Below are 40618 nucleotides of genomic sequence, written 5' to 3'. Positions count from 1 at the left end.
GATCGGCGACGGCTCCGAGAACCGTCTCCACCCGGTCAGACACCTCGGCCCTGACCAGATGTTCGCGTGCAAGGTCAAGCATCGGCGCTGAAGGATCGACGGCGACAAAAGACCATTGCGGTTCCAGCCGAGCGGCGGCGATGATTTCGCCCGCCGTGCCGCCAGCCCCGACAACCATAAGCCTTCGATCATCTGCAAAAGCTCTCCTTTGGCTTCTTCGACAACCACAAAACTGGCCACTTGGTCGCAAGGCTGACCAAGGACGTGGAGGAAATCGGGGAGATCGCCCATCACGGGCCAGAAGACTTGTTCATCGCTGTCATGACACTGATCGGCGCATTCGCGCTGATGATGTGGGTGCATGTGCCGCTGGCGCTGATCACGGTGACGATTGTTCCAGTCACCGCGATCGTCTCCACGTTTTATGGCAGGCGCATGACTGCGACCTGGCATGCGCTTTATGGCCGGGGGGGGAGTTCAACGCCCGGATCGAGGAGAATGTCGGCGGCATTCGCGTCGTGCAGGCGTTTACCAACGAGGACCATGAACGGGCGCTTTTTGCGCAGAACAACGGCAATTACCTGGAGACGAAGCTGCAAGCCTACAAGGTGATGGCGGCGTCCATGTCGCTCTCCTACTTGTCGATGCGCTTCGTGCAGGTAATGGTGATGCTGGCGGGCGCATGGTTCGTGGTGCGCGGCGATCATTTCAAGGCGGTGAACGACAACTATGGACATGCTGCTGGAGACGAGGTGCTGATGTCATTCGCGCAGCGTGTTCGAAACTGTCTTCGTCCCGGTGATGCCTTCGGCCGTGTCGGTGGCGAGGAATTCGCGGTGGTGATCCCGCATTGCCCGAAACCTGATGCCATCCGGGTCTCAGAGCGCATCCGGGAAGCACTCGCTGGAACTCCGATTGGTCTGAGTGACGGCCGCCTTGTAAAAGTGACAGCGAGCATCGGACTTTCGCTATCGCCTGAAACTGGAGCAATCAGTGTCGAACGCTTGTTGTCGAGTGCTGATGCCGCGCTCTATCGGGCGAAAGCGAATGGACGGGACAGGGTGGAAATCTCGGAGTTTCCAGGTCCTGTGGCTTCCTAATCGTCCACGCGCGGCACCCGGCACCGGCTTTGTCATTCTGCCGGCAGGAGCCGCTGCATGAAATCACCGAACGTGCTTTATAGCGCGTCGGCGACGGAGGCGGCTTGGCGAAACGAAACCAGCTTCCGGCTCCGCTCGTCCCACAGTACCAACTTCACGCATCGCAGGCTTTGCCACAGCGTGATTCTGCCGATTTTGCGCAGTTCCGGATGGTTTCGCAGAACCTCGGGCAGGCGGTAGTAAGGCACCCTGCTTGAAAGATGGTGCACGTGGTGGACGCCAATATTGCCAGTTATCCAGCGCAGGACAAGCGGCAGATCATAGTGGGAGGCGCCATGCAAGGCAGCTTTCGGAAACCGCCATTCCGTTTCTTTCGACCAGTGCGTTTCCTCGAACTGATGCTGCACGTAGAAGAGCCAAATGCCGATGGAACCGGCCAAAAGAACGATCGGCAGGTGAACGACAAGAAAAGGTACCGGACCGACTGCCCAGATCAGCAGCGTCGCAAGCGCCGCCACAGCAATGTTGGTAACCATAGTCGATATCCAGGGAAGGGGGCCGTCGCGCATCATACCGAATGGCAGGCGTTGCTGAAACAGGAAAAGCCAGGCCGGCCCTATGCCGAACATGACCAACGGATGCCGATAAAGGCGATATGCAACCCGTCCCCACCAGGAACGGGCGTAATATTCGCTCACCGTCAGAGTGGTGATGTCACCAATTCCGCGCTCATCGAGATTGCCCGTGGACGCATGATGGGCGGCGTGTGCCTTGCGCCAATAGTCATAGGGAGTGAGGGTGAGTACGCCGAGAACGCGCCCGGTCCAATCATCGAAGCGACGGCGAGCGAAGAAGGAGCCATGGCCACAGTCGTGCTGGATCATGAACAGGCGGAGTAGAAACCCGGCGGCGGGAACGATCAGGATCAGACCCCACCAAATACCCAAGTGCACCGCAAGCCAAGTCAGCACCCAGAAAACAACGAAGGGTATAGCAGTTACCGTCAGTTCGAAGATGCTCCGGCCCGCATGGGGTGTGCGATACTTGGAAAGGACCTTCAACCAGGCTTTTTCGTCCGAGGCTTCTGGCGCACTGGAAATCGTGTCCGTGATCATTGTTGATGGCCTGCCTTCTGTGGGGCTGCATTGCGATAAACATGGTCGGGATGTCGAGAACGGTTTTCTGCCTCGACGTGATCGCTGGCCCGGGCACTCTTAGAGGCAAGCAGCATATGCTGCCCATATCGCCGTTTCAGGCTCTCGGAAGCGGTGTTCGCGGCAGCAGCGATAATCGGGCGGGTGGGTGAATTCAATAAACGATCCGGGCCTTGAAACGGCTCGCTCCTCAAAGGTCATAATATTGGAATAATCGACGGCGACTGACGCAGGCTATCTGCTAATGGTCTCGCCACCTTCGGGCGCGCCATCGCGGTCATGTTGTTGCATATCCTGCCATTGAGGCCGTTTGATGTTCAGCTCCTGGACCTTCTCTCCGCGTTCTGCCCGGTTCGACAGGCTTCGCAGGTCTGTTGCCGTCCATAAAATGTCAGATCGCGTAATCGCTGGGTGGGTAGTTCATATCCCATCAAGGCGATTAACTTTCATCACTCGACGGCAGTCAACCATTTCGGATGTCTCGGGGCGACGCCTGAGGACCTCCGCTCGACAAAGGTTGATGCGATAAGTATGCGCCTTGCGAGGACCGGCTGACCTCGTGTGTCGATGCGCTCCAAAAGTAGCCGCATGGCTGTCGCGCCCATTTCTGCGCCCTGTACCTTGATTGTTGTCAAGTGAGGGGAAATTTGGGTTGCGGCAGAAAAGTCGCCGAAGCCTACAACGGATATGTCTTCTGGAATGCGGTAACCACGCGCCAGGAGTTCCGAAACAGCGGTGAGCGCTAGTCCGTCATGGGCGCAAAACAGGGCAGTCGGCGCGATCCCGGCGTTTTGGAGACTTCGTAGCGCAGGGATGAACCCGCCATCTTCGTCAAAGCGCAAATCGTGCAACCTTGCATCGGGGTATTGGCCCAGACTTTCACGTAGACCGTGATATCGTTCCATACGTCCGCGATAACCTTCTTTGCCCTGAACGAAGGCGATGTCCCGATGACCAAGCCCGAACAGATAATCCCCAACAGCGATTCCCGCTTCGTGATCAGTGCCGCCAACATGATCTGCCTGCTCGAGGGGAGACACCCATCCTAGTCGAACCGACGGCACGCCGGATGCTTTTACGATTTGCAATATCGTCTCTTCATGCGGCCCAACGAGAATGATGCCGGCGCTATCCTGCACCACCGCCTCGACCCTGTGGGCGTCATGTGTCCACTGCAATCGCACCGTCTGGCCCAGCCGCTGCGCCTCCTTCTGCATGCCGTCCTGCAGCATCGTCCGCAACTCGTAGCTGACGCTATCTACCTGATCGTGGAAGATTAACGTGATCTCGCGCTGCTCGTCGGCGGGCTTTGGCCGTTGGTAGCCCAGCATGGCAGCGGCGTCCTCGACGCGTTTGCGTGTCGCCTCGCTGACCCCGGCTTTTCCTGAAAGCGAGCACGAAACGGCAAATTTTGACAAGCCGGTGTGATTGGCGATGTCCTGCAATGTCACTTTGCGCATAACTCCTCCTCGCATTGTGATGCCGCGCACGAAATAAAATTCAACATAACGCTTTACCTAACAAATAACATAATACAAGCTAAACAAATACGGACATGCAAGCTGTCTTTTTTAGCGACGCAGCCGTGCAAAAATTGCGGGATCGATCCTGAGGAGGAGAGGCAATTCCGCGATGCGTGACTGGAGGAGAAGACAAATGCAAGGGTTCAATCGTCGCGCGTTTCTCGCTGCGAGCACCGCTGCCGTCATATTGCCCGCTCTGCAAGCCTTTGCGCAGACGAGCACCGTCAAAGACCCCGCCATGCTGGATGCCATGGTCAAGGAGGGTAAGCTGCCCGCCGTTACAGACCGCCTGCCGCTCAACCCGCTGGTCGTCACACCGCTTGACCGCGTCGGAACGCACGGCGGCGACTGGAACAGCGCGATCGTGGGCGGCGGGTCCCTGTCCATGCTGTTCCGATACCAGGCTTACGAGCCCCTGTTGCGATATAGGCCGGACTGGTCGGGCGTGGTACCGAATGTCGCAGAGCATTATGAGAGCAACGCCGATGCCACCGAGTTCACCTTCAGGCTGCGCAAAGGCATGAAGTGGTCGGATGGCGAACCGTTCACCACCGAAGACATCATGTTCTGGTACGAGGACATCTTCGATTACGAGGGCCTCAACGATATCGGCCAGAACCATCTGCGCGCGGGCGGAAAAAAGGCCCGCTTCGAAGCCGTGGACGATGTCACGTTCAAGGTGATTTTCGCTGCGCCCAACGGTCTGTTTCCGCTGCGGCTGGCATGGGCCAATGACGACCAGACGACCCGCGCGCCGAAACATTATCTCAAGCAGTTCCACATCAAATACAACCCCAACGCCGAACAGGAAGCCAAGGCCAAGGGCGCGTCCGGCTGGATTCAGCTGTTCCAGCGCGAGGCGGGCCTCGTCGTGGACAACGAGTTCTTCCAGAATTCGCAGCGCCCCGTCATCCATGCTTGGAAGATGTCGGTCGCACCGGGACAAAGCACCGACCGCGCCGTTGCCGAGCGCAACCCGTTCTACTGGAAGATAGACACCGAGGGAAATCAACTGCCTTACATCGATCGCATTGTCTACCAGATGGTCGCCGATGCGCAGGTCTTGCTGTTGAAGGCGATGCAGGGCGAAATTGATCTGATGGATCAGTATATCGCCACGCCAGCCAATCGGGCCGTGCTTTACGATTCGCAGGAACAGGGTCAGTTCGGCCTGTATACGCTGACATCGACCGAAACCAACGAGATGGTGTTCCAGCTCAACCTCAACCATCCGGATGAAGCCAAGCGCAAGCTCTACGGCAACAAAGATTTCAGGGCAGCGCTTTCGATGGCGCTGGACCGTCAGGCGATCATCGACACGGTGTTCATCGGCCAGGGAACGATCTCACAACCGGCCGTGCGGGCGGAAGACCCCCTTTACAATGAACGTCTGGCTACGCAATTCACCCAATACGATCCCGATGCGGCCAATGCCCTGCTCGACAAAATCCTTCCCAACAAAGACGGGGAAGGTTTCCGGCAGGATGAAAACGGCAAGCGGGTGACGGTCATATTCGAGATCGATCAGGCCCGAACCACCTTCCTCGACATCTTTCAGCTGGCGTTGCCGATGTTTCATGCGGTGGGCGTCGACGTGCAGATGCGAAGCATGGACCGTTCGCTGTGGGAGGTGCGGGTGCGTCAAGGCATCGACTATGACGCGACAGCACACCGCTTCGGCGGCAATGGCGGCATCGCAGCCATTCTCGACCCGCGCTATTTCATTCCCAACACGACCGAGGCTCTGTACGCCAAGGGATGGCAACTGTGGTACCGCGATCCAGTGTCCAAGGGTGCGGTCGAGCCGCCGCAGCCGGTCAAGGATGCATTGGCGCGTTATGACCGTGTGCTGGGCTCGCCGGACCCGGAGGTGCAGCGAAAGCTGATGGCGGAAATACTGGAGATCGCTGCCGACCAGTTTTACGTCTTCGGCGTGTGCCTGCCCAGCGACAGCTACGGCGTGGTGAAGAACGATATGCAGAACGTTCCCAAATCCATGCCGAATTCGTGGGGATATCCGACGCCCGGCCCCGCCAACCCAGAAACCTTTTTCAAGGCCTGATCCCGCCGTCCCGTCCCGGCACCAACTGAACCGGGATGGGCACATCAAACCGTTTCAAGCGCGCCTGATTGGCGCGACGGCATTCTATTGTCATTGGAGACCACATGTTGCATCGACCGAACGTCCTATCCGAAGCTGCCGTTCGCTCTCCGGAATGGTTCAAATCCGCCACCCGCTGGACGCAGTTGACCTTTGCGGAGGACGACCCGGCAAAATACGACCCTGAATTCTGGATCGATGTCTTCAAACGCACCAAGTCGAATGCGGTCTGCCTTTCGGCTGGCGGCTATATCGCCTATTACCCGAGCGAAATCCCCCTTCATTATGTATCGAGCTTCATTGGCGATACCGATCCGTTCGGAACCATCGTTGAAGGCGCACGCAAGTTGGGAATGCACGTCATGGCGCGTGTCGACCCGCACGCGATCCATGCGGATGTGGCAAAGGCCCATCCCGAATGGGTCGCTATCAATGCGGATGGAAGCCCGCGTGAGCATTGGGCATTTCCCGGCATCTACGTCACCGATGCACTGGGAAGCTATAATCGCGACTTCACTACCGATGTCATTCGCGAAGTCGTGACCAAATATGACGTCGATGCCGTGTTTGCCAACCGCTGGCAGGGGCATGGCGTGTCCTACAGCGAAGACAATCGCAAACGCTTCAGGCAGGAAACAGGCTTTGATTTGCCGTTGAAACCGGATGCGACCGATCCGGCGTGGCAGGCTTGGGCGGCATGGCGCAGACGCATTCTCACCGAACTCGTGGTCTATTGGGACGAGACGGTCAAATCCATCCGTCCCCATGCCAGCTTCATCCCGAATATGAGCGGGTCGTCGCTGATGGAATTCGACCTTTCGCTCATTCAGAAGCATTGCCCGATCCTGTTCGTCGACCATCAGGCGCGCCAGGGCGTGGAAGTCGGCTGGTCTGCCGGGCGTAACGGCAAACGTATTCGTGGAACGTTCCGCGACCGGCCCGTAGGCCTCATCACCTCCATAGGCCCCGAAGAAGAATATCGATGGAAGGATTCCGTCCAGAGCGCCGAGGAAATCAAGCTCTGGATTCACGATGGCATGGCGCAGGGCCTGTTCCCGTGGTTCACCAAATTCAATGCCTGTGTTCCCGACGACCGCTGGGTGCGGCCCGTTGCGGAAGCCTTCAATCTCCATGCAGACGTCGAGCCGCATCTGGAGGGCATGCAGCCAACCGCCGAAATCGCCATCATCGATCCGTCAACGACGCTGCGGCACTGGGCACCGGAGCAGCGTCATATTGCCGAACATAATGATCTCGGCTTTTATCATGCGCTGGTGGAAGCACGCATTCCGTTCGAATTTCTTTCCGATCAGGTCATGACCCCGGATGCGCTGGATCGGTTCAAGCTCATCATTCTGGCCAATGCAACCTATCTGTCTGACGACCAATGCGCGGCCATCGAGCAGTATGTGCAGCGCGGCGGGTCGGTCGTGGCCGCGCATGAAACCTCTCTCTATAATGAAGCCGGCAAGCGGCGCGATGATTTCGGCCTGTCGAATGTCTTCGGTGCCTCGCTGACTTCCGCACCTCGCGGGCCTGTCAAGAACACCTATGTCGCCTTGTCCGATCCGCACCCGTTGAACGAGGGTTACGAGGGGGCTGCGCGCATCATTGGCGGCACTCACATGATTGCAGTCGATGCCAATTCGGATGCTGAAACGCCGTTCCTTTACGTTCCCGATTTTCCAGATCTGCCCATGGAGGAAGTCTACCCACGTAAAGCTCCGAGCGGCGCTGCCGTGGTAGCGCGTGAGACAGGCCATGGAGGTCGCGTGGTCTACATTCCATGGAACATCGGCGAGGTCTTCTGGAAGGTGCTTGCACCCGATCATGGCAGGCTGATCGCAAACGCTGTGACCTGGGCTCTTGGTCAGGACCATCGTGTGACGGTCGAGGGAAAGGGCATCATCGACATCGCCGTTTATGAAAACGAAGATGCCATGGCGGTCTTCCTCGTCAACCTTACCAACCCGATGATGATGAAGGGCCCCTTGCGGGAGGTCTACCCGATCGGCGAACAGACGCTATCGATCGATCTGCCGAAGGGTCGCACGTCGGCCTCGGTGAAATTGCTGGTGAAAAACGAGAATGCGTCCTGCAAGATCGTCGGCAACCGTGCAGAAATCACCGTGCCTTCCATCCGGGACCTCGAGACGGTTCATCTGACCTGGCAATCATAAGCCGGATAGCATGTAGCGGGAGGAACCCATGCTGACATATGTGGCGAAGCGCGTTCTTTACATGATGCCGACCCTGTTCGGCATGTCCTTGATAGCATTCATGATCATTCAGTTGCCACCCGGTGATTATCTGACCTCGCTTCTTTCCACCATGGCCGATGGCGGGCAGAATCTGGACGAGGCGACGATTGCGCGCCTGCGCGCGCAATATGGTCTCGATCAACCGGTCTATGTCCAGTATTTCGTCTGGATCAGCGGAATACTGACCCGTGGCGATTTCGGATATTCCTTCGAGTGGAACCAACCGGTATCGACCCTGATCTGGGACCGGATGGGTTCAACGTTGCTGATTTCGCTGGCAAGTCTTCTCCTGGTCTGGGCGATATCCCTTCCGATCGGGATCTATTCCGCGGTCAGGCGCCATTCCTTCGGCGACCATGCCTTCACGCTCCTCGGTTTCATAGGGCTGGCCGTTCCGAACTTCATCATGGCGCTCACGCTGATGTATGCGAGCTACCGGTTTTTAGGGCAAAGCGTTGGCGGGATATTTTCCCCCGCCTTCGTAGATGCGCCGTGGAGCATCGCAAAATTCCAGGACATGCTCAGCCATATGTGGATACCGGTGATCGTCATCGCCATGTCGGGCACTGCCGCCATGATCAGAATTCTGCGGGCAAACCTGTCGGACGAATTGAGCAAGCCCTATGTCATCACGGCCCGTGCCAAGGGTTTGCCCGAGCGCAAGGTCATCGTGAAATACCCCGTCCGCATCGCTCTCAACCCTTTCGTCAGTTCGATCGGCTGGGTGCTGCCCGACCTCGTTTCCGGCGTCACCATCACGGCCATCGTGCTGAACCTTCCAACGGCCGGACCGCTTCTGTTGCGGGCGCTGGTCGGTCAGGACATGTATCTGGCCGGAAGTTTCATTCTCCTGATGGGCGTGCTGACACTGGTGGGCATGCTGATTTCAGACATATTGCTTGCTGTTCTCGACCCCCGCATACGGTTCAATTGAGGGGTGGCCATGTCGATCAACCAGAATCCAACCGTCGCGCTGGAGACCGGCCCTGCCATCAGCCCGCTGAAGTCCGGCCGCAAGGTGGCAAGCCTGGAAGCCGCGGGGCAATGGACGCTCATCCGTCAGCGCTTTTTCCGCCACAAGGTCGCCGCCGTTGCCGCAGGCATCATTCTGTTGCTCTATCTCATCGGAGCCTTTGCCGAGTTTCTGGCGCCGGGCCTGCCGAACACGTCGCGCCCACAATACACCTTCGCGCCGCCTCAGCGCATCGCTCTGTTTGCACCGGCCGCCGATGGTGGCTCGCAATTTCTGCCACACGTGAAGGGATACAAGATCGAGATCGAGCCGAAAGCCCTTCGCCGCAGCTTCGTTGTCGATGACACGAAAATCATTCCTATCGGATTCTTCGTCAAAGGGGCGCCTTACAAGCTGTGGGGCATTATCCCAATGGAAAGGCATCTGGTTGGGCCGCTTGACGCCCGCGACCCGATGTATCTGTTGGGATCGGATCGGCTGGGACGAGATCTCATGAGCCGCCTGATCTATGGAACCCGTGTCTCCATGTCCATCGGCCTCGTCGGCGTTGCCATTTCGCTGACGCTCGGCGTCGTGATGGGCGCGGTATCCGGCTATTACGGTGGCTGGGTGGATACACTCATTCAACGCATCATCGAGATCGTCAGCGCCATGCCGACCATTCCGCTCTGGCTGGGGCTGGCCGCCGCCATCCCCCTCAACTGGTCGCCGTTATCGGTGTACTTTGTCGTCACCCTTATTGTTTCGCTGTTGAGCTGGACCGGTTTGGCGCGTGAGGTGCGGGGACGCTTCTTCGCACTGCGCGGCGATGATTTCGTGACGGCTGCACGGCTGGACGGCGCCGGGGAACGGCGGATCATATTCCGCCACATCCTGCCATCGCTGACCAGCCACATTCTGGCGGTGGTGACGCTTGCCATTCCCACCATGATCGTCGCCGAAACCTCGCTGTCGTTTCTCGGTGTGGGATTGAAACCGCCGGTCGTCAGCTGGGGTGTACTGCTGCAGGACGCACAGAACGTGCGCACGGTTGCCACTGCCCCATGGCTGCTGATCTGGCCCAGCCTCGCGGTCGTCTTGGCTGTGCTGTCCTTCAATTTCTTCGGCGATGGCCTGCGCGATGCAGCCGACCCCTACGATAGCTGAGAGGAAGTGAGATGACGAAGCCCGAAACTTTGCTGGCGGTCAAAGACCTGTCCATCGATTTCCATCTCAGGACCCATGTGCTCCATGCCGTTCGCAATGTCAGTTTCGACCTCAAACACGGAAAAACGCTTGCGCTGGTGGGCGAAAGCGGTTCGGGCAAGTCGGTGACCGCCCGTGCCCTGATGCGGATCATCGACAAGCCCGGACATATGACAGGCGGCCAGATCGTCCTCAATGGACCGAACGGACCGGTCGACATCGCGAAATTTTCCGCAAGCAGTCGCGAAGTTTTGGCCGTTCGCGGTCGGCGGATCGGTCTGATCTTTCAGGAGCCGATGAGTTCGCTTTCGCCGGTCCATACCATCGGCTCACAGATCATCGAAGCCGTGCGTTTGCATCGACGCGTGTCGAAGAAGCAGGCGCGGGAGCGCTGTATCGAACTGCTGCGGCAGGTGGAAATACCGCAACCTGAACTGATGGCCGGCCGGTATACCTTCGAGTTTTCCGGCGGAATGCGCCAGCGGGCGATGATTGCCATGGCGCTGGCCTGCGACCCGGAAGTCCTGATCGCCGATGAGCCGACGACCGCGCTGGATGTGACGACGCAGGCCGAAATCCTCGACCTCATCAAGCGGCTGCAGGTCGAGCGCGGCATGGCGATGCTGCTCATCACCCACGACATGGGTATCGTCGCCGAAGTCGCCGATGAGGTCGCCGTCATGCGCTTTGGCAAGATTGTCGAAAAAGGGCCGGTGGACGAGATTTTCCATGCCAGCAAGCACCCCTACACGCGGCAGCTGCTAGAAGCGACGGTAAAGCTTGAAAGCGGAGCAGCCATGCGCACGCTGCCAGCGTCACTGACGGCCAACGTGTCTCCGATCCTGTCGGTGCGCAATCTTTCCAAAATCTACGGCGCACCGTCCGGACTGTTTTCGCGGGGAGGCGGTCGCGGGCTGGTGGCCGTGGATCACGCAAATCTCGACCTGTTTGCCGGCGAAAATCTTGGCATTGTCGGCGAAAGCGGCTCGGGCAAAACCACGCTTGGAAGAATGATCCTGCGCATCGTCGAGCCGACCTCCGGGACGATCGCCTATCGCGAAAAAACCGATGCGGCACCGATCAACGTCACGTCGCTGGGCAAAGTTGATCTGCGCCGCTACCATCAGGATGTGCGTCTCATCTTTCAAGATCCATTTGCGTCGCTCAACCCACGCATGACGGTCAAGCAAATCATTGGCGATCCTCTGGTCATCGCCGGTGGCATGTCCGGCAAAGCGGTAGAGGCGCGCGTTGCCGAACTTTTACAAAACGTCGGACTCGATCCCCTGGCGATGGAAAGATACCCGCATGCCTTTTCCGGCGGTCAGCGCCAGCGGATCGGCATCGCAAGGGCGCTTGCCGTCAACCCGAAGGTCATCGTCGCCGACGAGGCGACCTCGGCTCTCGACGTCTCGATCCGAAGCCAGATCCTCGACCTGCTGCTCAGCATTCAAAATCAGCTCAATCTCAGCTTCATCTTCATCTCTCATGATATCTCGGTGGTACGCTATTTCTGCGACCGCGTCGCAGTCATGCACAAAGGCAAGATCGTCGAGGTGGGCGATGCGGGAACCATCTGCACCACGCCGTCACAGCCCTACACGAAGCGACTGATCTCTTCCGTTCCGAACCCCGATCCCCGCAACAAGCGCATGCTGCACCGCCTGCGCGCAGACCAAGTTTGAGGCCATTGCCGATGCCGAAATTCGCCGCCAACCTGTCCATGCTTTACACCGAACATCCGTTCATGGAACGGCTTGCCGCTGCTGCTGCCGATGGCTTTGCGGCAGTGGAATATGTCAGCCCCTACGAGGAGGCCGCAGAGACGATTGCAGCGGAGCTCAAGAGGTGCAATCTGACGCAGGCCCTGTTCAACCTGCCGCCCGGCAACTGGACCGCAGGCGAGCGCGGCATCGCCTGCCTGCCGGAGAGGGTCTCCGAATTTGAGACGTCCGTGCAAACGGCGATCCGCTATGCAAAAGTTCTGGGATGCCGAAAGATCAATTGTCTGGCCGGTATACAACCGCCCGGTGTCGATCCACAGGTTCTGGAAGACACACTCGTCGGCAATCTCAGGCACGCGGCGCAGCATCTGGCAGATGCCGGAATTGCCCTTGTCTTCGAACCCATCAACACTCGCGACATACCCGGATATTTCGTCACCAACACCAATCAGGCCGAGCGGATCATGGACCGTGTCGGGCATACCAACCTGCTGATACAGTATGATTTCTACCACATGCAGATCATGCAGGGCGATCTCGTCGCAACCTTCGAGCGCCTGCACGACAAAATCGGCCACGTTCAAATCGCCGATAACCCCGGACGGCATGAGCCGGGGACGGGCGAGATCAACCACGATTTCATCTTCAAGCGTCTGGATGAACTTGGTTACGACGGATGGGTCGGCTGCGAATATCGACCGGCGTCGACCACCAGTGCAGGCCTTGGCTGGTTGAAAGCATATCAACAGGAGGATTAAGCCATGAAAATAGGATTTATCGGACTGGGCGTCATGGGCCGCCCGATGGCGCAGCATCTAATCGATGCCGGACATGAGCTTTATCTTCACAGGGTCAAACCCGTGTCGAACCACCTCGTTGAAAGCGGTGCGACAGCCTGCAGTTCGGCTGCGGAGGTAGCGCGCAGCGCCGACATCGTGATCTTGATGCTGCCGGACACGCCCGATGTGGAAAACGTTCTCTTCGGTGACAATGGCGTCGCACACGGCCTTGATACGGGAAAGCTCGTCATCGACATGAGCTCGATTTCACCAATTGCGACTAAGGATTTTGCTGCGCGTATCGAGGCAATGGGATGTGATTATCTCGACGCGCCAGTATCGGGTGGTGAAGTTGGCGCAAAGGCCGCATCGCTGACCATCATGGTTGGCGGCAAACCGGATGTCTTCGAGCGCGCCGGGCCGTTGTTCGAAAAAATGGGCAAGAACATCACCCTGATCGGCGATGTGGGAAACGGTCAGGTTGCAAAGGTCGCCAACCAGATTGTTGTCGCCCTAAATATTCAGGCCGTTTCGGAAGCCCTTCGCTTTTCGAAGAAAGCCGGAGCGGACCCCTCCAGCGTGCGCAAGGCGTTGATGGGTGGCTTTGCTGCGTCCCGCGTACTGGAGGTTCACGGCGAAAGGATGATCAACGAAACATTCGAGCCCGGCTTTCGCATAAGTTTGCATCACAAGGACATATCGCTCGCGCTTGAGTCGGCGCGTCTGCTGGAGCTCATGCTGCCAAACACTGCGATGGTTCATCAGTTGATGAATGGCGCGCTGGAAAGGGGCTTGGGCAACAAAGACCACTCGGCGTTGATCAAAGCCTTATAGTTCGAACGAGACCTCCTGATTGACAGTCGGCAATCCATCGTAAAACGCGCAAAATCAGTAGATTACCGACCGGACCTGTTGACCAGGATCAGCCCGAAGTGGCCATTTCATCGATCCGGCGCACGTTCCCCAGGCTGAACCGTCAGATAGCTGGTTGGACTATGGCTGGTAACCACAGCCGGCCCCTGCGGTTCTCCTGGATCGTAAAACAGACGATTGACCGAGTCATAGAGCAGGAAATGGTCCCCATTGACGTGGACGACGGCCACACCTTGAATATCACTCCAATCGCTGGTTCTTATCGGCGCGCCGATAGGCCAGCCGAGCGACCTCAACACCCGGCAGAGGTCATCCCACCGCGTATAATGGACCGACCTGTCGCCCCAATCCACCATGGCCGCGACCTGATCAGAGGTCATGCCAGTGAGCATTTGCAGGGCGCGAACCCCACAGCCGTCATCCCTTGGCAATTGTAAGTGAAAGGGAAATCGAACTTGGCCGTGCTGGCGCAGTGACATGGTTGAACTGCTTGATTCACGAATCTCAGCATATTGTCTCTCGATCCATGCCCCCTCTTCCTTCAGTCCGAGCAGGCCGAACTTGCAGATCCGCACCCGGCCGACTTTCTCCGTGGTGACGAGGCCTGCTTGCTCCAGGACGTCGACGTGCTTCTTCATGCCCGTGAGGGTAATGTGGAATTTCTCGGCAAGCTCCGTGATCGAAGCGTTGTGACGTCCAAGCTGCTCCGGGATGCCGCGTCGGGTGGTGTCCAAAAGCGCGGCGAAAGGGGGCCGCCGCTGTGACTCGACTCCCAGCGCGCCGGGCCGGTTCGCTCTTGAAAGAAATGCGACCTACACTCGGTTCGACCACGCTATGATGGTGCAAAGTGGAATGAGAAAGGAGAGCTAGTAGGTGGTAGTATCCAGTTAGCTCCCACTCTCCTATGTTTACATCGTGGACCCGCGGGAGTGTGTTTAGGTCAGCGTGCCGCCATCAACGGTCAGGATGGTTCCGGTGATTTGCCGGGCCGCGCCAGATGCGAGGAACGCTACCGCAGCCGCGACATCCTCCGGCTCGCCGTACCGGCCGAGCGGTATTAGGGCACGCTGGAAATCTCCGAACTCGCCCTCGGCCGGGTTCATTTCCGTGTTGGTTGATCCCGGCTGAATGAGGTTGACAGTGATGTCACGGGGACCAAGTTCTCGCGCCAGTCCGCGGGTGAACGATTGAAGTGCCGATTTGGTCATTGAATAAACCGTCGATGGTCCGACAATGCGTTCTGCGCCTGCGGAGCCGATTGTGACGATCCGGCCACCTTTGCCAAGATAAGGCATCGCGGCTTGCGATGCCAGGATCGGGGAGCGAGCGTTGACAGCGAATAGAGCATCGATCTCGGCAACGGTGAAATCCGCCACATCCTTGTAGATCGCGATAGCCGCATTGTTCACCAATATGTCGAGGCCGCCTAACGCTTGCGCCGCTTGATCAACCGACCGCTTGACCGCCTCTGGGTCCATGCTGTCAGCCTGGATAGCCAATGCCTTTCGGCCTTTGCCTTCGATTGTTGCGACGACTTGCGCTGCCCGATCAGCGGCGCGTTCGTACGTGATCGCGACGTCGGCGCCTTTTTCTGCCAGAGCTATCGCTATCGCGGCGCCAATGCCGCGGGACGCTCCGGTCACGAGCGCACGTTTACCTGCTAGTTCACTCATCGATCATTCCTTTCAGTATCGATAGGGGAAATGTTCGCCCGGCCGAATTGCGCAGGGCATCGTGCGGCCTGCCGCCGTACGATTATTTTCGGTTCAAGCGATCAGGACCGGCAGACCGCCCAAGCGGCGATTGTCCATGTCGTCATGCGCTCGGGCTATCTCATCAAACGGATAGCGGGTGGTTTCGAGATCATCGAAAATGCCTGAGCGCAGCGCGTCCCATAGCTCGGAAGTTGCGGTCTCAACTGCTGGTCCCCTGACATATTGAGGGGTTCCACCGCTGCGGACATCTACCCCCCGTCGCACAAGATCGGGGGTCGGCGCTGGCTGACCCGTCGCGGCTCCAATCGCCGCAATCACACCACCATCACGGACACTCGACGCGCCCAGAGCGAAGGTCGCCCGGCCGACCAAATCATAGACGACGTCGACACCGTCAGGTGCGATCGCACGGATCTTGGCGGCGATGTCTGGCTCGCCAGCGTGGAAGGCATGGGTGGCACCGGCCGCGACCTTGTCGAACTTGTTCCGCGATCCCGCAACGCCGATCACGGTTGCGCCCAGCGACTTTGCCCAGCGAGACAGGATAGCGCCTACGCTTCCCGATGCCCCAAGTACCAGCACCGTCTCGGCAGATTTGAGATAGTGGAGACCACGCATCCCCATCCAGGCCGTCGCACCTTTCGCCAGGAACGTCGCCGCAGTCTCGTTCGAGATATCGGCAGGCAGGCGGATGAGCGGCGCTATCGGAATGATCCTCTCGGTGGCATAGGCGCCTTCCGAAAAGAAGTAGGCGACCCGGTCGCCGACCGATAGCCCCTCGACGCCGGATCCGACCTCGGTGATCGTGCCGGCCGCTTCAAAACCGGGAACCGCTGGCAACGCCATCGGATACTGGCCTTTCCGTATCATCGTATCGACGAAGTTGAGGCCAATCGCGTCTTGAATGAGCCTCACCTCGCCAGCACGGGGCGCGCGCAGGTCTTTCTCGATAACCTGCAAAACCAACGGTCCGCCCGTCGACTGCATTTGAATGAATCTTGTCACGATATTGTCTCCGGGTTTCAGATGGCGCGCGGCGCTCCGATTGCAGACGGATGGAGCGCAGCGGTGTTCAGTCGAACTTGACGAGATTGAGAGCGGGCAGGGGACCGCCAGGGAACTGAAGCAGCTGGCTGCCGACCGCAAGCCCACCGAGATCGATCCCGAAGAAGCCGATGCGATCAATGATGGCGGCGACCTCAGCCTTCGCCCTCATATCGTCGCCCGAGTAAAACAGGACGCGCCTGCCTCCTTCCGAGTGGGGCTCGCCCGACAGTTGGCTTGGCGTCAGGTGGTTGAACGCCTTGACGATGCGCGCGCCTGGCACAAGGGCGGTGATAATATCCGTAGAGGTGCGGCCGCCAAGGTCCGCCGGCCTGTAAAGCGGCGGTTCGATGGAGTTGTTGGCATCGATTACGATCCTTCCGTCGAAGTTCAAACCGGCGAGCGCGCCAGGTATCTTTGACCACGGGACTGCCACGAGAACGATGCCTTGCGCCGCAGCCTCTTGGACGCTTCCAGCCCGGATTGTGCCTCCAAGCTCTGAAACAAGCGCCGTGAGGCTTTCCGGTCCTCGGCTGTTTGCGATCACGGCTTCGATTCCTGCCTTGCCGAGCGCAGTGGCAAATGCGCCCCCGATATTGCCGGCTCCGATAATTCCAACTGTCATGACCCACTCCTTTACGGTTCGTGAGAATTCTGTCTGCACGGTAATTTTTTCCGCGGCATCCCGGGCCTGATGCGGTTGGCGTTGCGGAAAACCGGCGCTGCTGTTGAACCGGAATATGGCTGGCAAATACACGCAGCATAAGTCATAGATGAATTGTTTTAGTTTCAATCAATGTTTGAAGGTTACGTTTTATGGAGACACTGGCAAACCTCGAAGCGTTTGTTCGAAGCGCAGAAGCGAGCAGCTTTTCTGGGGCTGCACGGCGTCTCTCGATCACCCCGGCCGCAGTCAGCCGGAATGTTGCAATGCTCGAACGCAACCTCGGCATACGGCTGTTTCACCGCTCAACGCGGAAGTTGACCTTGACCGAGGCGGGGGAGTCGTTTCTGGCAAGCATCGGCGACAGCCTGAACCACCTTCAGGGGGCAATCGACGGGGCATCACAAACGAAGGGCGAGCCCGTCGGCGTTTTGAAGCTCAGCATGAGTTTGTCGTTCGCGATGGGATACGTTCTCCCCGCATTGCCCGACTTTCTGGCCCGTTATCCAGGCGTCCGACCTGATTGGCATTTTGACAGCCGCAAGGTCGATCTTATCGCCGAGGGTTTCGACGCCGCGATCGGCGGTGGGTTCGAACTCAATCTTGGCATCGTTTCCACGACGCTCGCCCCCGTACACGTTATCGCGGTCGCATCGCCCAGCTATTTTGTTGCACGTCGCCGGCCGGCCAGCCCCGCCGATCTGGCTGATCATGCCGGAATCTTGATGCGGTCCTCGAATTCGGGCCGGGTCAGGCAGTGGATGATGCGGGACGCTCAAGGACGCGAAGAGCGCGCGCTCCTCAACGAGACGATTGTGATGAGCGACGCCGCGCCCATGGTGCAGGCGGCAATCGCGGGGTTGGGCATTGCATTGTTGGCTGTACCCGATGTGCTGCCGCATATGGAAAGTGGCGCGCTCGAACGTGTCCTTCCGAAGTGGTATGCCGATGCCGGATCTATCTCGCTCTACTACTCAGGCCGCGTGCTCCAACCGCTAAAAACACGCGCTTTCATCGACTTCTATACTGAATATTTCCGTCGCGAGCGCCTCAGTGCGCGGTTTGCAGGTAGTCTCGGCTAAAGTCCACACGCCTTGTTAGCTTCTTTGAAAACCGTGGTCGTTTGACTGCGTCGAATATCCCATATTCAACACATGCTTGAAGATGATCCAACCGATATGATGCTAATATTCCAGGACAGGGATGGGCAAATATATCACTCCAAAGACACGTAAAGGAGTGATAAAATGACTGAATTAACCTCGTCTCGATATCTTCCACTGAGCGGCAAGATCGCACTTGTCACGGGTGGATCGCGATCTATCGGCGCATCAATCGCCCAGCGTCTCGCAGCGGATGGCGCTCAGGTTGCCTTCACCTATCGCGGATCACCTGCGAAGGCCGAGGAAGTCGCTGCCGCCATAGAAAAAACGGGCGCGCGCGCGCTGGCTATTGCCGCTGATGCCGCTGATCCGGACGCGATACGCGCCGCCGTTGCCGCGACGGTTGATAAGTTCGGAGGGCTCGACATTTTGGTGAACAATGCCGGTATTGCCTTTGCCGGTCCGATCGACGAAATCGCCTTCGATGACTATCAGGCAATGCTCGCAGTCAACGTAACCGGCGTTTTTGTTGCCACCCAGGAGGCCATACGTCATATGAAGGATGGCGGCCGGATCATACAGATCGGCAGTTCGATCACGAAATATGCCGGGGTGTCTGGGCTGTCAGCATACGGCCTCACCAAAGGGGCAGTCGCTGGTTTCAACCGGAGTTTGGCTCATGACCTCGGCCCACGCGGCATCACAGTCAACACGGTGCATCCCGGTCCAACCGACACTGACATGAACCCTGTTGATGGCGAGTTTGCCGCTATGCAGATCTCGCGTATCGCGGCGGGCCGCTATGGAAAGCCCCAGGAAATTGCGAGCGTGGTCGCATTCCTTGCAAGTCCGGAAGCCTCATTTGTAACAGGTGCCGACATCCGGGCCGATGGTGGTTTCACATCCTGAAAATGCCGGGGCGAAATGCAAAATTCGCTTCGCCAACCCCAGCGATTTCGACGCCTCACCAACGAGCAACGGCTCAAGGCTGGCTTGACCGACACGGTTGCAAGGCGCCTTCGTGGCTTGGCACGATCAAAGACAAGGGGTCGCCTTCGGTGGTTTCACCGTTGCGATCTCGATCTGGAATGCGCGCGCAGCACCGCCGTTCAAGCGCAAAACCGCACCGTTCCATATGAACTCGTGTTCGCGCGCGCATCGGAACCGGACAACAATCACGTATCATCGACGGTGATCGAGGATCTTTTCCAGCCCTTTATCCCAGTAGGGTTGATTGCCGAACCGATTGACGAGCCAGTCGATGAACACTCTTACTTTCGGTGCCAGTTCCCGAGAGCTGGGATACAACGCCCAAAGCGTCTGGGTTGAGATCAGCGGGTACTCCGGAAGGACTGGCACCAATGCGCCGGACTGTAGCTCTTCCGATGCGCACCACGTGGCCATCAGCGCAATGCCCAGCCCGGCGCAAGCGGCATCGCGCACTGCAGTGCCGTCATTGATGCGGAGACTCGGAGTAACACGTCGTTCGATCACCACCGAACCTTTCCCCCGAAATGTCCAGAGATCGAGCGTGCCGACGACGAGGCAGGTATGCTCCGCCAAGTCATCGGGCGAGCTGGGTCGGCCGTGTTTTTCGAGATATTCGGGCGACGCGACCAGCACTCGATTGTCGGGAGCAAGCCGCCGCGCGACAAAGGATGAATCGCTGAGCTCGGTATAACGAACCGCCACATCGAAGGCACCCTCAACCAGATCAACGATGCTGTCCGAAATGCGCAAATCAAGTGACAAGTCGGGATATTGCCTGCAGAAGTCAGCCAGACCCGGCACAATATGCATTCGCGCGAACGAGGCGGGGGCCGCTATTCGTAATGTGCCGCGAGGCGCCGCCTGCTCTCGCCCAAGTGCCGCTCGGGCGGCCTCCGCAGCGGCGACAATATGTTCCGCATGCGGCAGGAATGCCAGACCGTCTTCAGTCAAAGTTGCTTGCCGTGTGGTGCGGTGGACGAGCCTTGCACTGAGTTTTCGCTCGAGAACCAACAGTTTGGCGCTAGCGCCGGCGGGCGTCAGGCCCAAGTCGCGAGCTGCGGCACTGATGCTGCGCAGTTGAGCAATCCGCACGAAGAGATTTAATTCGTCCACGTCCATTCGCCGACTTTCAATTTTTTTTTGAAGGTGATCCTTAATCTGGGCCGCTACCGAAAGCAATCGAGATAAATCACATAAGAACATCGAAACGACGCGGACGCTTTGAGACCGGCAATGCTCCGACGGCGGAGCATGTTTCTCGTCTCACGCCGACGCCGGCGACCAGAATCATTACCTTCGATAGAAGAGGAGCCTGAAAATGAAAGCGATGTCACTCAAATCCTTTGGCGGTCCAGAAGCCTTTGATCTCGTCGAAGTTCCAAAGCCTCTTCCGAAGGCGGGACAGGTTTTGGTACGGGTCCATGCCACATCGATCAATCCCCTCGACTACCAAGTTCGGCGAGGCGATTATCGCGACCTGGTACCGTTGCCGGCAATTACCGGCCATGACGTATCGGGCGTTGTCGAAGCTACCGGTCCGGGGGTAACAATGTTCGCTCCAGGGGACGAGGTCTGGTACACGCCACGGATCTTCGACGGGCCAGGCAGTTATGCCGAATACCACGTTGCGAACGAAAACATCATCGGGCGCAAACCCAGCTCGCTGACCCATCTTGAGGCCGCGAGCCTTAGCCTGGTTGGCGGAACCGCCTGGGAAGCGCTCGTCTCGCGTGCTGCCCTGAGGGTGGGAGAAAGCATATTGATCCATGGCGGCGCGGGAGGGGTAGGGCATGTCGCTATCCAAATTGCGAAAGCTATCGGAGCAAAGGTCTACACGACTGTCCGCGAAGAAAACTTCGAGTTTGCGCGAAGTGTCGGAGCTGACGCCGTCATTGATTACAGGAAAGAGGATTATGTCGCCGCCATCATGCGGGAGACCGGAGGCCTCGGAGTAGACGTCGTGTTCGACACCCTCGGCGGCGAAACATTGTCCCACAGCCCGAAGGTGCTTGCACAACTCGGTCGCGTCGTCTCGATCGTGGACATCGCACAGCCGCAGAATCTCATTGAGGCATGGGGCAAGAACGCGAGCTACCACTTCGTCTTCACGAGGCAGAACCAAGGCAAGCTCAACGAGCTTAGCATTTTGGTGGAACGCGGTCAGCTGAGGCCGCACGTGGGCGCCGTCTATTCGCTCACCGACCTTTCGCTCGCGCATGAGTTGCTCGAGAAACCAAACAACGGTTTGCGCGGTAAGATCGCGATTGCCATCGACCCGCGGGCCCACACAAAGGTGCAATCATGATTTATGAGATCGCTGTGCTGCCTGTCCGTAAGAACAAGATCAGCGAGTTCAGGCAAGCGTTCGGAGACGTTGTTCCTCTGCTCACGCGTGCGCGCGGTTACCGCGGTCATGTTCTCGCCCAGGGGATCGAAACGCCGGAGGTATTCAATCTGATCGTGCGCTGGCGCTCGCTTGACGATCATACTCCAGGCTTCGAAGCAAGCGAAGACCATGAGCAGTTCATGGGAGGCATACAGGAATACTTCTCGGGGGAACCGACGGTCTATCATCTCGAGGGCGACAACACCGGCTGGCGTGACTATCGTCGCGGGAAAAGGGGCGCGGCTTAGAGCGCACAACGGCGAGGGTTCCGCTAATAGCAACGCCGGGTTTCTCTGACGCCGACTTCCGTGATGCCGCCATGTCCCTATTCTCCTGACAACAACCACCAGGAGATCGCGACATGCCTGCAGTCCTCGTCCACGGCGTACCCGACACCCACCGGCTCTGGGACGCTGTTCGCTCTCATCTTGAGCGCAGTGACATTATCACGATCGATCTTCCCGGCTTCGGTAATCCGTTGCCATCGGACTTCAGGTCAACAAAGGAAGAGTATCTCGACTGGCTGATCAACCGGATCGATGAGATCGGCGAACCCGTAGATCTGGTCGGTCACGACTGGGGCTGCCTGCTGACAGGCCGTCTGACGTCGATCCGGCCGGATCTGGTGCGGACCTGGACCGGCATTAGTGGGCCGATTGATCCGGAATATCCGTGGCACTATCTCGCCAAGATCTGGCAGACGCCAGGTGAGGGCGAGCATTGGATGAAGGATCTCGACCTCGAGGAATTTGCGGCGAAACTCGTCGAGGCGCAGATGCCGAAAGATGCGGCGGATGAATCGGTTCGGCATCTCGATGCCACTATGCGGGCAAGCATTCTCGCCCTTTACCGTTCCGCAATCGAGGTCGGGGCGGAGTGGAAGCCGGGTCTGAGCAGCATAACCGCGCCAGCGCTGGTGATCTGGGGTCTGAACGATCCGTTTCTGCCGCACCGCTTCGCCGACGAGCTCGGCAATGCCACACACGCACGCGCCGTCGTGAAGCTGCGCGCCTCGCATTGGCCGATGATCGAGCGTCCGGCCGATGTTGCGCGCGAACTCGAGACCCACTGGAGTCACGTTTAACTCACTGCGCTTGCGTCACCTGGACTCAAACCCACGCAGCCGCAACGTGAACGGCAATGCTTGGTCACTCGCTATGCGCCCAAGCATTTGTCCGGAAACGAAACCATGTGACGCAGCAAGGCGAGCATTGCCGGGCTGCACCAAACAGGAGCACGCCTACATGACCAATTCAGCAAACACCCGGATCGGCGTCGGCATCGTCGGCGCCAGTGCCGATCGAGGCTGGGGCGGAATTGCGCACGTTCCGGCACTGCGGGCGCTCGATGCGTTCCAGATCCGCGCCGTCAGCACGACTCGTATGGAGAGTGCGAACGCGACCGCTAGCCGACTGGGTGCCGATCTCGCCTTTGACACACATCAGGCGCTGGTCGTTCGGCCGGAGGTCGACTTGGTGGTGGTTGCGGTCAAGGTGCCGGATCACAAGCAGATCGTTTCCGACGCGCTCGCCGCGGGCAAGATGGTCTATTGCGAATGGCCGCTCGCGCGAAATCTACCGGAAGCCGAAGCGCTGGAGGGGCTTGCTCGCGAACGGCGGCTGCGCACGGTTATCGGCTTGCAGGGCGGCCTGCACCCGCCGATCCGCTACCTTCATGACCTTGTCCGGCAGGGCGTGATCGGCATGCCGCTCAGCACGAGCATCCGAGCGCATCTGAACGACGACATGTGGGTCGGCCGATATGACCCGCCGTTCGAGTACATGGCTCGCGCAGAGAATGGCGCCACGCTTCAAAGCATCATGCTCGGCCACGCGCTCCAACCGCTCGCGCACGTACTCGGCGCATTCGAGAGCCTGTCCGCCATCGCCGCCAATCAGCGCGGCGATGGCGTCCGCCTATCGGATGGCTCGTCCCTCCCGAAGGATGCGCCGGACGAGATCATCGTCGCCGGCGTTCTCGAAGGCGGGATCGTCACTTCGCTGCATTACAGTGCCGGACAGTCCGCCGGCTTGGTGTGGGAGATCCAGGGCACGGAAGGCAGTCTGCGCGTGGAGACGGCGTCGGGCTACATCCACTTCGGTGATATGACCATCACGTTGCGCCGCGGCAGCGCGCATGTCCAGCAGCTACAGGTCCCAACAGCATATGCGGCTCCCGACCTGCAACTCGAAGCGCCCGCGGCGGGTGTCGCCCGCCTCTACGCCCAACTCGCCGCCGACCTCCGCGACGGAACCACAGATGCGCCGGACTTCGCGGTCGCGCTCGATCGTCACCAGGTGCTCGAGGCGATCACACAGGCCAATGTAACGGGTCATCGCCAGCATCTGTCCCACCTCGATATGGTCACCCGCAATCTCTGAAACCCAGGAAGGGCTCTGGCTCGCCCGCCGTCGCCCGTCTCTGCGCGTGCAACCGAAAGGCCGGGCGACCGCGTGAGCACCCGGCCTGCTTTCGCAATATGCTGCCAGGTCGACGTGTTGGACGCCCCGGCAAATTCAAGCAAAGTCTGACTTCGGTAAAGGCGTGCGGTCGCCAGCGTGTGTCCGGCCTCGGAAAGCGGCTTCAACACGTCGCGGGCCCTTATGAGGTACGGAGATCAGATCCAATTGAGCCGCCGCTTTCCGGTATTTTGGCTTCGACCAGATGCGGTTTACGCAAAGGGCGCATCACTGGTGAGAGGCTGGCGCGCAAACGTCTCAGCTCGAGCCTCACACCGAACTCGAAACTAGTCCCGGGCTCTCTCTCTTTTCATGCGCTCATGCTGCCGGCGCGCGTCTTCTGCCATGATCTGGCTTAGCCTTGCTGACTCAAGGGCCCGTAGTTGCGCGTCGTCACGACGCTGCTGCTGCTGGAGCATGCATGCCGTATGAGACGATGATCCGTATCGTGCGCCCATTCCCGAGCAGGTGTCGAAATCGGCGTAGCGTTCCTGTTCCGGTGTCTGGCAACCGGTCAGGATAAGGAGGCCTGCGAACATTGTTTCGGCAAACAGGCGTCGGATGACGATGTGATCTTGGGAGGCTTTGCTCATTTGATGTACCTTCTGTTTAGGCAAGTCATTCAATTGCGAGAGCGAAGCGCGATCCCGCCAAAGCGATATGGAATCTCACAGTTACGCAGAAATTGCGTGATTCCGGACCAGGCTGGCTTTCACGGTTGACCCCGACGCGACGTCATAGTTCAGGCAGTGTGTCGATATTGTTTGAGTGTGGCGGCCAGCGATGGCGCCGTCGACGATGCGAGGTTTGACGTGACTGCACCTGATCTCATCCCGATTGAAACGCTTTTTGGAACGCCAGAATTTTCGCGGGCGCAGATTTCGCCCGACGGCCGGCTGGTGGCCTATCTGGCGCCTTGGCGTGGGCGGTTGAATATCTGGGTGCGGCCAGTCGGACAAGGCACGGCGCGGCGACTGACCGGCGATGACACGCGCAATATTGACGGCTTCAGTTGGACGCGTGATGCTCGCTACATTCTCTTTGTACAAGACACCCGGGGCGACGAGAACTGGCACCTTTATCGTGTGGAGGCGGACGGGGCAGAGACGGTGGGCGGGAAGGCTAGGACTGTCGACTTGACGCCCTATTCCGGCGTGCGGGTCATGGGACTGGACTTGTCCGCCGCGTTTCCAGGTAAGGCTTTCGTGCAGATGAACCTCAAAAGTCCGGGTTTGATCGACCTGTACGAGGTCGATATCGAAAGTGCTGAAACCAGGGTCGCTGCCCTGAATCCCGGCCGGTTCGTACGCTGGATCGTTACACCGAACGGACCGATGCATGCCTTCATCATCAACGACGAGGGTGACCACGAACTGGCTCGTTACGAGAATGGGGTTTTCACCACGTTGGCGAAGCTGAGCGGACGCGACCAGCCAATCGGGCCGATGCCGCTAATGGTTGCGGCGGATGGAAAGAGCGTCTTGGTTGGCTGCAACGCGGGCAGCGACCATACCTATCTTGCTGCCATCGACCTTGCGACGGGCAGGCAAAGGGTGATCGACAGCCAGCCCGATTGCAGCCTCGATACGCCGCGGCCCGAGGCCGACCCGCGCTTTCCCTCCAGCCTGATCACCAATCCTGTGACAGGCGAGCTGCTGGCAGTGCGTTACCTTGGCAAAAGACAGCAGATACGGCCGCTGAACCTGCGTTTTGCTGCCGTGCTAGACAGCTTACAGCATCTGTCAGACGGGGAAATAGGGTACATTTCCTGCGATGCCGGTGGGCGACGGTGGGTGGCAGAATTTTGGGATGACCGGCATCCCGGTACGACATGGTTTTACGAACATGAGAGCGGCGAAGCGCATGTGCTTGGCGAGCGATTCTCAGCGCTCTCGACCGAGCGGCTGGCGAGCGTGCGACCCATCGACGTGATTTCGCGCGACGGATTGACGTTGCCGTGCCATGTCACGCTGCCCGGCGGGTTCGATGCCAGGAATGAGCCGCGTGCGCTGCCCACGGTGCTTCTGGTACATGGCGGGCCGTGGTATCGCGACGCGTGCTTTTATGATCCGGAAGTGCAGTTTCTCGCCAACCGCGGCTATGCCGTGCTGCAGGTGAATTTTCGCGGCTCGACCGGCCATGGCAAGGCGTTCATGCAAGCCGCGATAGGGGAGTTGTCCGGGCGCATGCATGACGACCTGATCGACGGGCTCGACTGGCTAATCGGGCAGGGTATTGCCGACCCGGCGCGGGTGTCGATCTACGGCTGCTCTTATGGCGGTTACGCCGCGCTGGTGGGCGCCAGCTTCACGCCGGAGCGTTTCGCCGCAGCCATCTCCTACTCCGGCATGTCCGATCTCCGGATGCTGGTGGATGGAGTCGTCCCGTTCGTACGGCCTACGCTGATCAACACATACCTTTCTTACATGGGCGATCCGGACATCGAGACGCAGAATCGGGACATGCTTGCGCGCTCGCCGGTAAGCCGGCTTGATTGCATTTCCAAACCGCTTTTGGTGGTTCACGGCGCGAACGATGTGCGTGTCGCAAAGGCACAGGCGGATATGGTGGTGGAAAGGGGGCGTGCGAACGGTGGGGAGGGCGACTATCTTCTCAACGAGCGCGAAGGGCACTGGTTCATCAACGAGGATAGCAATATTGAGCTTTATCGGAAGATCGAGCGCTTTCTTGCACGGCATTTGAGGGGCGAGCAATGAGGGCGGCGCATGCGCAGTAAGGAGATTGCAGGACTGGCGGGCGTGAGCATCCGCACGTTGCGGCACTACCACCAGATCGGACTTTTGCCGGAGCCGCCAAGACAGAACAATGGGTATCGCGTTTACAGCGTGTCGCATTTGATCCGACTGCTGCGTATCGGTCAATTGACAGCGCTCGGTTTCTCGCTCTCGCAAATCCCAGCGTTTCTCGACGGTCGTGCCGAGATGAGCGAGGACAGTTTGGACGCTCTTCTTGAGGGGCTCACGCGGCAGATCGAACTTCTGGAGCGTCAACGCCGGACTGTTGCAGCCTTGCGTGATGGCAAAGGGCCGCCCGACATGGCACCGGAATTTGCTGCGTCTGTGATGGCGCTGGAAGAGGGCCGAGAGCCTCAAGCGGTGCGAGCCGGTCGGGAGCAATCTATACTCTTGTCACACCTTTTGAATGAAGAGCAGTGCGCAAAACTGGCTCGGCTCTATGACGAACTGGCGGATATCGAACATGATGCTACCGTGAGAGAGCTGGGGCATCGTTTCGATGCGTTGGGGCCTGCTGGCGACGACGCCGAGATTTCAGCCCTTGCCCAAGATTACATCGCCCATCTTGGATCATGGATGAGAGACTTCGACAACGCGTTGAGCGGCGGCAGGAACCACCAGGCAGCAATGCTGCTCTGGCTTCATGCACTGGAGAATACGAACAACCAGCAGAAGCGCCTGCTGATGCTGATCAACAGCGGGCTGGCGTCCGAGCGGTGATCGTTGGTTTGCGTCGAGAAGCACAGTCGGATCGGCGAGGTTAAAATTTTGCGCTATCCTGTACCCAGACATCATCAAGCCATATTCTAAACACCTGGTTATGACTGGATTCAGTTATAACCAAGAGCAATATCATGGATATCAACGTTGCTTTAAAGGCCTTCATCCGCACCGTCGAGAAGGGTTCGATTACTGCTGCGGCACGGGACCTCGGGGTAACGCAACCGGCAGTTACGAAGCATATTTCGAACCTCGAACGGCACGTTCAAGCCAGACTTCTGGAGCGCTCGTCGAAAATCGTTCGCCCGACGGCGCATGGGCTCGAATTATACGAAGCCAGCCGTATTGCGATCGCATCAATCGACGCGGCGCTGGAGGGCGTCCGCATCAACACAGGTGAAATCGAAGGCAATCTAAGAATTCATGCCCCATCTTGCATTGGTGTTGGCCATCTCGAGCGTATAGTCGGGGAATTTCAGGATGAGTATTGCGGGATTTCCGTCGAACTGGCTCTCGACGAGCGCACAGTCGACTTGGTCTATGATAATTTCGATTTGTCACTTCACTACGGGAAAATCGAGGATCAGGACGTCATCGCACGTCGCATCGGGTGGGTGGAGCGATTTCTCGTCGCTTCCCCTCTCTACCTGGAACAGGTAGGGCAGATTAACGATACGGGACGGCTTCCAGAGCTTGAGGTCATTGGCACCCCGAAGATGCTCGCTCATCGCAATACTATTTCCCTATTGGGACCTGGTGCGCACGCCGAGGACGTCATCGTCAGGCCATTACTCATAACGAACAATGCGCATGTCATGATTGCAGCACTTTTACGAGGACGGGGTGTGGGACTGGTGCAGAAGAACCTCGTCTTGGACTTATTGGCCAGCGGCGAGCTTGTAAGGGTGCTTCCCGAATATTGGCTGCGATCTACCGAAGCTTTTCTTGCTTATCCGTCCACAAAGTTCATGCGACCGGTCGTCCGGGCATTTACGGACTTCGTTATGCCGCGGCTCAGGAACATTGACGGGATCTCCCCGGAGCAGCGGTAGCCCCGCATGGCATAGCCAACGGTTATGACGGCTATCACTCATACAGATATGGAATATTCCGTCTGTTGGAGGATACCGTGCGATTCAAGCACGTGTGCCAGCCGCAACCCGAAAGTCGCCTTCCATGATGCAGAACCGAAATAGTTTCATATCCCGTCGTACGTTCATAGTCGGCTCTTTGGCCGCGCCGGTCATACTCGGCGGATGCGCAACAGTCCAAGAAAGACCGGCGCCAGGCTCGTCCCAGCCCATTGCCACTCCGCAGCCTTCACCGGTCGACCCGGATCTTGCTTCCCGTTACGCTGCATTTGAAGACGGTGGACATTTCGTTCCTGCAGTTCCTTTTGAGCGAATGAACCCGGAATATCTCAGGCAGCGCGTTGCTGACCCGACCGGGGAGGCGCCGGGAACCGTTGTCGTCGATACGCCAAGGCGATTTCTCTATCTGGTGGAAAACGGCGGAACTGCGTTACGATATGGCGTTGGCATCGGGCGCGACGGATTTTCATGGGAAGGGAACGGATATATCCACTGGCGTCAGCATTGGCCAAGATGGAAGCCGCCAAGCGAGATGATTGCAAGGCAACCCGAACTGGAAAAATACTCTGTCGCAAACGGAGGGATGGATCCTGGCCTCCATAACCCTCTCGGCGCTCGCGCTCTTTATATTTTCCAGAACGGAAAAGATACGCTGTATCGTCTCCACGGCAATCCGGAATGGCAATCCATCGGCAAGGCTGTTTCATCTGGCTGCGTCCGCCTTATGAACCAAGACATCGTTGACCTTTACGACCGCGTTCCGTTCCATGCGCCAATCGTCGTGCATCAGACGCCGATGGCCGTGTGATGGCGATTGAGCGTTACGCGTTGACTGCCTGCTGCGATACGATGGCCGCCTAGTAATACTGCGGGGCAAGATCGCTGCAGATATTTTCTGAAGAGAGCCACACGTGGGGAAACGCGGCGAGCAGTCCGTTTCTCAGCCATTGCTGGGCCGGGTGCCCGTCATTGCGACGATGCCAAGACAGCACGAATGGTACCGGGTTTAGGGGGAGCGGGAAATCGAAGACTGCAAGACGCTCTGCAAAGCCTGAATGAGCAACGACGCTTTCGATGACGGTCGCGACCATATCCGACGATGCAACCAATGCCGGTGCGGCGTGCATATGGGGAATGGTCACGGCCGCTCGTCTCCTGAAATTCTTCGAAGCCAGTGCGGCATCGGCAACATCCAGGCCCTCATTATCGGGCGCGACCAGGATATGCGTCAGAGACAGAAACGTTTCCGGATCGAAAGGGCGGCCGAGGATTGGATGATCCTTCCTAAGGATACAAACGAACCGCTCCTGGAAAAGCCGGGCACTCAGGATGCGGCTCGTGGGCGTGGGGGGAATGCCGACTGTCAGATCGACGCCGCCGCTGTCGAGCAGGGAAACCGCGTCATCACGGCTGCTGTAATCCCTGACTTTGATATCAATTCCGGGGGCTTTTTCCTCAAGCAGCGACAGGAGGCGCGGCAATATGACTGAACCTGCATGTGCCGAAACGGCAATGGAAAAAGACACGGTCGATTTGCCGGGATCAAAACCCTGGGTGAATTGCAATGTCCGCTGAATGTCCCGCAGAGCAAGCGAGATCGGTTCGGCAAGTTCTACCGCTCGCGGTGTAGGTTGAAGACCGTTCGGCCCGCGAACGAATAATTCGTCACGCAGCAGAAACCGCAATCGCGACAAAGCCGCGCTCATGGCCGGCTGGGTCCGGCCAATACGGCTTCCGGCACGTGTCACATTGCGCTCGGAATTGAGGGCATCAAAGGCAACGAGAAGATTGAGATCGATACCGTGTAAATTCATGGGATGGATAATTAAACTCATCCTTCATCGATCTCAAGCATCTTTTCGGTGTCAGCGCGAGTGTCCGTTTCCGTCATTCAGCAACCAACCCGGATACTCGACGGGTAGACGACTGACCCCATCGAGCTGCGCCATGTCGTTATCGTCCAGCTCAATCGATGCGGACCGAATGTTTTCCTGCAGTTGCTCGACGCGCTTTGCACCGACGATGACGGTGGAGACGATGCTTTGCTTCAGTAACCAGGCAATCGCGATCTGCGCCGGGCTGGAGCCGTGTTTCTCCGCGACAGCTTTAAGGACCGCGATCAGGGGCTCTCCCCGGATGCGATCGATGGGTGGAAAATCCAATTCCATCTGTCGGCCGCCTGCTGCGTTACCACCAGCAGAATACTTTCCGGTGAGATACCCGCCGGCAAGCGGACTCCACACCATGAGGCCAACACGTTCCGATGAGAGCAGCGGGCCAATCTCGCGCTCCAGATCGCGCCCGACAAGCGTATAATATGCCTGCAGTGACGTGATTGGTGCGAGGGCTCTGGCGCGTGTTATCCCGATCGCCTTCATGATCTGCCACGCGGCCCAGTTCGAAAGGCCGATGTAGCGGACGTCCCCCGCCCGGACGAGTGTGTCGAGCGCCTCCAGCGTTTCCTCGATCGGTGTAGCGGAATCGAATGCGTGGATTTGGTATAGATCGATGTGGTCCAGACCCAGTCGGCCGAGGCTTGCACGGCATTCGGAGATTATATGTCCACGCGAAGCGCCGCGATGGTTCGGTCCGTCACCCATGGCGGAGGCGACTTTGGTGGCGATCACGACATCCCTGCGCGACACACCAAGGTTCTTCAGCGAGTGTCCCAGTATTTCTTCGCTGCGTCCGTGCGCATAGACATTTGCTGTATCGAACAGGTTTATGCCGGCGTCGAGAGCGGCCTTGACCAGTGCATCGGCATCCCCCTGTCCAAGTCTTCCCACCTTTCCCCATAATCCGTCAGTTCCGCCGAATGTCATGGCGCCGAAACACAATTCCGACACGAACAACCCGCTTTCACCCAGCTTGCGCATTTGCATGATGTCGTCCTTCTTTTTGAAATTCTCGAGTTGGGCGGGCGGCGGTAGCTTTCGTTGAGCGTATTTCCGCACTGATTGCATTTACGGTCGGCTCGACATTCGTTGCGAATACCGAGCCTTTCTGCGGCGCCTTACACGATGTGCTGCCGTTCGCCAGTTCTTGCCGCAAGCTCGACGGCCGCGATCAAACGGCTGTTGTGGCGGGCATGGTCGAAACCGGGAGTGGTGTATGTACCGTTCGCCAGATCGCGCCCCAGGGACGCATAGACCTCCCCGACATTGATAGCGGCGCCTGACCAGAATTCGGCCGCGGTCGGACCGACACCGTTGGCAACCGGACTATCGGGCGCAGCGAATTCCACGCTCGATGAAAGTAAAATGTCTCCGACTTGTACGGCTGCCAGATGATTGCCGGTCAGCTTCAGCCAGCCCTGCGAACCACGGATCTCGAATACAAAACTCGCCTCATCTGCAGGCACGCCCGCCAGAACCTGCACGGATACAGGCGCACCGCTTGCCGTCTTGGCGATCAAATCGAGATGATCCGGAATTTCTCGCTGTGAAGTCTCGCCTGTATCAACGATCTCGATCTCCGGCCAGAGCAACTCCGTGCGCGCATCGACCTCCACAATGTTGCCGAGCACAGCCTCGATGACGTCCAGCACGTGGCCTGCCGTGATCGTCATGAAGCTGGCGCCAGAAGCGGCCTTGTTGAAATAGTCGTACATGCTCGGAGATTGCGGACCGTAGCCGAATGTGGTTGCGCCGACACGGGCGGACATCAGGCGACCGAGCTTTCCTGACGCGACCAGTTCCGCCGCACGTCGGACGGCAGGATTATGCCGGCCTTGCAGGCCGATCGCGGTATGCAAAGACCCGACTGCTGCGGCCATCTCGTTTGTTTCCGCCAGCGTTGCGCCCAGAGGCGCTTCGCAATAGACGGCTTTACCCGCCTGCAAGGCGGCCATCACGAGATTCTTGTGCGCCGGCACCTTCACGGCGACCGTGATGACGTCAATGGTTTCGTCGCTGATCATCGCGTAGGGATCGGCAAACCAGAGTTCTGCGCCGAATGCTTCGGCCGCCGCCTTGGCGGTTTCCTCGCGCCGGGTCGCGACTGCCGCCAGCGTCAGGTGAGCTTGTGACGCCAGAGCTGGCACATGCGATGCGCCTGCCCAACTTCCGTGAGTGTCTGCTCCAATAATACCCACACGAAATTTCTTATCCGACATCTGCAATGCTCCAAATCACGTTACGGAACGCTACCTGCGTCCTGAGCAAGATCTAATCGACCCCGGCACTGTAACGAAATCGATAAGTGATATGAGCGAACATCCACGCCATGGATATCGCCTGGCGCCCCTGCGGCGACACTGCGACCAAAAGAAGTATTGCCCCGGCTGTAGCTATAGCGCTCAAGACCACCCGTGCCTGAAACGAAAGGGTCGGCGGGTGCCACGGCATTCCTGACTGCGGCTTGGTCGGACCGACCGTATCGAAAGGGGCTGCACCGCTAGTGGACACCTGTTTCTCCCGGCGGATTTCTGCCAGCTTATGCCGGATACGAATTGCGAGGAGCACAGCCAGATAGGCAGCCGTTAAGAAAGCCAACACCGCTGCCAAGCGCAAGGCGTTCTGATGGGCAAGGGCCCAATCTCGCGAAACAGTCGCGATGCCGTCGATATAGGATCCGAACAAAGCCTGGCCGGTAAGGGCGCCAATCGAATTGATCGCCCCAAACAGGACGATAAAACTCAAGAGTTCTCGGCCACCTTTCTGCAGCGCGCTCGTGATGCCTAACACCAGTGCCGGCCCGAGAAAGAACATGGCCGCGAATGAGATCACCGCTTGGGACAAATAAAACCAGGGCAGATGCTCAAGACTCGTGGCGGAGCTGACGGCAAGTGTCGCGGCAGCTATTGCGGTGACCGCCAGCATCATGGACATCACCAGTTTTTCGACATTCACCGTGATTGCGCTCACGATCACGCCGGCAAGAGCGCTGACAAAGGTGACGATCGAAAATGCTCCGAGGTGTTCGTCGCTGCCTCCTGGCGCCGTCAAAAACCTGGTTGCAAAATTCTGTTCGGCAATGACGATCCTGGCCAGGAAAATTGCAAAAGCAAAGCGGACGATATCACCGCTCCCGAGCCAGCGCAGGTTGAGAAGAGGTGCGGTCCGGCCGTTCTCGAGTATCAGCGCGGCGATGATCGTCGGAAGCGCGAGCGACAGAAACCAAATGATCCAAGGCGCCTTGAACCATCCTTCCAGTCGTCCGAGCCCCAACACTGCTGCAATCAGAGCGAGGCTACCACCCAAAAGCAGAAAGGTGAGGAAATCCAGAGGTTCGAACACTCGCTCTCGCTCGGCGGGTGGCAGCCGGAACGTTCCGACGGCGGCGAGAGAGAGAAATGCGAGACCGGCTTCGAGCAGAAATATCGACTGCCAATGCGAGCTGACAGACAGCCATGGCGAGATGACGCTTGCGAGCGGGAACGCGCATGCGAGATACCAAGGCCAAGTATCAGCCCCCTGACGCGCCAACGGCCCGGAAGGGCCTGCATCACGTAGAATAAGGACAACGGCGTTAACGCCGCCGCAACAAAGCCGCTTGCAGCCCTGATGGCGAGTGTGAGCCAGTGATCTGCGGTCAAGAGATAGGTGAGAGACAGGAGAGCATACACGCTAAGGGCAACCTGCGTGAATACACGCAGACCATATTGCTGGCGGAACTTGATCAGCAGCAGATTGGCAGAAATATTGGTCATGGCATATGCCGTCGGCAGCCAGGCCGCCTGAACGGAGCTCAACGCCAAGCCCGTTTGTAGCTCCGTAATGTTGACCATGAGCAGTGCGTTGCCCAGTCCGGCGGTCAGGCCGACCAGAATTGCGACGAGGGCATAGGCGATCCGCAGCGTCAGGACATGCTCTGGCGTCGCCGGCGACCCCGGGACCACTGGTCTTTCATGCTCGGGAAAGTCCCATGCTTCCTCACGGAAAAAGCTGCGAACACGCTGCGTCAGTCTCATCATCGTGCTCTCGTTGTTGGTTTGTCGGCATCAATCCGCAGCAGCGTAGCGCAATTCCGGTGGCCTGAGGCGTTGCAGGTTTGGCAACATAGGGTTCGGGGGATCGTGACTTGTTGCGAGCGGTGCCTCGTTCAAAATCACTACCCATTCGTCGACAGAGCGGACAGGTTTCACCTCTCAACTTCACGAGGGCAGCAAAGATGTTTCAAAGGTCCATCGACAGCATTACAACCACACCGCCTCTCGGCCCCGGCTTTGCGGGCGAGAGGCACAAAGCAGCCCTCGTCGTTGCACCGGGAAATTTTTCCGCGACCGACCCGTTCTTCCTGATGGCGGACGATCACGTGACCGGCGAGGGGCAATTCGGCGAGGCCCACCCTCATGCCGGCCTGGAGACCGTCACGTTCATGCTTCACGGCACCATGGAGGATGCCGGCGGACGCCTGATCGAAGGAGACGTGGAGTGGATGACTGCCGGAAGCGGTATCGTGCATTCGGAAGATGCCCAGGTTTCGACACGGATGCGTCTGTTTCAGCTGTGGCTGGTTCTTCCCGAGCGGGAGCGCAACATGGCGCCGAGGGTGCAGATCCTGAGACGTGACGAAATGCCGGTACATCGCGGCAACGGCTTCGAAGCGACCGTTTACAGTGGTCGTTCGGCAGGGATCATCGCATCGACGAAGAATGCCGTGCCTGTAACCTTGGTCGAAATTCGGCTCGAGGCGGGAGCCGAGTTTGAGCAGGTTCTGCCGTCATCATATAATGGCTTCGTCGTGGTCATCGCGGGCGAAATCGAGGCGGGCACCCGAGCGACGGCTCTAACTACGGGTAAGGTCGGGTGGGCCAATCCCCTGGCAACTGACGGTGAAAGCGCCCTGAGGCTGAAGGCGGGGGAGAATGGCGCACGCGTGCTTTTGTATGCAGGCCAACCGCAAAACATCCATGTCGGGGCACAAGGCCCGTTTATCGCAGGCTCCAAAGAGGAGCTCGCCCGCTATTATGCCGCATACCGACAAGGCAAATTCCCGAATGCTGGCGAGATGCGACCTGTCTGATCTGTCTGTCCAGCTGCCATGAGGCCACAAAGGGTTTCGTTATCAGCAACCCGACGTTCCGCCATTGCTGTCTTTAGCCGTTCGACAGCATGGATATGTTCGCGAACAGCAGGCCCGCAAAGGGGCTGAGAGAACCAGCCACCTCACCACCGCTCGTCAAACCACAACTCAAGCGGACCGGATCGAGCCTTTCTGAACATGGATCACCGCCGGTCCGTGAGCGGGATCATTCGCCCCAGTATCCGAAATCAGCCAATGGAGGAAAGATGACCCAACCCGCGACCGCAGCCGTACTGGAAGAAAAAAACGGCCCCTTCATTCTTCGTGAAGTGAAGCTTGAGGCACCGCGCCCCGACGAAGTGCTTATTCGCATGGTTGCTACGGGTATTTGCACGACCGATGCGCATGTCAGGCAACAGCTCATGCCAACTCCGCTCCCGGCGATCCTAGGCCATGAAGGTGCCGGCATCGTCAAAGATGTCGGATCAGCCGTGTCACATCTCAAGCCCGGCGATCACGTCGTTCTGTCTTATCACTCCTGCGGCCATTGCAAGCCGTGTTTGTCTTCGCATTCAGCCTACTGCGACCACGTCTGGGAAACGAATTTTGCCGGCGCCAGGCTCGACGGAACGATCGGCGTAGCAGTACCGGATGGAAACAGGCTCCATGCCCATTTTTTCGGCCAATCCTCGTTCTCGACTTACGCACTTGCCCACCAGCGCAACACCATCAAGGTGCCCGACGATGTTCCACTCGAATTGCTTGGACCGCTCGGTTGCGGCTTCCAGACCGGGGCCGGGTCGGTCTTGAAGGCGCTCAAAGTGCCGGTGGGCGCCTCTATCGCAATCTTCGGGGTAGGGGCAGTGGGACTGGCGGCAATCATGGCTGCCAGGGTTGCCGATGCGGCAGTCATTATCGCCATCGATGTCAATGCCGAACGGCTGAAGCTCGCTTCGGAGCTCGGCGCGACGCATTGTGTTAACCCACATGAGCAAGCCGATGTTGCCTCGGCGATCAAGGATATCGTGCCTCGCGGCGTCGAGTACGTTCTCGACACGAGCGGCCGGAAGGAGAACCTCGACGCCGGCATCGGCGCTCTTGCTCCGATGGGGCAGTTCGGCTTCGTCGCCTTCAACGACCATTCGGGCGCGGTTGTCGATGCATCGCGGCTCACGGTAGGGCAAAGCCTCTTCGGGATTATCCAGGGCGATGCCATCTCCGGACTGATGATTCCGGAACTGGTCGGCCTTTATCGAGCCGGCCGTTTCCCGTTCGACAGGCTGCTCACCTTCTACGACTTCGCCGACATCAATGAAGCATTCAACGATGTTGCGGCAGGGCGCGTGATCAAGGCCGTCCTGCGCTTTCCGACGCAAGCCGCTTAACCATCCACATTCTTTCGATATCGCAAACACCATGGAGGATTGATCATATGTGCGACCGACACCAGAAGCTCATCAGAGCGACCGACAAACCGAACTTTTTCGGGATTGACCATTACGGTTTTCCTGAGGCCGGGGAACACCCCGCGGATCCGCCGGGATATTATCCTGATTACTTCTCTTCTGAACGCTTCCAGAGGCTCGGCTACCATGTCGAGGAGCTTCGTGGCGGCTTCTACTGGGTCACCAGTGGCGGCTATGACGCGGCCTTCGTCGTGACCCGCGATGGCGTCGTCGCCATCGATGCACCGCCGACGATCGGTGAAAACATGTTGGCGGCGATCGAGGACGTTACGGACAAGCCGGTAACGCACGTGATCTACAGCCACTGGCACACCGATCACATTGGTGCGGCTTCGGTTTTCGGGCCGAATGTCGAGATCGTCGCGCACGACATCACCAAGGAATTGCTCGAGCGGTTCCCCGACCCGAACCGACCGGTGCCAACCATGACATTCGAGAAGGACCACCTGCTTGTCGTGGGCGGCGTCACTCTGGAACTGTCCTACAAGGGTGAAAACCACTGCCCCGGCAACATCTTCATTTATGCGCCAGCGCAAAAGGTACTGACCGTCATCGATATTGTCAGCCCCGGCAGCGCCACCTTCATGCATTGCGACGCATCGCAAAATATCACCGGCTGGTACGAAGCCCAAAAGCAACTGATGGAGTATGACTTTGATTTCCTCGTTGCCGGACATCACATGAAATACGGGACCCCGGAAACGGTCGCGGCTTCGATCGAATATTTTCAGGACGTTCTCCACGGCGCACAGGCAGCCGTGGATCGCTTCAGCCGATCCGATGCGCTCGTCAGCATCCTGGAGGGCGCCGGCTGGGACAAAGTGTTTTCAGGCACCGAGAACTGGATCAATTCGATGGCCAATTTTGCCACGAAATACGTCCTGGAAAAGAAGAGCAGCAATGGCCAGCTCTGGTCCGAGCGGCTCGCCGGCGTGACGACCCAGACGAAGTACCACGCCTATACCGTGCTGGAGTCGATCCGTCTGGAAAGGCCGCGGCCGAACTACCGCCTGCGCGGAGAAAATCCGCCACCGTTCCTGACCTGAACCGGGATCGTCCTCCACCTAATTCGGAAATCGGGAGGTAAGGCCTACCCCACTATGTCCGGAGGTCGCCTCCCATGAGAGCGGGCTGGACGTCGGGCGCTCTTGCAACCATCAGAAAGACAATCAGATGACGATATACTCCGCAAAGAACTGGATTGACGGCGCATTTGTGACGTCTTCGAAACGCGGCGGCTCAATCGACCCGGCAACATACGAGGCGATCGGAGATTATCCGGATGATGGCGGAGCGGCAGCCCGCTCCGCCATCGAAGCGGCCAAACGCGCTTTCCGGCAAACGGCTTGGCGCGACGATGCAGAACTGCGTGCCAAGGTGCTCGATGAGATGGCGTCAGCCATCGAGAGAAATCGTAAGCGACTGATCGACGTCCTATCTCTCGAAAACGGCAAACTTCGCGGCGAGGCGGCATTGGAGATCGACGGCAGTCCGAGCAAGCTTCGATACTGGGCTGCGATGGCTCGTACGGAGGCGGGGCGAGCGACGTTGCCGAAGCCCGGCAGCCTCTCCGTGATACTGCGCCAACCGATGGGAGTGGCGGGGATTATCGTTCCCTGGAATTCTCCTGTCATCCTTGCGGTCCGTTGCTTCGCGCCGGCACTTGCCGCCGGCTGCGCGGTCGTCGTTAAGATGCCCGACCAGACGGCGCAAGTCGCCAGCGTCCTGGCCGAGGTTCTTGCGGAAGCGAAAGACCTGCCGGGCGGTATCCTGAACATGTTCATCGAGAGCGGTGCGGAGGGCGCAGCGCTTCTGGTCGAAAGCCCCGATGTGCCGACGATCAGCTTCACCGGAAGTACGCAAACCGGCCGTACCATCGGTGCCATCGGTGCGAAGAGAATGAAGCGGTTCGGGCTGGAACTCGGCGGCAAGGCTCCGATGATCGTATTTGACGACGCTGATATCGAAGCCATGCTACCTGTTCTCGAAAAGGCACTCACCATCTTTGCCGGCCAGTTCTGTATGACGGGCTCGCGGCTGCTCGTACAGAGTTCAATCTACGAACGGGTCCGCCACGGCCTCGCCGAAAGGCTGCGTGCCGTCAAAGTCGGACCGGCATCCGACCCGGCGAGCGATATGGGGCCACTCATCGACAAGGAGAACGTCGCCCGTGTCGACAACGTGGTGAAAAATGCGCTGTCAACGGGTGCAACTGCGGTCGTTCGAGGAGGTCCCGTGACAGAAGGCCCTTTGGCGAAAGGTGCCTTTTTTCGTCCTTCGATGCTGGATGTCTCCGACAACAGCCTGCCGGTCGTGCAGCAGGAAACATTCGGTCCTGTGATAACCATCCAGCGGTTCTCAGATGAGCGGGAAGCAGTCGTGCTGGCAAACGATAACGACTATGGACTGTCTGCCTCGATCTGGACGCGGGACCTGGATCGCTCGTTAAGGGTCGCACAGGCGCTTGAAGCGGGCAGCGTGTTCATCAACGACTGGGCCAAAGTGTATGACGGGACGGAGGAGGGTGGCTTTAAGCAATCCGGCCTCGGCAGGCTGAACGGAATAGCCGCCATTGAGGACTTTATCGAATACAAACACATCGCCCTTAAACCTGGCTTGCTTCGATAATTGGAGCCAGTTGGTCAAAGGGCACTTCCTCGAGGCAGGCATCGAGTGACGGAGCTTAGATGGAAGTTTGCATTCGGTCGTGTCGCGTAATTTCCACTTAATGTTGCCAATCCAATTTGGCAGATGGATGGAGATGTCTCACCAACTCGGTCGACATCCCCCTAATTGGATAAGGGACTTCCGAAAGGATAATGATTTGCCGGACAAAGTTGACGCCTTGAAGCAGGCGGAAAGAGTTATGATGGATGCGATACATGCAGCTATCAGCCAAGCGGCAGTGGAATCGGAGGCTGCATTTCCGTCACGTGGACCACGAACCACTGCCCAAACTTACTTTGCGGACGCCGCCATGCGTCGACTGTTTTTACACCTGTGTGGTGCGAATGCGGATACGGCTAAGGGTGGTGATCCAGAGCACGCGTGGGACATACTCTATGTGGGGCGCGGTACAGCCCGGTATTGGGAAAAAGAACACGGAATTCGGTCTAGGCGCCGAAAGGCAGAGAGCCGTGCGGAGATCGAAAGGGAGAGACGCGAGAAATCCGCTCTTACGCAAAGCGCTCAGAAGCTGGCAACGGACACCGCCATCTGCGTGCTGATCGAACATGCGAGCATTTCCGACCCGGACCTGCGTGATCGCCTGGTGGCGACGTTTGAAGCGCGTGCCAGCGTCACCGATCCACTTTCGCAAGTCGAGCAGGATTTCGCCGATTTGGCGAAAGTCTCGATCGCCCGCCTTATTGGCACAGTCTTTTAAGCCATCGGCAATACGGAGCCCCGCGCCACAGCCGATGTCCAATACGCGTTCGCCCGTGACTGGCGCAGCAGCTTCGATCGCGGCCTGGCCAAACACCGCCATCATGGTATCAAGCCGTGCCTGGTAAGCAACCCAGCGCTCTCCGCTTTGGCCTTTCCAGTCGGCTACCTGAGAAACATTTTCCTCTGTCATACCACATC

The 40618-nt window shown here is 58.5% G+C and carries 34 protein-coding genes and 3 pseudogenes; 23 read left to right on the top strand and 14 right to left on the bottom strand.

The window, feature by feature from the left end; all coding sequences use genetic code 11:
* Positions 1-180 precede the first annotated feature (180 nt).
* Positions 181-704, top strand: a pseudogene (locus ASB65_RS28920) (ABC transporter ATP-binding protein); the annotation flags it as partial.
* Complete coding sequence (locus ASB65_RS28915) at positions 690-1100, top strand: GGDEF domain-containing protein (RefSeq protein ID WP_245301394.1); 411 nt, start codon at positions 690-692, stop codon at positions 1098-1100. The pseudogene ASB65_RS28920 and the gene ASB65_RS28915, both read left to right, overlap by 15 nt.
* 77 nt (positions 1101-1177) lie before the next feature.
* Here ASB65_RS28915 and ASB65_RS16010 read toward each other — a convergent pair whose 3' ends face one another.
* Positions 1178-2215 carry a fatty acid desaturase gene (locus ASB65_RS16010; protein WP_060724643.1) on the bottom strand — a complete coding sequence of 346 codons (1038 nt, stop codon included), beginning with the start codon at positions 2213-2215 and terminating at the stop codon, positions 1178-1180.
* A gap of 488 nt (positions 2216-2703) precedes the next feature.
* Positions 2704-3714 carry a LacI family DNA-binding transcriptional regulator gene (locus tag ASB65_RS16000; RefSeq protein ID WP_060724641.1) on the bottom strand — a complete coding sequence of 337 codons (1011 nt, stop codon included), beginning with the start codon at positions 3712-3714 and terminating at the stop codon, positions 2704-2706.
* A gap of 196 nt (positions 3715-3910) precedes the next feature.
* On the opposite strand from ASB65_RS16000, the gene ASB65_RS15995 reads away from it, so the two are divergent.
* From ASB65_RS15995 to ASB65_RS15965, 7 genes are all read left to right on the top strand, one after another.
* On the top strand, positions 3911-5839 hold the full coding sequence (locus tag ASB65_RS15995) for an ABC transporter substrate-binding protein (RefSeq protein WP_060724640.1): 1929 nt from the start codon (positions 3911-3913) through the stop codon (positions 5837-5839).
* 104 nt (positions 5840-5943) lie between these two features.
* Positions 5944-8058, top strand: coding sequence for a family 10 glycosylhydrolase (locus tag ASB65_RS15990; protein WP_060724639.1), 2115 nt, complete (start codon positions 5944-5946; stop codon positions 8056-8058).
* A gap of 28 nt (positions 8059-8086) precedes the next feature.
* Positions 8087-9073 (top strand): ABC transporter permease, encoded by a 987-nt coding sequence (locus tag ASB65_RS15985; RefSeq protein WP_060724638.1) that lies wholly within the window; start codon positions 8087-8089, stop codon positions 9071-9073.
* Positions 9074-9082: 9 nt separating this feature from the next.
* A complete protein-coding gene (locus ASB65_RS15980) occupies positions 9083-10258 on the top strand; it encodes an ABC transporter permease (protein ID WP_060724637.1) in 1176 nt (391 codons plus the stop codon).
* 11 nt (positions 10259-10269) lie between these two features.
* Entirely contained in the window at positions 10270-11982 is a 1713-nt protein-coding gene (locus ASB65_RS15975; protein ID WP_060724636.1) for an ABC transporter ATP-binding protein, read from the top strand.
* A gap of 11 nt (positions 11983-11993) precedes the next feature.
* Positions 11994-12779 (top strand): 2-oxo-tetronate isomerase, encoded by a 786-nt coding sequence (gene otnI / locus ASB65_RS15970; protein WP_060724635.1) that lies wholly within the window; start codon positions 11994-11996, stop codon positions 12777-12779.
* Positions 12780-12782: 3 nt separating this feature from the next.
* Positions 12783-13634, top strand: coding sequence for a 2-hydroxy-3-oxopropionate reductase (locus ASB65_RS15965; RefSeq protein WP_060724634.1), 852 nt, complete (start codon positions 12783-12785; stop codon positions 13632-13634).
* Positions 13635-14191: 557 nt separating this feature from the next.
* Here ASB65_RS15965 and ASB65_RS28265 read toward each other — a convergent pair.
* The 4 genes and pseudogenes from ASB65_RS28265 to ASB65_RS15940 form a co-directional block, all read right to left on the bottom strand.
* Positions 14192-14449, bottom strand: a pseudogene (locus ASB65_RS28265) (helix-turn-helix domain-containing protein); the annotation flags it as partial.
* Positions 14450-14608: 159 nt separating this feature from the next.
* Positions 14609-15346: an SDR family NAD(P)-dependent oxidoreductase gene (locus ASB65_RS15950; RefSeq protein ID WP_010974439.1), complete on the bottom strand. Its 738-nt coding sequence runs from the start codon at positions 15344-15346 to the stop codon at positions 14609-14611.
* A gap of 93 nt (positions 15347-15439) precedes the next feature.
* Positions 15440-16393 carry a zinc-binding dehydrogenase gene (locus tag ASB65_RS15945; protein ID WP_236734560.1) on the bottom strand — a complete coding sequence of 318 codons (954 nt, stop codon included), beginning with the start codon at positions 16391-16393 and terminating at the stop codon, positions 15440-15442.
* A 67-nt stretch (positions 16394-16460) separates the two neighbouring features.
* Positions 16461-17096: an NADPH-dependent F420 reductase gene (locus ASB65_RS15940; RefSeq protein WP_376905345.1), complete on the bottom strand. Its 636-nt coding sequence runs from the start codon at positions 17094-17096 to the stop codon at positions 16461-16463.
* Between the two features lie 152 nt (positions 17097-17248).
* Here ASB65_RS15940 and ASB65_RS15935 point away from each other — a divergent pair, with 152 nt between their 5' ends.
* Entirely contained in the window at positions 17249-18178 is a 930-nt protein-coding gene (locus tag ASB65_RS15935; RefSeq protein WP_060724632.1) for a LysR family transcriptional regulator, read from the top strand.
* Between the two features lie 165 nt (positions 18179-18343).
* A complete protein-coding gene (locus tag ASB65_RS15930) occupies positions 18344-19108 on the top strand; it encodes a 3-oxoacyl-ACP reductase family protein (protein ID WP_060724631.1) in 765 nt (254 codons plus the stop codon).
* A gap of 273 nt (positions 19109-19381) precedes the next feature.
* Here the strand turns inward: ASB65_RS15930 and ASB65_RS15925 are convergent, their stop codons facing one another.
* Complete coding sequence (locus ASB65_RS15925; RefSeq protein WP_060724630.1) at positions 19382-20308, bottom strand: LysR family transcriptional regulator; 927 nt, start codon at positions 20306-20308, stop codon at positions 19382-19384.
* Between the two features lie 199 nt (positions 20309-20507).
* Here ASB65_RS15925 and ASB65_RS15920 point away from each other — a divergent pair, with 199 nt between their 5' ends.
* From ASB65_RS15920 to ASB65_RS15905, 4 genes are all read left to right on the top strand, one after another.
* Positions 20508-21494 (top strand): zinc-dependent alcohol dehydrogenase family protein, encoded by a 987-nt coding sequence (locus ASB65_RS15920; protein WP_060724629.1) that lies wholly within the window; start codon positions 20508-20510, stop codon positions 21492-21494.
* The gene (locus tag ASB65_RS15915; RefSeq protein WP_060724628.1) at positions 21491-21823 is read left to right on the top strand and encodes an antibiotic biosynthesis monooxygenase family protein; all 333 of its coding nucleotides are present in this window, start codon (positions 21491-21493) and stop codon (positions 21821-21823) included. Before ASB65_RS15920 ends, ASB65_RS15915 begins: the two co-directional genes overlap by 4 nt.
* A 113-nt stretch (positions 21824-21936) precedes the next feature.
* On the top strand, positions 21937-22659 hold the full coding sequence (locus ASB65_RS15910) for an alpha/beta fold hydrolase (RefSeq protein WP_060724627.1): 723 nt from the start codon (positions 21937-21939) through the stop codon (positions 22657-22659).
* Positions 22660-22819: 160 nt separating this feature from the next.
* Entirely contained in the window at positions 22820-23956 is a 1137-nt protein-coding gene (locus tag ASB65_RS15905) for a Gfo/Idh/MocA family protein (protein WP_060724626.1), read from the top strand.
* A gap of 365 nt (positions 23957-24321) precedes the next feature.
* Here the strand turns inward: ASB65_RS15905 and ASB65_RS15900 are convergent, their stop codons facing one another.
* The gene (locus tag ASB65_RS15900; RefSeq protein ID WP_060724625.1) at positions 24322-24627 is read right to left on the bottom strand and encodes a hypothetical protein; all 306 of its coding nucleotides are present in this window, start codon (positions 24625-24627) and stop codon (positions 24322-24324) included.
* Positions 24628-24846: 219 nt separating this feature from the next.
* On the opposite strand from ASB65_RS15900, the gene ASB65_RS15895 reads away from it, so the two are divergent.
* The 4 genes from ASB65_RS15895 to ASB65_RS15880 all read left to right on the top strand — a co-directional run bounded on the left by ASB65_RS15895 (position 24847) and on the right by ASB65_RS15880 (position 29409).
* Complete coding sequence (locus ASB65_RS15895; protein ID WP_060724648.1) at positions 24847-26751, top strand: S9 family peptidase; 1905 nt, start codon at positions 24847-24849, stop codon at positions 26749-26751.
* Between the two features lie 9 nt (positions 26752-26760).
* Positions 26761-27510 (top strand): MerR family transcriptional regulator, encoded by a 750-nt coding sequence (locus ASB65_RS15890; RefSeq protein ID WP_060724624.1) that lies wholly within the window; start codon positions 26761-26763, stop codon positions 27508-27510.
* Positions 27511-27644: 134 nt separating this feature from the next.
* Complete coding sequence (locus tag ASB65_RS15885; RefSeq protein WP_060724623.1) at positions 27645-28562, top strand: LysR family transcriptional regulator; 918 nt, start codon at positions 27645-27647, stop codon at positions 28560-28562.
* 127 nt (positions 28563-28689) lie between these two features.
* Positions 28690-29409 (top strand): L,D-transpeptidase, encoded by a 720-nt coding sequence (locus ASB65_RS15880; protein ID WP_060724647.1) that lies wholly within the window; start codon positions 28690-28692, stop codon positions 29407-29409.
* A 49-nt stretch (positions 29410-29458) separates the two neighbouring features.
* Here the strand turns inward: ASB65_RS15880 and ASB65_RS15875 are convergent, their stop codons facing one another.
* The 5 genes from ASB65_RS15875 to ASB65_RS28525 form a co-directional block, all read right to left on the bottom strand.
* The gene (locus ASB65_RS15875) at positions 29459-30436 is read right to left on the bottom strand and encodes a LysR family transcriptional regulator (protein WP_080868723.1); all 978 of its coding nucleotides are present in this window, start codon (positions 30434-30436) and stop codon (positions 29459-29461) included.
* Between the two features lie 30 nt (positions 30437-30466).
* The gene (locus ASB65_RS15870; RefSeq protein WP_060724646.1) at positions 30467-31483 is read right to left on the bottom strand and encodes an aldo/keto reductase; all 1017 of its coding nucleotides are present in this window, start codon (positions 31481-31483) and stop codon (positions 30467-30469) included.
* A gap of 131 nt (positions 31484-31614) precedes the next feature.
* Entirely contained in the window at positions 31615-32715 is a 1101-nt protein-coding gene (locus tag ASB65_RS15865) for a Gfo/Idh/MocA family protein (protein WP_060724621.1), read from the bottom strand.
* A gap of 52 nt (positions 32716-32767) precedes the next feature.
* A complete protein-coding gene (locus ASB65_RS28740; RefSeq protein ID WP_174014805.1) occupies positions 32768-33838 on the bottom strand; it encodes a hypothetical protein in 1071 nt (356 codons plus the stop codon).
* Positions 33781-34515, bottom strand: a complete 735-nt coding sequence (locus ASB65_RS28525; protein ID WP_060724620.1) for an MFS transporter — start codon at positions 34513-34515, stop codon at positions 33781-33783. Before ASB65_RS28525 ends, ASB65_RS28740 begins: the two co-directional genes overlap by 58 nt.
* A 197-nt stretch (positions 34516-34712) precedes the next feature.
* Here ASB65_RS28525 and ASB65_RS15850 point away from each other — a divergent pair, with 197 nt between their 5' ends.
* From ASB65_RS15850 to ASB65_RS15835, 4 genes are all read left to right on the top strand, one after another.
* On the top strand, positions 34713-35567 hold the full coding sequence (locus ASB65_RS15850; RefSeq protein WP_060724619.1) for a pirin family protein: 855 nt from the start codon (positions 34713-34715) through the stop codon (positions 35565-35567).
* A 266-nt stretch (positions 35568-35833) separates the two neighbouring features.
* Positions 35834-36952, top strand: coding sequence for an NAD(P)-dependent alcohol dehydrogenase (locus ASB65_RS15845; RefSeq protein WP_060724618.1), 1119 nt, complete (start codon positions 35834-35836; stop codon positions 36950-36952).
* Between the two features lie 47 nt (positions 36953-36999).
* A complete protein-coding gene (locus ASB65_RS15840) occupies positions 37000-38079 on the top strand; it encodes an MBL fold metallo-hydrolase (RefSeq protein ID WP_080868726.1) in 1080 nt (359 codons plus the stop codon).
* 127 nt (positions 38080-38206) lie between these two features.
* Positions 38207-39661 (top strand): aldehyde dehydrogenase family protein, encoded by a 1455-nt coding sequence (locus tag ASB65_RS15835; RefSeq protein ID WP_060724617.1) that lies wholly within the window; start codon positions 38207-38209, stop codon positions 39659-39661.
* Positions 39662-40421: 760 nt separating this feature from the next.
* Here the strand turns inward: ASB65_RS15835 and ASB65_RS28830 are convergent.
* A pseudogene (locus ASB65_RS28830) lies at positions 40422-40610 on the bottom strand (SAM-dependent methyltransferase); the annotation flags it as partial.
* Positions 40611-40618: the final 8 nt, after the last annotated feature.

It is taken from the genome of Agrobacterium tumefaciens str. B6 (assembly GCF_001541315.1).
Lineage (GTDB): Bacteria > Pseudomonadota > Alphaproteobacteria > Rhizobiales > Rhizobiaceae > Agrobacterium > Agrobacterium radiobacter.
Note: the sequence above shows the minus strand (reverse complement) of the source record. Positions and strands in the feature narration are given on the sequence as shown.

What these genes read in the sequence shown, in the direction of transcription:
- ASB65_RS16010 (WP_060724643.1), bottom strand. Translation starts at nt 2,215, where the DNA reads ATGATCACGGACACGATTTCCAGTGCGCCAGAAGCCTCGGACGAAAAA.
- ASB65_RS16000 (WP_060724641.1), bottom strand. Translation starts at nt 3,714, where the DNA reads ATGCGCAAAGTGACATTGCAGGACATCGCCAATCACACCGGCTTGTCA.
- ASB65_RS15995 (WP_060724640.1), top strand. Translation starts at nt 3,911, where the DNA reads ATGCAAGGGTTCAATCGTCGCGCGTTTCTCGCTGCGAGCACCGCTGCC.
- ASB65_RS15990 (WP_060724639.1), top strand. Translation starts at nt 5,944, where the DNA reads ATGTTGCATCGACCGAACGTCCTATCCGAAGCTGCCGTTCGCTCTCCG.
- ASB65_RS15985 (WP_060724638.1), top strand. Translation starts at nt 8,087, where the DNA reads ATGCTGACATATGTGGCGAAGCGCGTTCTTTACATGATGCCGACCCTG.
- ASB65_RS15980 (WP_060724637.1), top strand. Translation starts at nt 9,083, where the DNA reads ATGTCGATCAACCAGAATCCAACCGTCGCGCTGGAGACCGGCCCTGCC.
- ASB65_RS15975 (WP_060724636.1), top strand. Translation starts at nt 10,270, where the DNA reads ATGACGAAGCCCGAAACTTTGCTGGCGGTCAAAGACCTGTCCATCGAT.
- otnI (WP_060724635.1), top strand. Translation starts at nt 11,994, where the DNA reads ATGCCGAAATTCGCCGCCAACCTGTCCATGCTTTACACCGAACATCCG.
- ASB65_RS15965 (WP_060724634.1), top strand. Translation starts at nt 12,783, where the DNA reads ATGAAAATAGGATTTATCGGACTGGGCGTCATGGGCCGCCCGATGGCG.
- ASB65_RS15950 (WP_010974439.1), bottom strand. Translation starts at nt 15,346, where the DNA reads ATGAGTGAACTAGCAGGTAAACGTGCGCTCGTGACCGGAGCGTCCCGC.
- ASB65_RS15935 (WP_060724632.1), top strand. Translation starts at nt 17,249, where the DNA reads ATGGAGACACTGGCAAACCTCGAAGCGTTTGTTCGAAGCGCAGAAGCG.
- ASB65_RS15930 (WP_060724631.1), top strand. Translation starts at nt 18,344, where the DNA reads ATGACTGAATTAACCTCGTCTCGATATCTTCCACTGAGCGGCAAGATC.
- ASB65_RS15925 (WP_060724630.1), bottom strand. Translation starts at nt 20,308, where the DNA reads ATGGACGTGGACGAATTAAATCTCTTCGTGCGGATTGCTCAACTGCGC.
- ASB65_RS15920 (WP_060724629.1), top strand. Translation starts at nt 20,508, where the DNA reads ATGAAAGCGATGTCACTCAAATCCTTTGGCGGTCCAGAAGCCTTTGAT.
- ASB65_RS15915 (WP_060724628.1), top strand. Translation starts at nt 21,491, where the DNA reads ATGATTTATGAGATCGCTGTGCTGCCTGTCCGTAAGAACAAGATCAGC.
- ASB65_RS15910 (WP_060724627.1), top strand. Translation starts at nt 21,937, where the DNA reads ATGCCTGCAGTCCTCGTCCACGGCGTACCCGACACCCACCGGCTCTGG.
- ASB65_RS15905 (WP_060724626.1), top strand. Translation starts at nt 22,820, where the DNA reads ATGACCAATTCAGCAAACACCCGGATCGGCGTCGGCATCGTCGGCGCC.
- ASB65_RS15900 (WP_060724625.1), bottom strand. Translation starts at nt 24,627, where the DNA reads ATGAGCAAAGCCTCCCAAGATCACATCGTCATCCGACGCCTGTTTGCC.
- ASB65_RS15890 (WP_060724624.1), top strand. Translation starts at nt 26,761, where the DNA reads ATGCGCAGTAAGGAGATTGCAGGACTGGCGGGCGTGAGCATCCGCACG.
- ASB65_RS15885 (WP_060724623.1), top strand. Translation starts at nt 27,645, where the DNA reads ATGGATATCAACGTTGCTTTAAAGGCCTTCATCCGCACCGTCGAGAAG.
- ASB65_RS15880 (WP_060724647.1), top strand. Translation starts at nt 28,690, where the DNA reads ATGCAGAACCGAAATAGTTTCATATCCCGTCGTACGTTCATAGTCGGC.
- ASB65_RS15875 (WP_080868723.1), bottom strand. Translation starts at nt 30,436, where the DNA reads ATGAGTTTAATTATCCATCCCATGAATTTACACGGTATCGATCTCAAT.
- ASB65_RS15870 (WP_060724646.1), bottom strand. Translation starts at nt 31,483, where the DNA reads ATGCAAATGCGCAAGCTGGGTGAAAGCGGGTTGTTCGTGTCGGAATTG.
- ASB65_RS15865 (WP_060724621.1), bottom strand. Translation starts at nt 32,715, where the DNA reads ATGTCGGATAAGAAATTTCGTGTGGGTATTATTGGAGCAGACACTCAC.
- ASB65_RS28525 (WP_060724620.1), bottom strand. Translation starts at nt 34,515, where the DNA reads ATGATGAGACTGACGCAGCGTGTTCGCAGCTTTTTCCGTGAGGAAGCA.
- ASB65_RS15850 (WP_060724619.1), top strand. Translation starts at nt 34,713, where the DNA reads ATGTTTCAAAGGTCCATCGACAGCATTACAACCACACCGCCTCTCGGC.
- ASB65_RS15845 (WP_060724618.1), top strand. Translation starts at nt 35,834, where the DNA reads ATGACCCAACCCGCGACCGCAGCCGTACTGGAAGAAAAAAACGGCCCC.
- ASB65_RS15840 (WP_080868726.1), top strand. Translation starts at nt 37,000, where the DNA reads ATGTGCGACCGACACCAGAAGCTCATCAGAGCGACCGACAAACCGAAC.
- ASB65_RS15835 (WP_060724617.1), top strand. Translation starts at nt 38,207, where the DNA reads ATGACGATATACTCCGCAAAGAACTGGATTGACGGCGCATTTGTGACG.